The sequence below is a fragment of the Colwellia sp. 12G3 genome, from assembly GCF_002836775.1.
Lineage (GTDB): Bacteria > Pseudomonadota > Gammaproteobacteria > Enterobacterales > Alteromonadaceae > Colwellia.
On sequence record NZ_PJAQ01000009.1, the window covers coordinates 115344 to 173014 of the forward strand.

General features: G+C 37.8%; 44 protein-coding genes (1 of these 44 only partly in view). 26 read left to right on the forward strand and 18 right to left on the reverse strand.

All coding sequences use genetic code 11. From position 1 onward, the window contains the following. The first annotated feature begins 222 nt into the window (after nt 1-222). Nucleotides 223-2043 (forward strand): acyl-CoA dehydrogenase C-terminal domain-containing protein, encoded by a 1821-nt coding sequence (locus tag CXF71_RS03820; protein WP_101231656.1) that lies wholly within the window; start codon nt 223-225, stop codon nt 2041-2043. Between the two features lie 99 nt (nt 2044-2142). Here the strand turns inward: CXF71_RS03820 and CXF71_RS03825 are convergent, their stop codons facing one another. After that, on the reverse strand, nt 2143-2835 hold the full coding sequence (locus tag CXF71_RS03825) for a TetR/AcrR family transcriptional regulator (RefSeq protein ID WP_101231657.1): 693 nt from the start codon (nt 2833-2835) through the stop codon (nt 2143-2145). A 140-nt stretch (nt 2836-2975) separates the two neighbouring features. Further along, nucleotides 2976-5405 carry an acyl-CoA dehydrogenase FadE gene (fadE, locus tag CXF71_RS03830; protein WP_101231658.1) on the reverse strand — a complete coding sequence of 810 codons (2430 nt, stop codon included), beginning with the start codon at nt 5403-5405 and terminating at the stop codon, nt 2976-2978. Nucleotides 5406-5565: 160 nt separating this feature from the next. On the opposite strand from fadE, the gene CXF71_RS03835 reads away from it, so the two are divergent. After that, nucleotides 5566-6354, forward strand: coding sequence for a class II glutamine amidotransferase (locus tag CXF71_RS03835; protein WP_101231659.1), 789 nt, complete (start codon nt 5566-5568; stop codon nt 6352-6354). A gap of 39 nt (nt 6355-6393) precedes the next feature. On the opposite strand, the gene rlmF is transcribed toward CXF71_RS03835, so the two are convergent. From rlmF to CXF71_RS03850, 3 genes are all read right to left on the reverse strand, one after another. Next, nucleotides 6394-7299 (reverse strand): 23S rRNA (adenine(1618)-N(6))-methyltransferase RlmF, encoded by a 906-nt coding sequence (rlmF, locus tag CXF71_RS03840; protein WP_101231660.1) that lies wholly within the window; start codon nt 7297-7299, stop codon nt 6394-6396. A 44-nt stretch (nt 7300-7343) separates the two neighbouring features. After that, nucleotides 7344-7826, reverse strand: coding sequence for a DUF2947 domain-containing protein (locus tag CXF71_RS03845; protein ID WP_101231661.1), 483 nt, complete (start codon nt 7824-7826; stop codon nt 7344-7346). Between the two features lie 138 nt (nt 7827-7964). After that, a complete protein-coding gene (locus tag CXF71_RS03850) occupies nt 7965-8321 on the reverse strand; it encodes a hypothetical protein (RefSeq protein WP_101231662.1) in 357 nt (118 codons plus the stop codon). 453 nt (nt 8322-8774) lie between these two features. Between CXF71_RS03850 and CXF71_RS03855 the strand changes: the two genes are divergently transcribed. Further along, nucleotides 8775-9848, forward strand: coding sequence for a tetratricopeptide repeat protein (locus tag CXF71_RS03855; RefSeq protein ID WP_101231663.1), 1074 nt, complete (start codon nt 8775-8777; stop codon nt 9846-9848). A 323-nt stretch (nt 9849-10171) separates the two neighbouring features. Here the strand turns inward: CXF71_RS03855 and dinG are convergent, their stop codons facing one another. Next, nucleotides 10172-12307 carry an ATP-dependent DNA helicase DinG gene (dinG, locus tag CXF71_RS03860; RefSeq protein ID WP_101231664.1) on the reverse strand — a complete coding sequence of 712 codons (2136 nt, stop codon included), beginning with the start codon at nt 12305-12307 and terminating at the stop codon, nt 10172-10174. A 63-nt stretch (nt 12308-12370) separates the two neighbouring features. On the opposite strand from dinG, the gene CXF71_RS03865 reads away from it, so the two are divergent. Both CXF71_RS03865 and CXF71_RS03870 read left to right on the forward strand, forming a co-directional pair. After that, the gene (locus CXF71_RS03865) at nt 12371-14956 is read left to right on the forward strand and encodes a DNA polymerase II (protein ID WP_232771370.1); all 2586 of its coding nucleotides are present in this window, start codon (nt 12371-12373) and stop codon (nt 14954-14956) included. A 181-nt stretch (nt 14957-15137) separates the two neighbouring features. Further along, nucleotides 15138-16319 carry a cystathionine beta-lyase gene (locus CXF71_RS03870; protein ID WP_101231665.1) on the forward strand — a complete coding sequence of 394 codons (1182 nt, stop codon included), beginning with the start codon at nt 15138-15140 and terminating at the stop codon, nt 16317-16319. Nucleotides 16320-16543: 224 nt separating this feature from the next. On the opposite strand, the gene CXF71_RS03875 is transcribed toward CXF71_RS03870, so the two are convergent. Then, nucleotides 16544-17608 carry a succinylglutamate desuccinylase/aspartoacylase domain-containing protein gene (locus CXF71_RS03875; protein WP_101231666.1) on the reverse strand — a complete coding sequence of 355 codons (1065 nt, stop codon included), beginning with the start codon at nt 17606-17608 and terminating at the stop codon, nt 16544-16546. A gap of 179 nt (nt 17609-17787) precedes the next feature. Between CXF71_RS03875 and CXF71_RS03880 the strand changes: the two genes are divergently transcribed. The 7 genes from CXF71_RS03880 (at nt 17788) to CXF71_RS03915 (ending at nt 27840) form a co-directional block, all read left to right on the forward strand. Continuing rightward, on the forward strand, nt 17788-18138 hold the full coding sequence (locus tag CXF71_RS03880) for an HIT domain-containing protein (protein ID WP_101231667.1): 351 nt from the start codon (nt 17788-17790) through the stop codon (nt 18136-18138). A 114-nt stretch (nt 18139-18252) separates the two neighbouring features. Continuing rightward, nucleotides 18253-19329 carry a sensor histidine kinase gene (locus CXF71_RS03885; RefSeq protein ID WP_101231668.1) on the forward strand — a complete coding sequence of 359 codons (1077 nt, stop codon included), beginning with the start codon at nt 18253-18255 and terminating at the stop codon, nt 19327-19329. 76 nt (nt 19330-19405) lie between these two features. Then, a complete protein-coding gene (locus tag CXF71_RS03890; RefSeq protein ID WP_101231669.1) occupies nt 19406-20248 on the forward strand; it encodes a LytR/AlgR family response regulator transcription factor in 843 nt (280 codons plus the stop codon). Between the two features lie 297 nt (nt 20249-20545). Continuing rightward, on the forward strand, nt 20546-23740 hold the full coding sequence (gene ydiJ, locus CXF71_RS03895) for a D-2-hydroxyglutarate dehydrogenase YdiJ (protein ID WP_101231670.1): 3195 nt from the start codon (nt 20546-20548) through the stop codon (nt 23738-23740). A 372-nt stretch (nt 23741-24112) separates the two neighbouring features. Next, nucleotides 24113-25108, forward strand: a complete 996-nt coding sequence (gene pheS / locus CXF71_RS03905; RefSeq protein ID WP_101231672.1) for a phenylalanine--tRNA ligase subunit alpha — start codon at nt 24113-24115, stop codon at nt 25106-25108. Nucleotides 25109-25119: 11 nt separating this feature from the next. Continuing rightward, complete coding sequence (gene pheT, locus CXF71_RS03910; protein WP_101231673.1) at nt 25120-27543, forward strand: phenylalanine--tRNA ligase subunit beta; 2424 nt, start codon at nt 25120-25122, stop codon at nt 27541-27543. 3 nt (nt 27544-27546) lie between these two features. Further along, nucleotides 27547-27840 (forward strand): integration host factor subunit alpha, encoded by a 294-nt coding sequence (locus CXF71_RS03915; protein ID WP_011043782.1) that lies wholly within the window; start codon nt 27547-27549, stop codon nt 27838-27840. Nucleotides 27841-28045: 205 nt separating this feature from the next. Here the strand turns inward: CXF71_RS03915 and CXF71_RS03920 are convergent, their stop codons facing one another. The 10 genes from CXF71_RS03920 to CXF71_RS03965 form a co-directional block, all read right to left on the reverse strand. Further along, nucleotides 28046-29398 carry a BatD family protein gene (locus CXF71_RS03920; protein ID WP_101231674.1) on the reverse strand — a complete coding sequence of 451 codons (1353 nt, stop codon included), beginning with the start codon at nt 29396-29398 and terminating at the stop codon, nt 28046-28048. Beyond that, entirely contained in the window at nt 29391-30179 is a 789-nt protein-coding gene (locus tag CXF71_RS03925) for a hypothetical protein (protein WP_101231675.1), read from the reverse strand. The genes CXF71_RS03920 and CXF71_RS03925 overlap by 8 nt, the downstream gene beginning before the upstream one ends. Next, nucleotides 30173-31156, reverse strand: a complete 984-nt coding sequence (locus CXF71_RS03930) for a VWA domain-containing protein (protein ID WP_101231676.1) — start codon at nt 31154-31156, stop codon at nt 30173-30175. The genes CXF71_RS03925 and CXF71_RS03930 overlap by 7 nt, the downstream gene beginning before the upstream one ends. Then, nucleotides 31149-32201, reverse strand: coding sequence for a VWA domain-containing protein (locus tag CXF71_RS03935; RefSeq protein ID WP_101231677.1), 1053 nt, complete (start codon nt 32199-32201; stop codon nt 31149-31151). The genes CXF71_RS03930 and CXF71_RS03935 overlap by 8 nt, the downstream gene beginning before the upstream one ends. Further along, nucleotides 32198-32815 (reverse strand): DUF4381 domain-containing protein, encoded by a 618-nt coding sequence (locus tag CXF71_RS03940; RefSeq protein ID WP_101231678.1) that lies wholly within the window; start codon nt 32813-32815, stop codon nt 32198-32200. Before CXF71_RS03940 ends, CXF71_RS03935 begins: the two co-directional genes overlap by 4 nt. Next, nucleotides 32812-33873, reverse strand: a complete 1062-nt coding sequence (locus tag CXF71_RS03945; RefSeq protein ID WP_198559823.1) for a DUF58 domain-containing protein — start codon at nt 33871-33873, stop codon at nt 32812-32814. The genes CXF71_RS03940 and CXF71_RS03945 overlap by 4 nt, the downstream gene beginning before the upstream one ends. Before the next feature lie 9 nt (nt 33874-33882). After that, nucleotides 33883-34905, reverse strand: a complete 1023-nt coding sequence (locus CXF71_RS03950; RefSeq protein ID WP_232771371.1) for an AAA family ATPase — start codon at nt 34903-34905, stop codon at nt 33883-33885. 72 nt (nt 34906-34977) lie between these two features. Continuing rightward, entirely contained in the window at nt 34978-37245 is a 2268-nt protein-coding gene (locus tag CXF71_RS03955; protein WP_232771372.1) for a HEAT repeat domain-containing protein, read from the reverse strand. A 154-nt stretch (nt 37246-37399) separates the two neighbouring features. Beyond that, entirely contained in the window at nt 37400-38938 is a 1539-nt protein-coding gene (locus tag CXF71_RS03960; RefSeq protein ID WP_101231680.1) for an arylsulfatase, read from the reverse strand. A gap of 315 nt (nt 38939-39253) precedes the next feature. Continuing rightward, nucleotides 39254-40822, reverse strand: coding sequence for an arylsulfatase (locus CXF71_RS03965; protein ID WP_198559824.1), 1569 nt, complete (start codon nt 40820-40822; stop codon nt 39254-39256). Between the two features lie 245 nt (nt 40823-41067). Between CXF71_RS03965 and CXF71_RS03970 the strand changes: the two genes are divergently transcribed. From CXF71_RS03970 to CXF71_RS03995, 6 genes are all read left to right on the forward strand, one after another. After that, entirely contained in the window at nt 41068-42777 is a 1710-nt protein-coding gene (locus tag CXF71_RS03970) for an alkaline phosphatase family protein (protein ID WP_101231681.1), read from the forward strand. Between the two features lie 234 nt (nt 42778-43011). Further along, nucleotides 43012-44856, forward strand: a complete 1845-nt coding sequence (locus CXF71_RS03975) for an ABCB family ABC transporter ATP-binding protein/permease (protein ID WP_101231682.1) — start codon at nt 43012-43014, stop codon at nt 44854-44856. A gap of 47 nt (nt 44857-44903) precedes the next feature. Beyond that, nucleotides 44904-45491, forward strand: coding sequence for a DUF1415 domain-containing protein (locus CXF71_RS03980; RefSeq protein ID WP_101231683.1), 588 nt, complete (start codon nt 44904-44906; stop codon nt 45489-45491). 372 nt (nt 45492-45863) lie between these two features. Next, nucleotides 45864-46598 (forward strand): LysE family translocator, encoded by a 735-nt coding sequence (locus CXF71_RS03985; protein ID WP_101231684.1) that lies wholly within the window; start codon nt 45864-45866, stop codon nt 46596-46598. A 138-nt stretch (nt 46599-46736) separates the two neighbouring features. Next, the gene (locus CXF71_RS03990) at nt 46737-47582 is read left to right on the forward strand and encodes a hypothetical protein (protein ID WP_232771373.1); all 846 of its coding nucleotides are present in this window, start codon (nt 46737-46739) and stop codon (nt 47580-47582) included. A gap of 24 nt (nt 47583-47606) precedes the next feature. Beyond that, nucleotides 47607-48485, forward strand: coding sequence for a glucosaminidase domain-containing protein (locus CXF71_RS03995; RefSeq protein WP_101231685.1), 879 nt, complete (start codon nt 47607-47609; stop codon nt 48483-48485). A 128-nt stretch (nt 48486-48613) separates the two neighbouring features. On the opposite strand, the gene ttcA is transcribed toward CXF71_RS03995, so the two are convergent. Then, a complete protein-coding gene (gene ttcA, locus CXF71_RS04000) occupies nt 48614-49558 on the reverse strand; it encodes a tRNA 2-thiocytidine(32) synthetase TtcA (protein WP_198559825.1) in 945 nt (314 codons plus the stop codon). A 426-nt stretch (nt 49559-49984) separates the two neighbouring features. Between ttcA and CXF71_RS04005 the strand changes: the two genes are divergently transcribed. The 8 genes from CXF71_RS04005 to CXF71_RS04040 form a co-directional block, all read left to right on the forward strand. Further along, a complete protein-coding gene (locus CXF71_RS04005) occupies nt 49985-50359 on the forward strand; it encodes an RNA-binding S4 domain-containing protein (protein ID WP_101231686.1) in 375 nt (124 codons plus the stop codon). A gap of 225 nt (nt 50360-50584) precedes the next feature. Further along, on the forward strand, nt 50585-50839 hold the full coding sequence (locus CXF71_RS04010) for a hypothetical protein (protein WP_101231687.1): 255 nt from the start codon (nt 50585-50587) through the stop codon (nt 50837-50839). An 826-nt stretch (nt 50840-51665) separates the two neighbouring features. Continuing rightward, the gene (locus CXF71_RS04015) at nt 51666-52127 is read left to right on the forward strand and encodes a hypothetical protein (protein ID WP_101231688.1); all 462 of its coding nucleotides are present in this window, start codon (nt 51666-51668) and stop codon (nt 52125-52127) included. A 469-nt stretch (nt 52128-52596) separates the two neighbouring features. Beyond that, complete coding sequence (locus CXF71_RS04020) at nt 52597-52986, forward strand: BlaI/MecI/CopY family transcriptional regulator (RefSeq protein ID WP_101231689.1); 390 nt, start codon at nt 52597-52599, stop codon at nt 52984-52986. Next, on the forward strand, nt 52983-53951 hold the full coding sequence (locus CXF71_RS04025) for a M56 family metallopeptidase (RefSeq protein WP_101231690.1): 969 nt from the start codon (nt 52983-52985) through the stop codon (nt 53949-53951). Before CXF71_RS04020 ends, CXF71_RS04025 begins: the two co-directional genes overlap by 4 nt. Nucleotides 53952-53986: 35 nt before the next feature. Next, on the forward strand, nt 53987-55402 hold the full coding sequence (locus tag CXF71_RS04030; RefSeq protein WP_232771374.1) for a TolC family protein: 1416 nt from the start codon (nt 53987-53989) through the stop codon (nt 55400-55402). Nucleotides 55403-55404: 2 nt separating this feature from the next. After that, nucleotides 55405-56640 carry an efflux RND transporter periplasmic adaptor subunit gene (locus CXF71_RS04035; protein WP_101231691.1) on the forward strand — a complete coding sequence of 412 codons (1236 nt, stop codon included), beginning with the start codon at nt 55405-55407 and terminating at the stop codon, nt 56638-56640. A gap of 72 nt (nt 56641-56712) precedes the next feature. Beyond that, nucleotides 56713-57671, forward strand: partial view of an efflux RND transporter permease subunit gene (locus tag CXF71_RS04040; RefSeq protein WP_101231692.1) — the beginning only. The gene runs 2185 nt beyond the window's last position; the window shows 959 of its 3144 coding nt (coding positions 1-959); the start codon lies at nt 56713-56715; the stop codon falls past the right edge of the window.

Here is a 57671-nt window from a genome sequence, read left to right on the forward strand (position 1 = left end):
ATCCAATATAAAATGATTTTCATCTTGCTTTAGTCTACTAACATCTAGGCTCTGCAGCCCATTTTCATTGAGTTTATTGTCAGATGTTCTATGAGTAAATGAGGACTGTATTTTAAAAAATTTAATAAAAAAGCAAAAAACAACTTGAATTAGTGGTACGACCAGTGCTTTAATCTAGTTATATAATTATAAATAGAACACTAAAGTTGTTGGAGAAGCGTAATGCTAAGTTATAAAGCACCCATAGCAGATATTAAATTTTTGATTGAAGATGTATTCAATTATTATGATCATTATAAAAAACATGAAGAGTTTGAAGAAGCTAGCCCTGATTTAGTTGATGCTATTCTTCAAGAATGTGCAAAATTTTGTGAAAATGAATTACTACCTTTATACCAAAGCGGTGATAAAGAGGGTTGTACATTTGATAATGGCAAAGTTATTACCCCTAAGGGCTTTAAAGAAGCTTATCAACAATATATTGATGGCGGATGGTCTGCATTATCGCACCCCTTAGAACATGGTGGACAAGGTTTACCACCTTCTTTAGGTTTGGTGCAATCAGAGATGACAGGTACCGCCAACTGGTCTTGGGCAATGTATCCAGGGCTTAGTCACGGTGCAATGAATACTATCAATGCACATGGTAATGATAAGCAAAAAGAGTTGTATCTAACACGCTTAATTCAAGGTACTTGGACAGGTACTATGTGCTTAACGGAACCACAATGTGGCACCGATTTAGGGCAAGTTACTACAAAAGCAGAGCCAAATGGCGATGGCACTTACAATATAACCGGCACTAAAATATTTATATCTGCGGGTGAGCATGATTTAACCGATAATATTATCCATATCGTATTAGCAAGACTACCCGATGCGCCAAAAGGTACTCGTGGTATTTCATTATTTATCGTACCAAAAGTAAAATCAGATCAAGAAGGTACATTAGGTGATACAAACCGTGTTACCTGTGGTTCAATCGAAGATAAAATGGGTATCAAAGCCTCAGCGACAGCAGTACTTAATTTTGATAATGCTGTAGGTGAGCTTATAGGTCCGGAAAATAAAGGTTTAGAATGTATGTTCACCTTTATGAATACCGCACGAATAGGCACCGCGTTACAAGGCGTTTGTTCAGCAGAGCTAGCTTTCCAAAACTCATTGATTTATGCGAAAGAACGTTTATCTATGCGTGCTTTAACGGGTAAAAAGTTTCCTGAAAAAGTTGCAGACCCAATTATTGTTCATCCTGATGTACGTAAAATGCTGATGACGCAGAAGGCGATTTCAGAAGGCGGTAGGGCGATGATTTATTACACCGCTAAAATCGTTGATGATATTTCTATGGCAAAATCAGAAGAAGAGCGTAAAGCAGCAGATGATCGCTTAGGTTTTATCACGCCTATACTAAAAGCTTTTTTAACAGAGCTTGGCTCTGAAAGTGCAAATCATGGTTTACAAATATTTGGTGGGCATGGTTATATTAAAGAGTGGGGCATGGAGCAAATAGTGCGTGATGCACGAATTTCTACACTTTATGAAGGAACGACTGGAATACAAGCACTAGACTTATTAGGAAGAAAGATATTAATGACGCGTGGTAAGTCATTAAATGATTTCTCTAAAGAAGTGCTTAGTTTTTGTAAGAATAAAAGCTTAATTTCGAGTAATCCGCATAAACGTCAAATGAACCGTTTTATTTGGCCACTCAGTAAATCTATTGCTAATTGGCAGCAGTATTCAGTACGTCTAGGACTTAAAGCGAAGTCGAATAGAGACGTTGTTGGTTCAGCTTCAGTTGATTTCCTAATGTACTCAGGATATGTCGTCATGGCTTATTTTTGGGCGCAAATGGCACAATCTGCGTATGAAAAATTAGCGGGTGATGTTGAGAATCGTGATTTTTATCGTGCTAAAATTAAAACTGCTGAGTTTTATTTTGAACGTATGTTACCTAGAACGAAATCGTTAGCAAAAACTATGATGGCTGATCCAAAAAGTTTAATGCAACTAGACCAAGAGCTAATGTCTTTTCTGTAAGCAAATAGAAAACCTTTAATACAAAAATGCACGGTCTTGACCGTGCATTTTTATTTTAATAAGTCGGTGTAAAGCAATCCATATCAGAGGTTGTTTACACTATTTTAGTGACATGATCCAAGCAATAATTCTTCGCGTTGTGTGTGTAATTAACGCATTATCTATACTTACCTGTTTTGCCAGTTGACTATATTGAAGCTGAGAGAAAACGGTATACATTATCTTAGCATCAAGCTCAGGGTTAATTTTGTTAAAGAAGCTACATAGCTTTTCGTAAGGTACAAGTTGCGCTAATTCATGTTCTTGTACAAGTAAACGCAACTCTGGCGTTACTTGAATCTCCGTCAGCATCAATTGCTCAACAGCAAGTGATATAGCATGATGCTTAATGTTATCAACTAAATATTCAGAGGTCATATTACTCAGTTGCTGACACAAAGCTTCCTTCACGGTTGTTTTTCTTAACTCCTTCTTTTCTATCTTCGAAGTAGCGATAAAAGTTGCTGCTAAGATAGTATCTGCACGAGATAAAATTTGTTCGGAATTTAACCTAAAAGCTTGATGGATAAGCTCTTGAATATCTTTAAAATAATAAGTCGTTAATGACAGCTGAATTTGTGCATGGCTAGCAATGGCTCGGTGGGTAGTACCTTTTACACCATTGAGTGCTAAAACTTCAATAGCAGCAATGAGTATTTTCTCACGGGTTTTTTCCCCTTTAGAACGACGCTTGACCGGCATATTTGTATGCTGTTTAGTCATTTTTGTAGTTATGATATCTTTAACGGGCATCTTCAGCTCTATTAATATTTTAGCATTACATTTACTTTATTTTAACATTATTTTGGGTTGTTGATAGTATTAAAAAACATTTTATATACTCTTATTACAAAGGAAGATAAATTGTAATAAGAGCTTTATGTTTTATGTCACTATAGAGCAGGTATTGATGCGGTTAATTCATCACTTTTAAAGTCATCTACGGCAATAACCCATTGCCGTCCAAGTTCAGCATTTGTTAATAATTCAGCTTCCTCGTTTGAAATGATATTATTGGTAAGGCCGAGCTCTGCTACCTTATTAAGCTGATAAAATGGTAATTTTTTATTTAACGCATGGCAGACTTTTTCATAAATTGGTTCGCAATTAATTATGTCCTCAAGCACTTGTTCTAATCTGCCAAAAATATTGCAACCATCTCGAGTTAAATATTGACCTTGACCTAAGCGAGTCCTTGAAGAACCAGGTGTTTGCAGTAATTCTGATACTTTATGTGCTATTTCATCACTTGGCTTATTTAACCAAGTACCTAAAGGAAAAATGATAGCGCGTAAACATTTCGCAATAATTTTATTTGGAAAGTTGCTAATCAATTCATCAATGGCGTGTTGCATCTCGTATAGACAGTCTTCAACAGCATACTGAACGAATGGAAAATCTGCTGTTTTTCTCCCTTCATCGTTATAGCGTTTTAATGTGGCGCTAGCTAAATACAAGTTACTTAAAATATCACCAAGTCGAGCTGAGATACGTTCTTTTCTTTTTAAATCAGCGCCCAATGACAACATCGCAATATCTGAAAGCATGGCCAAGTTGGCACTAAAGCGAGTAAGTAATTGATAATAGCGGCGAGTCTCATCATTATATGGACTACCCAAGAAGCGTGAGCCAGTTAAAGAACACCATAAACTACGACCTATATTACTGATGCTAAAACCGATATGACCAAATAGAGCATGATCAAAATCATTAAGGGCTTGTTCATTATCACTGTTATTGGCTGCTTCGAGTTCTGCTAGTACGTATGGATGACAACGAATGGCCCCTTGACCATAAATAATCATACTACGGGTAAGAATATTGGCACCTTCAACGGTCACTGCAATAGGCGCACCTTGATACCCCCTTGCTAAATAATTGTTTGGTCCCATGCAAATACCTTTACCACCATGAATGTCCATCGCATCTATCATGGATGAACGCATTTTCTCTGTCAGGTGATATTTAGCGATAGCTGAAATAACGGACGGTTTTTCACCTAAATCAATGGCACCTGTTGACATAGTTGTGACCGCATCCATTAAATAAGCATTAGCGCCTATACGGGCCAGAGGTTCTTCAATACCCTCCATTTTACCAATGGGCATTTTAAATTGACGTCTTATACGGCTATAAGCACCTGTCGCTAAGGCTACCGTTTTTACTCCTCCAGCACTGTTTGACGGCAATGTTATTGCTCGACCAACGGAAAGGCACTCAACTAACATACGCCAACCTTGGCCAGCCATATCCGCGCCGCCAATAATAAAATCTAGTGGTACAAAAACCTCACTACCTTGGGTTGGACCATTTTGAAAAGGCACGTTGAGGGGGAAGTGTCTTCGACCAATAGTAATGCCAGGTAAATTTGTTGGAATAAGCGCACAAGTTATCCCTAAATCTTGTTGTTCTGAAATAATTTTATCGGGATCTTGCAATTTAAAGGCTAATCCTAAAACCGTAGCGATAGGCGCTAGGGTGATGTAACGTTTATCCCATGTCAGCTTCATCCCTAAAACATCTTTACCATCAAACTGTCCATGACAAATAATCCCGAAATCAGGAATAGAACCGGCATCAGAGCCCGCTTCAGGGCTGGTAAGGGCAAAGCAAGGGATCTCTTCACCAGAAGCTAAGCGCGGTAAGTAATAGTCTTGCTGAGCTTTAGTGCCATATTCCTGCAGTAATTCTCCGGGACCTAAAGAATTGGGAACACCTACTGTACTAGCCAGGACTGAGCTAACTCCCGTGAGCTTTTGTAATATACGAGATTGTGCATAAGCAGAGAATTCTAAACCTCCATATTGCTTTTTAATGATTAAGGCAAAAAATTTGTTTTCTTTTAAGAACTGCCATATTTCTGGAGGAAGATCGGCAATTTCATGGGTAATATGCCAGTCATTAACCATGGCACAAATCTGCTCAACAGGGCCATCTATGAATGCGTGCTCTTGTGTACTCAACCGAGGTCGAGGGTAGTTGTGAAGTTTTTTCCAATCAGGATTACCGCGAAATAAATCAGCATCGAACCATGTAGTACCAGCATCTATAGCTTCTTGCTCTGTCGAAGACATTTGCGGCATTATCTTTTTAAAAATCGCCAATAAAGGCATACTAATGAATTGTTGGCGGATGTTATCAATATTTAGCGGCAGCGCTATGACAGCAAAAAGCAACCAAGAAACAATGCCAATTATATTGAATAAAGAACCGAGTGCCATTAGCGCGGCAAAACTTAAGCTATAACTTGATAACGATGCTCTTGTATAGCTCATAAACCAAGTTAACGATATTGCGGCAAATAACCAAATAATAATATCCACAGGATTCCCTTGTCGTGTTTGTGTGAAGCGTAATGAGTGAAAAAGTATTTGAATTTAAAATAATTTTTAGTCAATGGTATACTCTATTTATAGAATAAATTGTAGATTTAGCCAAGCACATTTTACTTTAAAGTGTTTGGTTGTTTAAAGAGGTTAAAAAATGTGTGAATTGTTAGCGATGAGTGCCAATGTACCAACGGATATCTGCTTTAGTTTTAGTGGTTTAATGCAACGAGGAGGTAATACTGGACCGCATAGTGACGGGTGGGGCGTGACTTTTTATGAGGGGAAAGGATGTCGTAGTTTTAAAGATCCTATGCCAAGTGCTCATTCACCTATTGCTGAGCTTGTTACAAAGTACCCAATGAAAAGTGAAGCTGTCGTCTGTCATATTCGTCAAGCTAATTCGGGTGAGGTTTGTCTTGAAAATACTCATCCATTTGTTAGACAAATGTGGGGAAGGAACTGGACCTATGCCCATAATGGTCAATTAAAAGATTTTTATAGTGAACTACCTATTGAATTTCATTTACCCATTGGAACTACTGATAGTGAACATGCTTTTTGCTGGATACTCGATCAATTACATCTTGAGTTTGGTGCCAAGCAAGTTGAGGCCAAGTTGTTATTTGGCTTTATAGCTTCACTCGCGGTAAAACTTGATAACTTAGGTGTTGCTAATATTATTATTACTGATGGCGAGTACTTGTTCGCATACTGCTCTAATAACTTGCATTGGCTTACCCGCAGAGCTCCTTTTGGACAAGCAAGTCTAATTGATGCTGAAATGGCAGTGGATTTTCAAAAAGAAACCACTAGTAATGATGTTGTTACCGTTATTGCGACAAAACCGCTGACGGATAATGAGACCTGGCATAAAATGACAGCAGGCCAATGGCAGTTGTTTTGCTTAGGAGAGCTCGTTGCTGGTGATCGGGTTCAAGCATAAAGAATAATACTTAATTGCTAAAAACTATTAAGTATTAATTTAATTAACATCATAGAAGCTCCAAGCGATAAAGCGGCTAATTTTCTGTCCTTGAGCCATGTTAATTACTTTAACTTGCTTTGCTTGGGAGTTCTTTAAGTTGAGCTTAAGCTTGGACAAATGATCTTTTTTTGATACTAAACAGGTAAACCAAAGTACTTGCTTTTGATAAGCCTTGCTTTCTTTAATCATTTTCCCAATAAAAGCTAGTTCACCACCTTGGCACCAAAGTTCTGCTTTTTGCCCACCAAAATTGAGTGTTTTATCCTGAATTTTAGCAGGAGGTTTAGCTTTATTTAAATTTCTTATTTTTCGTGTAGTGCCTTGAGTTGCTTCAGCCAATGAACTATGAAATGGAGGGTTACATAGTGTTAGATGATAGAATTCATCTTTGGCTATTACACCGTTAAATATATGATTACTATCCGGCTGTAGACGACATTTTATATGTTTATCTAACAACTTATCAGCTGATATGATCTGCTTGGCAACTTTTATTGAAACAGGGTCAATGTCCGAGGCGACAAAATGCCAATCATATGCTCTTTGTCCTAAAATAGGGTAAATACAACTGGCCCCTGTACCTATATCTAATACGTTAACCGGAGTTTTATTCGGTATTAATACGTTGGGTGTTGCTGCTAATAAATCATGGAGATGGTGGATATAGTCCACTCTTCCTGGAATAGCAGGGCATAGATAGCCATCAGGTATGTTCCAAAAATCAATGTTATATTCACTTTTTAATAAAGACAAATTAAGCGCTTTAACTGCCAAGGGATTAGCAAAATCTATAGTGTCTTGACTATTGAATTTATTTTTTATAATAAAACGTGATAATTCTGGGTGCGCTTTAACTAAAGCTGTAAAATTATATCCCTGTTTGTGGCGATTATTATTATGCAAAGTAGGCCCGTTGTAATAAAAATATGATGTAAATAGAAGCTTGTTTAATTACTACTTGGCTTTTGGCCAAGTTTAAAATAGCCATTACTAGTAAATTGCACTGCTTGTTGGCGTTTCTTACCTAATAATATGGGGCCGTCATCCATAAACAAAAAATTTTTCCAGCATCGTTGGAATGTTGCCCAATTTGTTTCTATTACATTATCTCGTGAACTGCAGTAATAAACGACGGTATTCTGGTCCCAGTCTAAATGGCTGGTAATTAATTCAGGTAGCGCTTGTTCGTTGCTGTCCCAAAGACCTTCCCATTTTCCTTGCTCTAACCAGTTGCTTTTATCTGAAGGCCAATCACCTTTTTTGAAAAAGTCAGGATGATCTACTTGACGAGATATAAAAGTGTCCCAGACTATATTCGCTCGTTCAACATTCATGGGTTTTATTTTGGCTAAATCATTATCTGCAATAGGTAAACTTTTATGCTTAAAAATCCAAGCATTCTTTAAACTCTCTAACGGTAAGTAATTCATTCATATTGCTCAAAGGGGAAAACAGCGCAATTATACCCAGCAATAGCCAAATAAAAAAGCGCTACATAACATAACGAATAGTTAGGTGTAGTTAAAAGGTTGAAAAGTGAGTTGATAACTCAGCTGCTTTCTTATTTATTATGATTGCTCAGTGAGACTGTTAACGTTTTTATTAGCGATCCTATAAGCATCAAATGCCGCAATTATCCAAATAAATAACAGTAAATAACCAATCATAGCCAAGTTAGGGTTTTCTAATGCACCCTGTTCAATGAGTGCTCGGCGTATTGCTGAAACCTCAATAGGGATTTCACCTCTGATAATGCTATCAATCACTTGTTGAGTTTTATTATGAATTTCTTTAACTAAACCAAGCAGTGGGTAGGTAAAACTAGCAATAAAAGCAAGTGCGACAAAATATTTTTTTAAAACTAAATGGCCAACGCCAGGGAATACTAGCAATGATAATAAGGTAACTTTGGTTGTTTGTTTCATGGTTATATCGCAGATAAGACTATCGAAGTAAGATCATCTTATCCTGATAAGTTAACTTAGCCTAATAGATATAAACGTCACCCCTTTAATATGCTTTTTTCCCCTGCTTTAGCTTTGCTAGTAAAGACGGCAGTGTGAATTAATTTAAAAGAATTTTTTTGTTTTAATTTCCATTGACGGACAATAATCAAACGATTGTTTTAATTGTAGTATGATGTATACTCTGTTTATTAAGAGTATTTCGCCTTAGAACTCTAAATTAATTTAATAAACTCAAGCTATTGGAATAATTATTGAAGTCATGAGTATTTGCATTCTAACTAAGATAATAAATGTGCTCTGATTCAATAATACTAATGTTAAATCGAAGTAACATTAAATTAACGCTTGTGTAATTTATGTTCAAATGGTATTTTCTAAGAAAATAAGAATAAAAATAATAGAGGAGCGGTTATGCCACAAGCAGCAATTCGCGAGTATGATGAGGAAGATGAGCATTTGCCTACAGCAGAAGTTGATCAAGAAGCACTATCACAAACGCAATCTGAAGAAGCAGTAGCATGTGTCGATGCTCCAACCGCTGAAAACGAACAAAACGAACCTTACTACCATTACACCGTAGATACTAAGGATCCTGATCCTTGGTTGGTTTTGCATAGAACCAAGATAATTGTTTTAGTTCTTTTAGTTGTTGCTGGTGTGGCAGGCAGTGTTTTTTATAAAGATCTTAAATTAAGTGAACAAACCAATGCAATAATCGCTGAACCACAATTGAATGATTTCTATTATGTTGATTTCCGCGTAATTAAAGATAATCTTCGTCCCGCTGAAAAGTTTCGTATGGCGAAAGTTCAAGATATTACTGGTGATGTAGTTACGATTAACTTTAGTAGTTATTTTTATCTGCAAGAGCATGAATTAAATGAAGCCATTCGTTATGCACAGCTAAGATTTGAAAAGTTTTTCCAAGAGAAACGTCACAATTATACCGTTTCTGAATTACAACAAATGGTTGAGTCAGGTGCTATCGTATTAGCTCGTCGACCTGAAGGTAATATGCTTGACGGTAATGTAGTTGTTCCTGACTCTCATTTTGAATCTAGTTCTATATTTATCCCAGGTAAAAAAGAGAATTTTGCTGGTTTAGAATATTTAAAGTTTGCTAAAGATGCTGATAAAGCAGGGATGGCGTTAGAGAAATTTGAAGAGTCGGCTGATTTAGGTTTTGCACTAGGCCAAGTAAACTTAGCTCAAATGTATCTAAACGGAACTGCAGTTGACAAAGATTTACACGAATCACTTGTATGGCTTAAAAAAGCATCTTTACAAGCGTTTGAACCAGCAATATTAAAATACGGAATTGTTTGTAAACAAGTTGAAAGCTGTACTGTTGAAGACTTTTATCAAGAACTGGTTAAAACAGGGGTAAATATTGAATTTACCAAACAAGCTGATGTGATGGCGACAACAAAAGCTTTTGCTAAAGCATTAGCTGATGCAGCAGAATCTAAAAAGAAAAAATACTAAAGTAGTGCAAACTATGATTAAAGGCTTAAAATTTATTTTAAGCCTTTTTTATATCCGAAGAATAAAGACTAACCTCAACTATGGTCAATGAAATCGGTATATAAGATATCAATTACCATTTAAATAACATCAGAGGAGACAGTGAGTCATCTAGTTTTGTTGCTTAAGTAGTAAATAGGGAAAACCTTCCTTTTATCGTTATATAAATTTGAATGATCCATAGCTTTGAAGTATACATATTGGTTAGTCGGGTGGTATGACCGAGAATCTTTAAGTGCTGCAGTAGAATATGTTATTGATTACTAAGTAAGAATAAAGCTCTGCTACTTTTCGAATACTCGACTAAAAGGTGGAAGTGAGTCGAGTAATTGCTTGCCATAACGTTTAGTCACTACACGTTTATCTAACAAAGTAATAACCCCTTCATCCTTTTCATTGCGTAATAATCTACCGCAGGCTTGTACCAATTTTTTTGACGTGTCTGGTACAGAAAGGGTCATGAACGGATTGCCACCTTTTGCCGTGACATATTCTGCTTGTGCTTGCTCAACAGGAGAGGTAGGTACAGAAAATGGCAATTTGGTTATGATTAAGTTATTGAGGTAGTCTCCAGGTAAATCTAGTCCCTCGGAGAAGCTTTGTGTACCAAAAATTATACTTATTTTATTATCATCACAACGTTTTTTATGTTGCTCTATTATTTTTTGACGTGACAACTCGCCTTGAACCATTATTTCAATGTCGCTGTTATCTCTTAATGCCTCGGCAACCTTATTCATTTGCCAATAGGAAGAGAATAATACCAAGCTGGCACTGCCTTGTTCAAGATAACGCGGTAATTTCGTAATTATTTCATCAGTAAATTCTTGTGCACTGGCTTCATTGTCCATATTGGCGATGACTAATTGTGCATTGTTTTGATAATCAAAAGGAGAATCAACTTGCTGATATTGACTACCATCATTATTTTTTAAACCTACTTGAAAACGAAAGTGATCAAAAGAATTTAACGCACGTAAAGTCGCTGAGCACAATACCGCTGCTTCGCATTGACTCCAAAGCATATTTTCCAAGGTAAAACCTACTTCAATAGGAGACGCGCTTAATAAGTAATCGAGACGTTTACTGGTGATCCTCTCTAACCAGCGAGCCATTGGTGCACCTTTATCACTATCTGTTTTAGCATACATAAACCAAAGAGCTTGTAAGTTCTCCAAGCGTTGGATCATAAAACCAGCTTCAGCTAGTAATGGCTCGGCTAAATACATCTGCGTATCGCCATCTTTTACCGCTTCAATCAATCCACTATAGAGCTTATTTAAATTAGCTAACGATTTTTTACTGAGACTTTGTATATCCTCAGCCCAGTTTTTTAATGTTTGCGGAATGATGCCATTTTCAAATCGATACACTTGAGAATCATTCTGAGATTTTTTAGTAAAATTTGACCCTTGAGATGATTCTTCTTCTAGAAAATACACATTGGCATTAGCTTCAACAAAATTAAGGACCTTTTGCATTTCCAATAATAAATCTTGGCAATCATCCCCTAACTTTAATGCAGGAGAAATGGCATTGCGAGATTTGATCAATTTAGCCATTTTATCGCCAGTATCTCTGAGCTTAGTTAACCATTCAATTGAACCTTTTAAGGTAATACTTGCACTGGAAAAGTCACGAGTCACTTTGGGTAGATGGTGCGCCTCGTCAATAATGTAAATGGTATCTTCAGGTGAAGAGAGTATTCTGCCGCCGCCGAGCTCCAAGTCAGCCAATAACAAGCTGTGGTTAATAACTAAAACATGGGCTTGATCCATCGTTTCACGTGCTTTGTGAAATGGGCAATGGGTGTGTTCAGATAAGTTTTTTAAGCAACTGTGTTTATCACTTTGTACTTGTTGCCAAATATGATGAGGTAAATTCGTTGCCCACGAGTCTATATCGCCTAACCAACTACCATCGAGTAAGGCTTTGTGCATGGAATTTAGTGTACGAATATCTTTAGCATCAGGTTTTTCAGCAAAAGTGAAACCTACTTGTGTTGGTTCACTGCCTGAGCCTGTTGTTACCGCTTGCGTTAACTTTTGACGACATACGTAGCGCTGCCTACCCTTGACTAAAGTGAAGTCAAAATTTAATCCTGCGTATTTTTTTAGAAAGGGTAAGTCTTTGTCAACTAACTGTTCTTGCAACGCAACAGTGGCGGTCGAAATACACACTTTTTTATCACGCGAAAGGGCTAGGGGGATAGCACCTAAACAGTAGGCCAGTGATTTACCGGTACCAGTGCCTGCTTCAATAGTAATTATTTTTCTATCTTTGTCGTATTCACCCGCTAAGGTCTTTGCTATTTCGGCAATCAGTAGGGTTTGTTGTTTACGAGGATTAAAATGCGTTAAATTCTCGCCGATGGCTTTATATGCTTGGCGAATAGCTTGCTTTAACTTATCAGATAACATTATTACTAGTTTCCAAAAAACATGAGAACGGTTACACTGCTGTATATATTAACAGGTTTAGACGTGTTACACGAAAAATTTAATGATAAAATGACAAATTTTATGACAACGGAAATTAATCGTGGTTTTTTACTGACACGACAAGTGCAAGATACGGCTAGGGGCCTAGAAATCACCCTATGGCTCAAAAATAATTCAGGTCCGCTGAAGCTTCAAATAAATAATGAATTAGCTGTTTTCTTTATTGAACATCATCATTTAGCAACAGCGCAACGTATACTAATTGACCAGCGAATTTCTCTAGAAAAATCCCAACAGTTACCACTAAAGACCTTTACTCAGCTAAAAGTAGCTGCACTGTACTTTTCCTCGATGCGCAGCTTTTACCGTGCGAGGGATGCCTTGAAATCACAACAAATAAAATGTTATGAAGATGATATTCGTGCTGATGATAGATTTCTGATGGAGCGCCATATTACCGCTGATATTGCTTATGTTGGCCAGTCTATAGACCGCTTTATAGGTAATCAGATAAATAGCGCTAAAAGTCATCTACTAGGTGATATTAGCGATAATCAAATAGCTGAACCCGATAAAACTTCTCAGAGCTATCAATTAGTAACGCAAGCCCAGTGCAAAAGGTCAGAAAAGCAAAATGAGATTAGCTTAACAATGCTATCCATTGATATAGAGTGCTCAATGGAAGGCGAGCTATACTCCATCGGTTTATATGCGTTTAATCGTAACTCTTTAGGTATTAAAGAAGAGTTTAAACGGGTACTAATGATTGGTGAGCCGGAATTAAATTGTGCAGCTTATATTCAGTGGCAAGTTGATGAAAGGCATTTACTGGTGCAGTTCATTGATGAAGTCAATTTATTTGATGCCGATATTTTTATAGGCTGGAATGTCATTAATTTTGATTTTACGTTACTACAAAAACGCTGTGATTTATATGGTATTAAGTTTGCCATCGGTCGTGACGGCAGTAAGCCTTATTGGCGTACTAATGCAAATAATAGTGACCAACATTTTATTGAAATAGCTGGGCGTGTAGTCCTTGATGGCATCGACTTGCTAAAAACAGCGACGTATAACTTTACTAGTTTTTCACTCGATAATGTCGCACATAGTTTACTTGGGCTGGGTAAAAAAGTCGTTGATGTCGACAATAGAGTACAAGAGATCACCGATAACTTTAACCATAATAAACCCGCATTAGCGGCGTATAATCTTGAAGATTGCCGATTAGTTTGGTTAATATTTGAAAAAACACAGTTACTCGCTTTTGCACAATTAAGATCACAACTGACCGGGCTTGCCATAGATAGAGTAGGAGGTTCAGTTGCCGCATTTACCAATCTTTACTTACCAAAATTGCACCGCAGTGGTTATATAGCGCCAAATATGGGCGATGGTGTCTCGGGTTTGATCTCCCCTGGTGGCTATGTCATGGATTCTATTCCCGGTCTATATGACAATGTACTGGTGTTAGATTTTAAGTCTTTGTATCCCAGTATCATTCGTACTTTCAAAATTGATCCCATGGGTTTAATTGAAGGCTTACAAGAGATGAATGCTCAGAAATCAACTAACGAAAAAGTATCGCAACGTAAAGAAGATAATCGAGCTCTTGTTATTAGTGGCTTTGATGGCGCCTATTTTTCAAGAAAAGCACACTTTTTACCTGATATTATTGAATCACTTTGGTTTGAACGTGATAAAGCCAAACAGCAAAAAAATGCCGCATTGTCACAAGCCATAAAAATTATAATGAATAGTTTTTATGGGGTCTTGGGCTCAACAGGTTGTCGTTTTTTTGATCCGAGATTATCGGGCTCTATTACTAAACGAAGTCATGAGATTTTAAAGAAAACCAGTATGTGGATTGAAAACCTAGGGCATCAAGTTATCTACGGTGATACCGACTCCATCTTTGTTTCCATTGGTGCAGACAAATCAAAGCAGCAAGCAAATGATTTAGGTATTGAATTACAAAATTTCATTAATGAAAAATGGCAACTTACCTTAAAGCAAGACTTTAAAATTAGCTGCCAATTAGAAATTGAATATGAAACGCATTTTACTAAGTTTTTAATGCCAAGAATACGTGGCCTTAATCATACTAAAGATCAAAAGGTTATCGGTACCAAAAAGCGCTACGCAGGCTTATCTAACGGAGAGATTATCTTTAAGGGCTTGGAAACTGTTCGAAGTGATTGGACCGCGTTAAGTAAAGACTTTCAACAAGAGTTATATCGATTAGTTTTTAATGATGAACCTATTGAAGCGTACATTAAAAAGGTAGTGAATGAACTCAAACAAGGACACCATGACGAAAAATTAGTTTATCAGAAAAAAATAAGACGTAAGCTAAGTGATTACGTTAATACACCGCCTCATATTAAAGCGGCATTGATTGCTAATACAAAGCTCGAGGCTCAAGGTAAAAAGCAAAAATATCAACATAGAAGTACTATTCGATATGTCATTACTTTGGATGGTGTACAGCCGTTAGAGTTTAGGACAAGTAAACTCGATTACGACTTTTATGTAGAGAAACAACTTAAACCAATAGCGGATGATATTCTACCTTTCATTGGGAAAGACTTTGAGTCCATTACAGGCGATCAAATGGGACTTTTTTAACCATCGCTTCAGCGTGACTGTCGATATATCTATTCGGTATATGTATTTTCATTTTATTGTTAACTAATTCTAGCCAGTTAAGTCTATACAGGTTATAAATACGGTATAAAAGTTTTAGATGGCTAGATAGCTGAAATTAAATCTCATGCCCTAGAACTCAATCCCTTTAATGGAGGTCAATATGAAACAAGATACTAAGATAGTAAATGCTGGACGTAGTGCTAAATGGACTAATGGAGTGGTTAATCCTCCTGTTACTCGTGCATCTACCGTCGTTTTTAATACCGTTGCAGAAATGAATAATGCGGTTGCCAATAGACATAATCAAACGATGGTTTATGGGCGACGTGGTACCAATACGTCGTTTGCTTTTAGTGATGCCATGACTGAGTTAGAAGGTGGCGCAGGTTGTGCTTTATATCCATCAGGTACCGCAGCGATCACCAATGCTATTTTAGCCTTTGTTAAGCAGGGCGACCACATATTAATGGTGGATAGTGCCTATGAACCTACCCGTGATTACTGCGATAAAATATTAACTAAAATGGGCGTCAGTACTACCTATTATGACCCTATGCTTGGTGCTGATATTGAAGCATTGATTCAAGATAATACCAGTCTGATTTTTTTAGAATCACCGGGCTCTATTACTATGGAAGTGCAAGACGTTCCCGCTATTAGTGCTGTTGCACATAAACATGATTGTATTGTCATGCTTGATAATACTTGGGGGGCAGGCATTAACTTTAAGCCATTTGATTATGGCGTTGATGTGAGCGTACAAGCGGCAACAAAATATATCGTCGGTCATTCAGATGTTATGTTAGGTACGGCAACCGCGATAGAAAAATACTGGCCACAGCTTCGTGATTACAGTTATTTGATGGGGCAATGTACTTCCCCAGATGATTTATATCTTGCTTTACGCGGTATTCGTACACTTGGCGTTAGGTTAAAACAGCATCAGCAAAGTGCACTAAAGGTTGCTAACTGGTTACAGACACGACCTGAAGTCGCTAAAATTTTACATCCAGCTTTTGATTCTTGTCCGGGACATGAATTTTTCAAACGAGATTTTGAAGGATCTAACGGTTTATTCTCTTTTGTTCTTAATTGCGGCAATAAAGTGGCATTAACTGCGTTTTTAGATGGTCTGCATCATTTTAAAATGGGCTATTCTTGGGGAGGTTTTGAAAGCTTGATATTAGGTATCACTAATGTAAATGCTATTCGTAGTGCGACAACTTTCGACTGTGAATATCCGTTAATTCGTCTTCATATCGGCTTAGAAGATGTTGACGATTTGCTTGAAGATTTATCGAAAGGTTTTGACCGTTTTAATGAAGTACTTTCCAATTCATAAATGGCATAAACCTATTGGCGTACTTTTAAACTAACGAAGCGTGATACTGTCAGGCTTCGTTAGTGATTGCATTTACCTAGTCGAATAACACTTACTTTCTTCCAATACCAATACCAATACCAATACCAATACCAAAAGTCAGCTATTGCTCAATCGAGTGCCTTGCCTCTAAGCCTTTTAATTCTCGCTGAGTGGGAAAAAACTTAATCAACTTGGTATTACTATTAAATATCGGTTGAAGCCAGTTTTACCACATAAAATAAACAGTCATTTATAGCAGTACTCTTATTGGTTGTCGCTTTAAATAGACGTAGATTATGTCGGCAAACTAATTGATTATCTCTAGCGTAAAAGTATTCATTAAGTACGTCTTTACCACTCTTATCTATAAGTTGTAAGTTATCAAGGCCATTACCATCAATCCAACCTAGCATTTCATCTTGATGGGCACTACCAAAGTTAAAGCACTCAATATTTTCTTTAAGGGTGACGCCACTATAACCCTCATCATGTTGAGCGTAAGATAATTTGGTTTGTGCTTTTAATTGCAAGCGTAGTGGACGATAAATGACTTCTACTGGCTTTTCTTGTTGTATGTAACCAATACTTTCGCACTTAGCAACTTGTGAAATACCTGAAAAAGCGATTTCATGGGCTTGCTCATCTTGGCAGCCACCGCATTCAATGGTAATGAATGGACAATTGAAACTTTGCTCCATAATCGAACCCATATTTAAATCAGATAGTATGAGGGTTTGACAAAATAATGAGGCAAGCGATAGCACTTCTGTAGTTACCACCGAACTAATTGAAAACGTGGGACCTGGACTTGAAGAATTGTGAAGGTCGATCACCATTTCAGGGTTAACTTCCCTGATAGCTTGTTCAATCAATGATGCTCGTTGACAATAACCTCTTTGCCCATCACGACATACAAAAGAGCAATCTTTACCAAAACAACGGTTAATGTCCATGCCACCATTAACAAAACGCTGGCTAAATAATGGTTTAGCGGTCGCGGCTTCTACCGAACAGATAATAAAACGTAGATTTGTGCACGGTTTATCTTGCGCTAAAATCTCAGTTAAGTAGCGATGCATGGCGATTAAACCTGAAGGCTCATTACCATGAAGCAGTGTCGTAAACACCCGACATTTATCCGGATCAGTCCCTGATATATCAATAACGGTTGGTCCTGTCATCGATAAAAGAAATTGTTCGTAATCCGCATGCAAATCTTGCCATGTAGGATCTTTTAAATAGTTGATTTCACTAAAATCTATATCCATAGTGCTGCCTAAGTCGTGTTTGTTTTTTGTATAAATTCCTTATTAGGACTAAGGATGTCACACTTGTAGCTACTAGGAGGTTGATTAAGGTCAATAAAATGTAGTAAAGGCGTGATTTATATTTATATGGCGGTAAACTACTAATACATTTGCACTCACCTCTAATAAGAGACTCTACTATGAATGAAGAAACAATTTTTTCTAAAATTATTCGTCAAGAAATTCCAACGCCTTTGCTATATCAAGATGAATTAGTTACTGCTTTTCGAGATATTTCTCCCCGTGTCGATACTCATATACTCATTGTTCCCAATAAGCACATTGCCACTATTAATGATGTGACCAGTGACGATGAACTCACCTTAGGACGTATGATTACGGTAGCTAAAAAATTGGCCAAGGAAGAGGGGATTGATGAGAATGGCTACCGATTAATTATCAATTGTAATAGTGATGGTGGGCAAGAGGTTTACCATATTCATATGCACTTATTAGGTGGTCAACCATTAGGTGCTATGTTATCGCTGTAGAAAAAGGATAGCTTGAGAAACAAAGTCAGTATGCGATAAGTCGCTAGATTAGTACGGTCAAAGACAATGAAATCATTTAATTATTAGCGCATACTTCTTTACAGCATCCATTAAATGGTTATTTTTGTGAATTGGAAAGAATTACTAGAAAATAGAAATCGTTTATTTTGGCTAGCCCATACCGCGGGCTGGTTTGGCTTTGCTTTTGTGCATTATCTTGGCTCATTGCAGCATGATTTACGTGATATCTTTGTGATAATTATTTTTCTTAATGCTTATGCAGGCTGGTTGTTTACTGTCCCGCTGCGTTATATTTATCGTAAAGCGTGGAACTTTCCCCCGATTAAGATTGCCTTAGTTGTCATTTTTTCATCATATTTTACTGGTGTACTGTGGCAAATTGTAAAAAATATAAACTACTGGGAAATATACAAACATGGGTATGAACCAGAGTTTTGGTATATGTATACCCAAAATACTTTAGGATCCTTTTACATTATTTTAAGTTGGAGCGGTCTATATTTCGGTAGTAAATACTATCAAATGTTACAGGTAGCAAAACAAAATGTTTTAAAAGCTAACGCGGTTGCTCATCAAGCACAGCTAAAAATGTTGCGCTATCAACTCAATCCTCATTTTTTGTTTAATACGCTCAATGCTATTTCAACGCTTATTTTGGTAGAAGAAAATAAAACGGCAAACTCAATGGTCACTAAGCTCAGTGAATTTTTACGTTATTCACTGGATAAAGACCCCATGAAAAAAGTCACTTTGGAATCTGAGATACAAGCGTTGCAGTTGTATCTAGCTATCGAACAAGTTCGTTTTGAAGATAGGTTACATCTTAATTTTCAAATAAATGATAATTGCCAACAAGCGCTAGTTCCCAGCATGATTTTACAGCCATTAGCTGAAAATGCGATAAAACATGCTATTGCCGTACAAGAGCAGGGCGGTAGTATTACTATTTCCATTAATCGCTTTGCCGATGATTTATTGATAGAAGTGGCAGATAATGGGCCTGGCGCAGATATTATTAATGGAAATTTGCACCGTGAAAGTGGTGTCGGTTTAGTAAATACACGTGAACGTTTACAAGCTTTGTATAATGAAAAATTCTCGTTAGTTGTTTCCCATAATCAACCTTCTGGTGTTAAAGTAAATATTCGTATGCCATTTCAGTTAAATTAATAGATAACAAACATTATTTAGCTTTATAGGAATACACCGCAAAAGTTTGTGTGAAACCATTACTTAGGAATTTTTTATGTCCCTATCAACCATTATCGTTGATGATGAACCGTTGGCTCGTAAGGGCTTAGCAATACGTTTACAGGCACATGATGATATTAACGTTATTGAGCAGTGCTGTAACGGCAGAGAAGCATTAGAGGCGATACGAGCTTATCAAGTGGACCTTATGTTTCTTGATATTCAAATGCCAGGACTTAACGGCTTTCAAGTATTAGAAAGTATTATCGAACAAGGCTTAGCTATGCCAGTCGTGGTATTCGTTACCGCATTTGACCAATACGCTTTAAAAGCTTTTGAAGTACACGCGTTAGATTATTTATTAAAACCAGCGGATGAAGAACGATTATCGCAAACAATTGAAAAGATACAACACTACTTTAAAAGCAGTGCTGATAGCGCTCATAAATCGAAGCTCGTTCGTTTAGTGAGTGATGTTACGGGTAATGACTATCATAAAATTTTGTCGGAATTGGACAATGATCAAGAATTAACGCTATCTAGCTATTCTGATGTATTGGCAATAAAGGATGCGGGGGAAGTTAATCGTGTACCGGTAAAAGATATTCTTTGGATTGATGCTGCGGGTGATTATATGTGTGTTCACACCTTGTCTGATAAACCAAATAGCACCAATGAAAATACTTATATCTTAAGAAAAACGATGAAAGAGCTTGAGGTTTGTTTAGACCCTAAACAGTTTATTCGCAATCATAGATCAACCATAGTAAATAAACACGTAATTGATAAATTCTGTAGCCAAGTAAACGGTGAGTACTTTTTAGTATTGAAAAATGGTAAAGAGTTAAAAGTGAGTCGCAGTTACAAAGATAAAGTAAAACAGGCCGTTAATAACTAATTGCTTTTTAAGCGTTTATTAAGTGTAGTTACAACCAGTAAACAGACATTCTAAAAAAGCGCCTTTCTCTATTGACTAGAGAAATCGCTTTTTTTATGTTATTCATTCGCTGATTATATTTTAACTTATTCATTTTTAGTGTTAATTATTCAGTAATGACTGCCATTGCATAAGGTATACAAAACTATTCATTTATTTGCCAAAATATTGAATATATGGCCATTGTTTGCGTAAAAATCCAATTCTTCCATGATATACTCAAAACACTATTCTGTTTTATAAAAAAGTTAAGTCGTTATGCTTCCCCATATTAGCCATAAAAATCATCTTCCGCCTTTATACACCGATTTTATTAGTTCATTAAAAGACAAAAACTTTACTGGTGATATTAATGCCAGTTACAGCGCGAGACTTGTCGTCGCAACCGACAACAGCATTTATCAGCAGTTGCCGCAATTAGTTATTCACCCGCGTACTAAAGCCGATATAGCATTACTGGCAAAAACAGCGAGTAACGAGCAATATCAGAGTATAAAGTTTAGCGCGCGTGGCGGTGGTACAGGTACTAACGGTCAAAGTTTAACCCCCGGTGTTGTCGTTGATTTATCTAAATACATGAATAAAGTGTTAGAGATCAATGTTGATGAAAAGTGGGTACGTGTCGAAGCTGGTGTGGTTAAAGACCAGTTGAATGATTACTTACGCCCCCATGGTTTTTTCTTCGCTCCTGATTTATCTACCTCAAACCGAGCTACTGTTGGCGGTATGATCAATACTGATGCGTCTGGACAAGGCTCATTAGTGTATGGCAAAACATCTAACCATGTATTAGCCCTTGAATCAGTATTGGCAAATGGTGAGGTTTTTAAGACTGAACCTATGAATTTAGCACAAGCACAAAACTTAGCTGAATTAGCAAGTAGTCATGGTCACACGTATGCACAAATTATGACGCAGGTACTTAGCTCATGCATTGAAAATCGTGAGTTGGTGTTAAAGACCTTCCCGCGATTAAATCGTTTTTTAACAGGTTACGATTTAGAGAATGTATTAAAAGCAAATGATGAAGGTGAAATCATCGGCGTTGATTTATCACGTTTGATCACTGGATCTGAAGGCTCATTAGCATTCGTCTGCGAAGCAAAGTTAAATATTAATCCTATTCGTGTGGCGAAAACACTCATTAATATCAAATACGATAGTTTTGATTCTGCACTTCGTCATTCTCCAGCATTGGTTGAAGCTAAAGCAACATCGGTAGAAACGATTGATTCACGGGTACTAAACCTCGCTAAGCAAGACATTGTTTGGCATAGCGTCAGTGAGTTAATTACTGACGTACCTGGTAAAGTTATGGATGGTATTAACGTTGTTGAATATAACGGCGATAGCATCGCCGGTTTAGCTGATCAGGTTGCCGTGCTTACCTCAGGCCTTGATGATTTGATTAGTCAAAATGGCACAGATAGCTCTTTATCAAATAGGGGCGTTATTGGTTACCAAGTGACGTCTGATCTTGCTAGCATTAACAAAATTTATGCGATGCGTAAAAAAGCGGTTGGTTTGTTAGGTAAAGCAGAGGGCAGTCAAAAACCGTTAGCCTTCGCCGAAGATACTGCTGTACCGCCCGAAAATCTTGCCGATTTCATTGGTGAATTTCGCGCGTTGCTTGATGGTTATCAATTAAATTATGGCATGTTTGGTCATGTCGATGCTGGCGTGTTACATGTGCGTCCTGCCCTTGATATGTGCGATCCGGAGCAAGAAAAATTATTACGCACTATCTCCGATGAAGTCGTTAAGTTAACCGCCAAATATGGTGGTCTTATGTGGGGCGAACATGGTCGAGGTTATCGGTCTGAATACGGCCCAGCATTTTTTGGTGAGCAATTATTTAATGAGCTGAGAAAAATAAAAGCGGTCTTTGATCCCCATAATAAAATGAATCCAGGAAAAATTTGTACGCCACTTGATTCTAACGAGCAATTAGTTAGCGTAGATGATACCAAACGTGGTTTCTTTGATAGACAAATCCCAGTGACAGTTAAAGAGTCGTTTACCGCCGCATTAGATTGTAACGGTAATGGTTTATGTTTTAATTATGATGCTGACAGCCCAATGTGTCCATCGAGCAAAATTACCCGAGACCGACGTCATTCGCCTAAAGGTCGTGCTGGTTTAATGCGTGAATGGCTGCGCTTATTAGAAAAACAAGGTGTTGATATTCTAAAACTAGAAGACAACATCAATACCTCAAAAAGTATTTGGTCAGTAAAAGAGATACTAACGAATGCTGTCGATAAATTACGACTTAATTTTATTAGTAAACCACAACAAGATGAACAGGGTAATGGCGATTTCTCCCATGAAGTGATGGAAGCCATGCAGGGCTGTTTAGCGTGTAAAGCCTGTGCCAGTCAGTGTCCAATTAAAGTTGATGTGCCTGATTTTAGATCGCGCTTTATCAATATATATTACTCCCGTTATGCGAGACCATTAAAAGATCATCTTGTTGCTAACGTTGAAATATTAGCGCCACTGATGGCAAAAGCCCCTAAAATAGTTAATGCGGTACTCAATACTAAGCTATATGACAAGCTCTCAGCCAAAACGATTGGCTATGTTAATACACCTTTGCTTTCTGTACCGACCTTGAAAAAGCAAGTGAAAAAAGCCGGATTTTCAGGCTTTGATTTAAGTAAATTACAGGGGTTAACCACAGAGCAGCGCAAAGGTTATGTACTGATAGTACAAGACCCGTTCACCTCGTTTTATGATGCCAATACAGTACAAAGTATGATGGACTTGATCAAAAAACTAGGGTTAGAGCCTATTTTATTACCCTTTAAGCCCAATGGCAAAGCGCAACATGTTAAAGGTTTTTTAGCGCGTTTTGCTAAAACCGCAAAATCAAGTAGTGATTTCTTAAACCAACTTGCAGCGCTTGATATCCCTATGTTGGGGATGGATGCGTCAATGGTATTGTGTTATCGCGATGAATACGCGAAAACCTTAAAAGAAAAACGTGGTGACTTTACCGTATTACTTGCTCACGAATGGTTGTTGACCTTTATCAAAAAAGATACTGTTTTTAAAGCTGGATTGTGCTCAACAGACGCCTCATCAGAGCAATCAAAAGTGCTTTCTACAGGCATTTCTAAAGGTAAAGCCTTCAAGCTTTTCTCACATTGCACTGAGAAAACAGCACTAGTGAACAGTGAGAACGAATGGCAAACAATCTTTGAACACTTTGGTTTAGCATTAGAAAAAGTCAGTGTCGGTTGTTGTGGCATGGCAGGCACTTACGGCCATGAAAAAGCTAACCTAGACAACTCCAAAGGTTTATTTGAATTAAGCTGGCAGCCTAAGGTAGAAGCGTTAGACAGTGAACAAATTTTAGCCACTGGTTTTTCTTGTCGTTCGCAGGTTAAACGTTTCAGTGACTTAAAAGCTAGACATCCTGTTGCAGCTATACTTGCGGCTATGCAATAAAATACTTTTATGTCATTCATTGTGCACTTTTTTCGTCTTTTTTTTAGTCACGAAATCTATCGGACCTTTATTGCTATCAATGGCGATAAAGGTCATGACTTCGGGGTACTTTGCTGCGGGATAGATTATCTTTCTAACCAGCCACTGCCACATGTATCTGATTGGTAACAGCGCTATAGAGCAGAAATATACCATATATCGCATTATTTCATTAAAAGCCGCTATTACTCCTACCTAAAGCTAAGTTTTCGTGTAAAATCAACCGCATTTTTATTATTTACATTAGTCTATTGGTAAATGGCTTACCCAACTGGCCTTTTTTCATAAGAAAGCTAATTAAAGTCGTTTATTTACCCCGTTTTAGAGGAAATCATGAACTTAGACACCACCACTATAGATAGCATTGTAGCGCAGGCTGAAGTTGCCATTGCACAAGCATCAGACCCAACGGCACTTGATCAAGTGCGAGTTAACTTTTTAGGGAAAAAAGGTTTATTCACCGAACAAATGAAAGGTTTAGGTAAATTACCGAAAGAAGAAAAACCTAAAATGGGACAAGTAATTAATATTGCTAAGCAAGCAGTACAAAAATTACTTAACGAACGTGGTGAATTATTACGTGCTCAAGAGATTAAAGAAAAGCTAGCGGCAGAGTCTATTGATGTCACCCTTGCGGGTCGTGGCACTCAAATCGGTGGTTTACACCCGGTAACACGCACTATTGCACGCATTGAAAGTTTCTTTGGTGATTTAGGTTTTGAAGTTAAAGACGGTCCTGAAGTTGAAGATGATTATCACAACTTTGATGCCTTGAATATTCCTGAGCACCATCCAGCACGTCAAGATCATGATACTTTCTATTTTAATCCAAAATTAGTTTTACGTACGCAAACATCTGGCGTTCAAATTCGTACTATGGAAGTTGAAAAACCGCCTTTACGTATAATCTCTCCAGGTAAAGTATACCGTAACGATTACGATCAAACCCATACGCCAATGTTTCATCAAGTTGAAGGCTTGATGGTAGATAAAGACGTTAGCTTTACTCACCTTAAAGGCATTTTGCATGACTTCTTGCATCATTTCTTTGAAGAGGAAGTAGAAATCCGTTTCCGTCCTTCTTATTTCCCCTTCACTGAACCATCTGCTGAAGTAGATATTATGGGTAAAAATGGTAAGTGGTTAGAAGTATTAGGTTGTGGCATGGTGCACCCAAATGTTTTACGTAGTGTTGGTATAGATCCAGAAGTTTACACAGGTTTTGCTTTTGGCATGGGCGTTGAGCGCTTAACTATGCTGCGTTATGGCGTAAATGATTTACGTGCATTCTTTGAAAATGATCTTCGCTTCTTAAAACAGTTCAAGTAGGAAAACTCATAATGAAATTTAGTGAATCTTGGTTACGTGAGTGGGTTAATCCTACACTTTCTTCTGATGAATTAGCGCATCAAATAACAATGGCTGGCCTAGAGGTTGATGGAGTTGAACCGGTAGCTGGCGAGTTTAGCGGTGTTGTTATTGGTGAAGTGGTTGAATGTGGCCCTCACCCTGATGCTGATAAATTACAAGTAACAAAAATTAGTTTAGGCGATTACAGTTCAGCTACCGTTGAAAAAGGCGAATTAGTTACTATCGTTTGTGGTGCAAAAAACTGCCGTTTAGGTTTAAAAGTAGCGGTTGCAACCGTGGGCGCGGTTCTACCGGGCGATTTTAAAATTAAAAAAGCAAAATTACGTGGTGTACCTTCTTTTGGTATGTTGTGTAGTGAATCTGAAATTGGTTTAGCCGATGACTCAGATGGCATTATGGAATTAGCCAATGATGCCCCATTAGGGCAATGTGTCCGTGAATATTTAGATTTAAACGACGTGACTATTGATGTTGATTTAACGGCTAACCGTGGTGATTGTTTAGGTCTTAAAGGTTTAGCACGCGAAGTCGGTGTGTTGAACTCATTAGAAGTTACTGAACCAACCATTACTGCTGTAGTGCCAACGATTGATGATGCGCTTGCTATCAATATTGACGCGGTTGAGGCATGTCCTCGTTATTTAGGTCGTGTTATTAAGGGTATTAACCCTAATGCAACGACACCACTTTGGATGGTAGAAAAGCTTCGTCGTTGTGGCACTCGTTCAATAGACCCTGTTGTTGATGTAACAAACTACATTTTGCTTGAATTGGGTCATCCAATGCATGCTTTCGATTTAGCAAAGTTAGACGGTAGCATTAACGTACGTTTCGCTAACAAAGACGAAAAGTTAACATTATTAGATGAAAACGAAGTTACGTTAAAAGAAGGCACTTTAGTTATTGCTGATGAGTCAAAAGCATTAGCAATGGCCGGAATTTTTGGTGGTCTTGAGTCAGGTGTTACCAATAGCACCACAGATATCTTTTTAGAAAGTGCATTTTTTGCGCCGTTAGCGATTTTAGGTAAAGCACGTCAATACGGCTTGCATACCGACTCTTCACATCGTTATGAACGTGGTATAGACCCAACGTTACAGCATGATGCAATAGAACGAGCGACTGAACTGTTACTTACAATTGTTGGTGGTCAAGCAGGACCTGTTGTTGAAGCTAAATCTGATGCTAACATTCCGCAAACAAAAGACGTGAGCTTACGTCGTAAAATGTTAGATAGTCGTATTGGTCATCATATTGAAGATGCACAAGTAAGCGAAATACTTACTCGCCTTGGTTTTACTGTGAGTACAACAGGTGATGGCGAAGATAAAGTATGGCAAGTAGTGGTAGCCGCTTACCGTTTTGATATTAAAATCGAAGTCGATTTAATTGAAGAAGTGGCGCGTATTTATGGCTATAACAACATTCCAAATATTTCGCCAAAAGCAACGTTGAAAATGTGTGAGAAAAAAGAAGCTAAACTTTCTTTATCAAACCTAAAACAAGTTTTAGTGAATCGTGATTATCAAGAAGCGATCACTTATAGTTTTGTTGATCCCAAAGTTCAAGCCTTATTACACCCAGGTCAAGAGGTGATGACGTTACCACACCCAATTTCTTCTGAAATGTCGGTAATGCGCTTAAGTTTATGGACAGGCTTGTTACAGTCTATGGTTTATAATCAAAACCGTCAGCAAGGCCGAGTACGTTTATTTGAAACCGGTTTACGTTTTGTTCCTGATGAGAATAGTGAAAACGGTGTTCGTCAACAAAATATGATAGCGGGTGTTATTAGTGGTCAGCGGGTTGATGAACATTGGAGCATGGAAAAAGCGGCAACCGACTTTTATGACATTAAAGGTGATGTTGAAGCGTTATTAGCATTGACTTGTGATGCTAATGGTTATGAGTTTTCAAAAGCTGAGATTGATGCGTTACATCCAGGTCAAACGGCTAAAATCACTAAAAATGGTGTTTTTGTCGGTTGTGTTGGAACCTTACACCCTGAATTAGAAAGAAAATTAGGCTTAAATGGACGAACATTAATTTTCGAGCTGTTATTGTCTGAAGTATTGATACAGAAAATCCCTGAAGCCACCGATATATCTCGCTTTCCTGCCAACCGTCGTGACTTAGCTATAGTAGTTAAAGAGGACATTGATGCAAAAAAAGTGTTACAACTTATTGAAAAGGTTGGCGGAAATTATTTAATTGATCTAAACTTATTCGATGTATACCAAGGTCAAGGGATTGAAGACGGTTATAAGAGTCTTGCTGTCGCCTTAGTATTACAAGATACAAAGAAAACTCTTGAAGAAAAAGACATTACTGATGTCATCGATAGAGTTGTTGAAACGTTACAAACAGAGTTAAATGCATCACTGAGGGACTAAGCAATGGCGCTTACCAAAGCAGAAGTAGCAGAACATTTATTTGAAAAAGTTGGGCTGAGCAAGCGCGACGCAAAGGATATGGTTGAAATCTTTTTTGAAGAGATTCGCGAGACCCTAGAGAGCGGCGATCAAGTCAAGCTTTCAGGTTTTGGTAACTTCGACCTGCGTCTAAAAAGCGAACGTCCTGGCCGCAACCCTAAAACAGGTGAAGATATTCCAATTTCTGCCCGTAAGGTTGTTACCTTTAGACCTGGCCAGAAACTGAAAAGCCGTGTTGAAGATGGAAATAGCGACTAATTATAGCGAATGTTAAATTCTCTATAAATAACTGAGCAAGTTTATTGTTCAGTTATCGTTCTTTATTCGGTACGTAATTCAGAACCTGTTGAACCAACAATAATAAAACCCGCATTAGTGAAAGCTAATGCGGGTTTTTGTTTGTTAAAAAGCAGTGAATAATGAACAATATTTATTTATTTATTTATTTATTAATTATTTGCCGTCATTCACTATTAAGCTTAATACGCTCGTTAGGGATGAAATTATCACTTTTGACTGTGCCCTTAGTGCTAACATCTATTTTCTTGATTAATGACTTAGCTTCGTTAATAGAAAGACTTACCGTGCCATTTTCTACATTGTTCTCGTTGAAAGCTAATTTATTTAACTTATCGAAAAGCGGACAGTTTTTTTGGTGTGTCTGCTTATTTGAAAATAATGCATATTGATACAAGTATTGTGTCGCAGCGAGGTAATTATGGTTAGTAATACAGGTTAAAAAATGGCTACGTAGTAATCTTTGTTCGCGCTTAGTGAGTTTATTAAATAAAGCAGATAAATAATGACGTTTTATAAATCCTACATAGGTAAGTGCTAGTAACAATATAACGATAACAAAGGCTATTATTGTTTCAACAGTGAAGTTAAGCCCTTTTAAGCGATTAGCAGGGTTAACTTGGCTTAATCCTTCACCACTAACACGCCATGAAGATGCTGGGATGAGCAAACGTTCAAGTGTGCTTGACTGGCTATTCCACCAGTAAATAACTTGTTCAGCAATTACATAATGTCCTGGCTCTTCAAAAATATAAGTATAAGACTCAACGCGTGTACCTAATAACGAACCTCGGTTCGATTTATCAAAAACTTGTGCTGTTTTGTGATAAATACTTACCCCATCTACCTCTGTTTTACCCTGGGTAGCTTCATTATTAACGACTAAGTTTATTGGCTTTATCATCATTGCCGGTATATCACTGGCGGTTATTGTTATCGTTTGCGTGATAGCGTCACCAACAGCATAGTCTTTTTCCTCATCGAACAGCCCATCAATACTAAGGGTTACCTGAGGGGATACGATGAAATCTTTAATTCCTGCGAGTGCTTGAGGTAATTCGACAGTAAAGCTACTTGCTTGCGTACTGAACTCGCCGCTAACGATGCCATCGCTTTCTGTATTAACAGATACTTTGACTGTGATTGGCGGAACTTGATAATCGCCTGATTTGGTAGGATACAAGGTGATTTCATGAGTTTGTATCGCCCACGTTTGACCCTTGATACGTTTGCTGCCATTTATGGTGATGGTATTGTTAGCCTGCATGACGACATTTGTCAGCGTGAAATGCTCAACTTGGCTACCTGTGGCAAACCATCTATCTGTTGATATCTCAATAGCGAGTACAAGTGCTTGTCCAACAATATGTTGTGGCTTTTGGTTGACCTTTAAGCTAATCGCTAACTTACCTTGAGTTACTAAATCGTCTATGTTTTTTGCTGCAATCGCGGTGGGTATTGCCGTTAGTTGACAAATAAGCAGCAAGAAAGTGAGTAGGGCAATAAATTTGTTATTCATTATCAGCTCCTTTGTTATCTATGACGATGTCATTCTTATCGCTATTTATTTTTTGATTATCTTTGTTAGTCTTAATCATTTGCTGCATATAAAATTTTTGCGATAAGAAATTAGCAGGATTCTTTTGTACTTGCCTTAACCACATCTCATTTAAATCGGGATCGAGCAGTAGTTGTTCAGCACTAAGCTGTTCTATTTCTTGCTCTATCGGCACTTCTTCGCGTTCTGCACCATCGCCTGTTTGTGGTTCATCCCCAAGCTCTTTTATCGATTCCCCATCCTCAGCTTTTTGACTGGCCGATAAACGGTTCACTTCATCAATAATTGCCTGAACAATTTTAATATTTGTTTGAGCGGCAAGGTTTTGTGGGGCAATAGTTAATATTTGTTGATATAAGTTACGGGCATTGATGTATTCACGACCATGAGCAAAAGCATTAGCCTTGGCTATTTGACTATCAATATCGTTAAATTGACCATAAAGAGTGACTGCATTTTTATACTTTTCTGCGCCATAACTGCTATAACCTTGCCATTGAGTACTCTTAAAGGTATTGCTTGCCTCTTGATAATGTCCCAAATTAAACAGTACTTGCCCTTGTTGATCACGGGTAAGCCACAAATCTGCGAACTGCTGTGGTTTAATATAGGCAAAGAGACAACTGGCTATGATGAAGGTACAAATTAACCACTTTTTTTTAAGGTAGCGCTTATTTAGGTATTGGTGTTGTTTGCTTGTGGTAGAAAAATTGAACCAATGAGTTGAACTTGATTTTACCATTGCAGCGTCCACCCTTTTCTAAACCAGAGCAAAAAAATACCCGCAACGACAAACAGCAGAGGGTAACCAGCGTCATGCCATGGCGTACTATTATCATCAAGGATAACAAGATTGTGCTTAATGTAGTGATTAACGCGTTCAACATCACTATTGTCATTGCTCATCAAAATCAAGCGACCATGACTCTCATTACTTAATGATTTAAGCTGCTCAAGTTGTAATGGAATGATATCAGTGGTTAATGGTTCAGACTCTTCTTCTAATGACTTACCAATGCCCCAGATAAGAAGTTGCGCTGATTGTTTGCCAAAATAATCTTTAAAAGCACTTATTGTATTACTGGTTGCGCCATCACCGACTAATAGCACAGTGCCCGGTACAGTCGTTGTAGCCAGAAAATTATCAACTAAAGGTAGGATGGTTTCAGGTAACTTACCTGAAACAGGCATGATTTTTTCATTCAATGCATCGAGAAAGTGTCGAATCATCTCTCTGTCATTAGTAATCGGCATGACCACATGAGCACTACCAGCAAAAGCGACGAGCGCTGTTTTACTATCACCTCTGAGTGCAAGTAATTCGATGATTTTTTGTTTTGCGCGCAGTAATCGTGAAGGCTGGACGTCACCTTGCTCCATGGTTTGTGACACATCAAGTGCAATGATAAGTGCTGCATTATTCTCACTAAAAGGTGAGGCTTGCTGCTGCCAAGTAGGTCCCATGAGTACAATACAAAGTGGGATAGACAATATTATTGACATCTTTTTTGGGGACAACCAGTTGTTATTATTACCGCTCACCGTGAGGTGTGATAATACTTGTGCAGACATTAACGACCGCCATTGCGCTAAACTATCATCGCGCAATGAAAATGAGCGAATGATGTAAACAATAATGATGAATGCCAGCAACCAATAAGGGCGTAGAAAATGAAAGTGTTGCATGCTACTAAAAAATAGCGAGATATCATCACTCATGAAGTACCTCCTTGGTAACTGAACTACTTAAATTACGCTGCTTGGCTAATTGTAGACGGATGCGAATATTGACAATAAATAGAGCCAGCAGATAAATACTGACAAATAACACGATAGGGTAGTGATGAATGCTGACTCTTGGTCTAAAAGATAAAGAGTCAAACTGTTGTGGTTCAAGTTGATCAATCTCGGCATAAACAGCTAACAATTCATCGCTGTTAAGCGCTTGAAAACTCTTACCTTGCGTTACTTTGGCCATATTAGCTAATACCTCAATATCTACTTTCTCTTCGCCAACGGCCGTTGGATCGCCAATCGCTATGGTATATATCTTAATATCATGAGCAGCGGCAACTTTAGCTGCTTCGACTGGCGGAACTTTTGAAGCGGTATCATTGCCATCGGTTAAGACAATTAAAACGCGGTTTTGAGTATCAGATTGCTCAAAAACACTGATGGCTAAACCAATAGCATCACCAAAAGCGGTACTTTGACCTGCCATACCAATATCACTTTCGTTTAGTAAGGCTTGCCAGGTGGCTATATCATCAGTAAAAGGTGCTTGTAAATAAGGCGCATCACCAAAAAGTATTAATCCTAACCTGTCATGCTCGCGGTTTTTAACAAACGTATTGAGTACATGTTTAACAGCGACCAAGCGATTAACCCGCTCAGGTTTTGCTGTGGGAATGTTTGTCGCATTAGGTAGGGTAAAATCTTCAACTGACATAGAGCCTGATAAATCGACGGCTATCATTAAATCCCGTGCAGATTTTTCTTGGTTAATAGGCGCACCAATCATTTCAGGTTTAGCGATAGCTGTGACGATACAAAGCCAGGAAAAAGCTACTATGAGCCGTTGAATATTATTGCGATTGAGTAACACGGCGCCACTTTGTGGCTTTTCACCCGTTACGTCAACAAGGCGAGCAAAGTAGGGCACCTTGATTGATGATTTACGTTCTTTATATGCAGGAGCAAAGAGCGTTACAAAAACGGGCGCGACTAATAAGACAAATGCCCAAGGGTAAACAAATTCAATCATGTTTGTTCCCCTAAATCATGTTGTAAGCTTTCGTCATTGAGCTGGTGATATTGGATCCATAAAGAAATTTGTTGGTAAAGCTGTTTTACCGCGCCATTGAATTTACTATCGTTAAGATCAAGTTGAGGGATATAAGCAAGTTGCGCAAGTAAATTCGAACATGAAAAAGGTGAATAACTCAAAGAATTTTGAATCTGGCTAAATTGACTTTTTCCACAATTATTATCTAACCAAGTAACCCAAGTTTTCCCCGTTAATCCGGTGATATATTGGCGGCGTTTATTTACAGCCGTATAGCCTTTCGCGTTGCTGCCATTGTGGCAACAAACTTCATTAGCAATTAACGCTGTTTTACGTAATAAAGCGGGTAATTGTCTTATATCGTCTTCATTGCTTAACGAGCATTGCGAAAGCCAGGCGAGCGCTTCACGGCGATAGGCATTCGCTTGGTAAGTTTTGTATGATTGATAAGCTTTCTTGATAATGAGCATTGTCAGCAAAATAAAAAGTAATTGCCAGCCAATGGTTTGCGGCCAAAAGCTGATCGTCTCGGGCGCTTTTGTTTCGACAATCGCTTCAAGTAAATAATTACCCCAAGGTTTTTCAAAACTCATATTTTAGCTCCACCTTTACCACCAGCTTTACTTAATACTCTGTACCCAAGCGCTTTACGCAATTGTTGTTCAACAGGGGCAATAGTATCTATTTCAATTAATGGAATGCGATATTTCTTAGCGGCTTTTACATAACTGTCTAACTGTCGAGCGATTTCAGCTTGATAATTTTTTTGCACTTGTTTCTTTTCAGAAGAAAACTGAATTTGTTGTACGCCATCACTGACAATCATTTGTGACATTTTTGGTAAGGTCTGTTCTAAGGGATCAAAAATATGACAAGCAATAACTTCATTATGTTGTCTTAATTGCTTAATAAAATCGGTGCTTTTTTCGTTAAAACCGTGTCCATCGCCAATTAAAATAATTAAGCCATTATGACTTGATACTTTATTTAAGGTCGCCAACATTTTGTTATAGGACTCGCTATCATCAGTTTGTTGATGGGTATTATTTTTAATCGATGTGTCGATGGATAACTCGTGGTTTTTCTTCAACACTTCAGACAGAAGATTAACAACATGTTGTTTGCCGCGTTTGGCGGGAATTACTTTAGTTTGTTGGTCATTGTAAATAACGGCGCCAATACGGTCGCCACTATCACTTATTTGCCAAGCTATTAAGGCGGAAAGCTCCGCGGCAATCACTGATTTCATTTTATTTGAGCTACCAAAGAACATCGTCATACGTTGATCTATGGCTAGAAATACATTGCGCTCACGTTCTTCAGTGAACACTTTAATATGGGGCTTGCCCGTTCTTTGTGTAACTTTCCAATCCATTGAGCGAATATCATCGCCCGGTCGATAATGGCGTAGCTCTTCAAAATTTAATCCGCGGCCTCGAAGTTTAGAAACATTTTTACCACTTAAAGCGCTATTTGCCGGCTGATTGGGTGTAAAGGAGAAACCTTTAGCCAAATATTTTAGTCGTCGTAATTCATTTAAGTCAGCGTAAATTGTTGACGTGTCTTTAGATAAGTCTTTAGATAAGTCTTTAGAGAAGTCTTTAGACAAACCGCTAGTGTTATCTTTATTAGCAGGAGTGCTGGCGCTCATTTGAACCCCTTAGGCAACAGCCACCTGTTTAAGTATTTCATCTATCACCGCATCCGCAGTAATACCATCAGCTAAGGCGTCATAACTGAGCACTAAACGATGACGAAGTACCGCATGGGCAACAGAGCGAACATCATCAGGGTCAACAAAGTCTTTGCCGTTTAACCATGCTTGCGCTCGGGCACATTTGTCAATAGCGATACTAGCTCTTGGACTTGAGCCAACCGTTAACCACTGCTGTAAAGGAGAGTCAGGATAGCGTTCGGGCTTTCTTGTTGCCATAACAATGGCAACAATGTAATCAATGATAGCTTGGCTACAATGAATAGTATGAATTTCATCTCGTGCGGTAAAAATGTGTTCAGGACTGATATTTTCAACCGATTGAAGGCTTTTTTCTTCGCTACGTACTAATTTAATTATGGCAGCTTCAGCGGCATCATCAGGATAATCAAGATTAATTTTCATGATGAATCGATCCATTTGCGCTTCAGGTAACGGGTAAGTCCCTTCTTGCTCAATGGGGTTCTGAGTCGCTAACACCATAAATAATTCAGGTAATTTGTAGGTTTTACCGGCAACGGTGATTTGTCTTTCTTCCATCGCCTCTAAAAGTGCAGCTTGTACTTTGGCGGGTGATCTATTGATTTCATCAGCAAGTAATAGGTTGTTAAAAATAGGGCCTTGCTGGAAAGTCAGTACAGGTTTGCCATTAACTTCTTGATAAACCTCAGTACCCGTAACATCAGAGGGTAATAAATCCGGGGTGAATTGCACCCGGCCTAGATCAACAGCAAGGGAGCGCGCTAAGGTTTTAATTGAGCGTGTTTTTGCTGTGCCGGGCAAACCTTCTAATAGAATATTACCATTGGTTAATAAGGCAATAAGTAGTGAGTCAACAACATGAGACTGACCAATAACCGATTGCTCAATTTGTGCTTTTAATAACTGTAACTGCGCGAGTGAATTAGACTTGTTAGCCGTGTGGTTATTCACTTGGTCACTTGTTTGCTCATTAGTTTGGTCACTCATAAAACAATCCTTTTTATTTGTACTTTATTTGTGCGTTAATTGGCTTTTACTAATCGTTAGCTAACGGCTACGTTACTGATTTAGCTGTTGCCTAAGCGCTTCAATGACATTATTCGGCACTAACGGAGCAAGTTGCGTTAAGCATTGTTTTGCTAATCCACTTTTGTGGCGTACTTGCATGTCACATAACGCATATAAATGCTGTGGATTATTGCTCAGCTGAAATGCTTGATACAAGGCTTTATAAGCCGCACTAGGTTTTTCTTGCTCTAAACTTAAACCATACACATAAAAATAATGACTGTTTTGTGGGGCAAGTTGTGTCGCAATGGCTAATGCTTGTGCTGCTTTAATTTTATCTTTAATCCTAATATAGGCGAGTCCTAAATTATAAGGAAGACTTGCATCATCAGGATTCGCTTTTGTGCCTTGCTGTAAAACTTGAATACTTTTTTGGTTGTTCCCTTGTTGATAATACACTTGGCTTAAATTGAGGTAAGTTTGCGCGAACTGTTTTTCTATTGTTATGCCTTGTTTGAAGGCATTTATGGCTTGGTCATAGTGACCTTGATAGGCAGCAATAATTCCTCTATTAGAGTGGGAAAAACTGCGGTCATTATTAAAGCGTTGGCTTGCTATGTATTCATCAAGGGCCGGTGTTAATTGTGCTTGTTGTGGTGCTGATAAATTTTGCCACAAGCTGGTTAATGCAAAAGCAGCACTGCTTCTGACACTTAACACTTTATCGTTTAATAAAGGTGAAAGGATGCGCCATTTTTCAGCGCTGGCCATACTTTGTGCACCCTCAATGGCGCCTAAGCGTATATTCTCATCTGGATTTTTAACCGCACGAGCAATGGCTATAATAGTATTGGTGTTGGATACACTCGCCATTTTTGTTAATGCCGAAGCCCGGATAATACCAGCGTAACTGATGGTTTGAGATAGTCGAGATAGCTCAGAAGCCACACCTTGCAGTTGCTGCTCATTCAAGGCTAAGTTCATAGCAGAGAAAACAGCGACAAAGTCCTTTTCTGTTGCAACTGTTGAATTAGGGTACCAAGCATTAACTTTACTGGAACTCCATTGACTATCTTTATCTTCATGACAACTTAAACAGGTATCAGGTGTGCCTAATTGTTTTGCTAAGTTAGGTGTCGGAATATGGAAACCATGATCACGCCGGGCGTCAATTTCCATATAAGTGGTTTCTGGCATATGACAATTAACACATTGTGCGCCAGTAGAGTTTTCTCGGTGTTTATGATGCTCTGTAGAGGCGTAGTTATCAGACTGATGACACTGTAAACAGAGTGTTTCTATCGGTAGTTTCAGTTCAGCAGTGTGCGGGTTATGACAATCACTACAAACAACACCATTTTTGTACATTTTAGATTGCAGAAACGAGCCATAAACAAAGTTTTCGTTATAAACTTGTCCATCGGGGTGATAATTAGTGCTGGAAATTAAATCAAGTAGGTATCGCTCTCCAAAAGCATTGCCATCTACATGATTCTTATTACTAATTTGAGTGCGTCTACTATGACATTGAGCACATACTAATACTTGTTGGCTATGATCAATAGCTTGTGGCGTTAAGGTTTTATTATTGTCGCTTGCTTGCCATGTTTGAACCGATTTTGACAAATCTCTGCTAAACCCTTTGTCATACAATGCAATGGCATCACCTGTTGTGCCAACCACTTGTTTAGATTGTGCTTTTGCGGGTTGGTTAGCCCAACTTAAATGCTCACTAGCAGCACCATGACAACTTTCACAAGCAACATTAATCTCGCTAAAAGTTGTGTTGTAGGTATTCGTTTTAACGTCAAAGTTCTTATCCACATTGGTTGAATGACAATCTGCACACATGTAATTCCAGTTTTGACCCGTATTAGTCCAAAAGAATTCTTGATGCTTTTTAGTCATATCAGGGTAGAGATTAAACCAGCGTTGTCCGCCTTGTTCTTTTGCACGTGAATCCCAAGCAAAGGGGATAAGTTGCACCCGACCATCTTCAAATTCAACCATGTATTGTTGCAGTGGTTTATAACCAAAAGTATATTTAATTTGATAGTCGTGAAACTGTCCATCCTCACCTTGGATATTGACCCAAAATTGTTGCCCTTTTTTAAAAAAGGAACTTTTATTAACGATACTTTTAACTCCGGCAACTAAGGTGGCGTTATTAAAATCACCTAAGACACTTTTGCTATCAGCATGTTTCATTGACAACTCATGGTGGGAGCCCTGCCAATCTTGATAAGCTTTTTCATGACAGCCAATACAGGCTTTAGAACCAACAAACTCTATAGCTTCACTGCCATAAGAGAGTACCAATAAACTGAAAGTAAGAAGTAGAGTTTTAATATTATTTACCTAAATTAAATTGCTTTTTAATAAACGAAGTTAACTACTTGAGATAATACCAATAAAAAAAGCCCGAAACAAAATTGTTCGGGCTATTAAGTTCATTAACTTGTAAATCGTTCAGTTATTTACCTTCAGATTTTTTTAAGAAAGTATCATATACCGCTTCAACTGACCAAGATCCAGTAGGTTGGCTAGGTGGATATTCTTTAAAAGTAGCTAAAAACTTAGCTGTTTCGGATAAACCTAAATAGATATATGGTGCTTTATCAATCATCCAATCGTAATAAGAGTTAGAATTTTCTTCCGCTTTACTCCATGGGTCACGACGTAAGTTAAGGATTTTAGGCATTCTTAACATAGTGAAAGGTTCAGTCCACAGTGCCATGGTTTTACCACGGTTTTCAGCATAGACCATTTTCCAATCACCAACACGAATGGCAACAGGGAAACCTTCATCATTTAAATAATGATAAATATTGCGTGGGCTTTTTTCTGTTTTACCGGTTAAATGAGGTAACATGTTATAACCATCAAGATGGATTTTTGATTGCTTATTACCGAAACGACGTTCGCCTTTTAGCATATCTTGTTTTAGTTTGGTATCACCTGCAACCGCAGCTAAAGTTGGCATCCAATCTAAATGCGCCATCATCTCATTTGAAACTTCACCAGCTTTGATTTTACCAGGCCAGCGCACCATCATAGGAACACGGTAAGCACCTTCTTTTTCACTGTTCTTCTCGCCATTAAACGGAGTAACACCCGCATCAGGCCAAGTATTGTAATGTACGCCGTTATCGGTCGAGTACATAACGATGGTATTGTCAGTAATTTTCAATTTATCCAGTTGGTCTAACATTTTACCAACATGGTTATCATGAGCTACCATAACATCGTTATAGAACCCTTGACCGGAAAGACCAACATGTTTCGGGTTAATGTGAGTTCTAAAGTGCATACCTGCGGTATTTACCCAAACAAAGAAGGGTTTTTTAGCCTTTACTGCTTTATCAACAAACTTCATTGCTGCGGCGACAAACTCGTCATCAGCCGTTTCCATGCGTTTTTTGGTTAAAGGGCCAGTATCTTCAATTTTACCATCGGCATAAGAATGAATCACACCACGTGGTCCGAATTGTTTCTTAAACGCCGGATCTTTAGGATAATCTGGATCTTCTGGTTCTTCCTCTGCATTTAAATGATAAAGGTTACCAAAAAATTCATCAAAACCATGATTAGTCGGTAAATGTTCATCTTTATCGCCTAAGTGGTTTTTACCAAACTGACCTGTGGTGTAACCTTTAGTTTTTAGCATTTCAGCTATGGTGATATCTCTTTCTTGAATACCTTCTTTAGCGCCAGGTAAGCCAACTTTTGTCATACCGGTACGTAAACCGGATTGTCCAGTGATAAATGTTGAACGACCCGCTGTACAACTTTGATCAGCATAATAATCGGTAAACATCATGCCTTCTTTCGCTATACGGTCGATGTTAGGTGTTTTAAAACCCATTATACCGTGGCTATAGGCACTGATATTTGTACGTCCTATATCATCGCCCCAGAAAAATAAAATATTGGGTTTTTCGGCTGCTGTTGCCGACGCTGTAGCGATTAAGCTAGCACCCATCATCAACATTTTTAATTTATTTGTAATCATTTAGGTTATCCTTTTATCACTAAAGAAACATTTAATTTTTATCTGCAAAAATGCAACACCCCATCAATATTCTTAATTGATGGTGTGTTGCACTTTAAATATGGAGTTATTTCATCGTAAATGCAATAACTTAACTGTAACTTATAGGTATAAGTTAGTTAGTAAGTTAGTTAGTTAGTTAGTTAGTTAGTTAGTTAATTGTGCTTATGATGTATTGCAGTTTTATTAAAATTACAAATCAATTTATCGCTATAAAAAAGCCCAACAATTGTTGGGCTTTTAACATTTATAAATAAAATCTTAATTGAATAATAATTATCGGTTAGGACTTAGCTGTTGTAGTTGCTTTAATGCTTTTTGGGTTCTAATACTTTTATAACCAATATCGCTCGCACTTAAACTACTACCTGCTTGGAAAGGATAGCCGTCAATGGTCGACATAAATGCTGATACTTGTTGTTGCGCAGGCACAAATAACCACATATTGTCAGCATACCAACGAAGATACATACCTGATTCAGTTGATGCAGTTTCAAATGGATCAGCATGCAAGTTAGTGATTACAGGCCAAGCGGGTGTTTTACGATAAGCCGTATTAATGCCACCTTCTTCAACAGCAAAAGCAATTTTCCACTCATTCCAACGTACTGCATTTAAGTCTCCTGCTGCGTTGAAATATAATTTACTAATACGTGGCGATTTTTTCTCTTTGCCTTCAAAGAAAGGCTTGAAGTTGTGACCATCGGCATGAATTCTAAATTTCTTACCGTTAGCTTTATGACCTTTTTTAAGCTTCTCAACGATATTCGGTTCGCCAGCAGCAGCTAAAATCGTTGGCATCCAATCTTCATGAGACATCATGTTATTGAATTTAGAACCCGCTTTAATGGTGCCAGGCCAACGTACTAATTGTGGTACACGCATACCACCTTCACTTGTTGTACCTTTTTCGCCTGCAAAAGGTGACGTACCGCCATCAGGCCATGAGAATTTCTCTGCGCCGTTATCAGTAGAGTAAATAACAATGGTATTGTCGGCTATTTTTAAGTCGTCTAATTTATCAAGTAAGATACCGACATGATCATCATGTTCAAGCATACCATCGGCGGTTAAACCAACGCCTGATTTACCACGATATTTTTCTTGTAAACGCGTCCAAACATGCATACGTGTTGAACTATGCCAGATAAAGAAAGGTTTTTTTGCTTTGTGAGCTTTATCAATAAACTTAAGGGTACCGGCTATAAATTCTTCATCGGCTGTTTCCATACGTTTACGTGTCATCGGGCCGGTATTTTCTATTTTACCATCGGCAAAAGAATGAATCACACCACGAGGACCGTATTTTTTATGAAATTCTTTATCTTTAGGGTAGTAATAGGTTTCAGGCTCTTCTTCAGCATTTAAGTGATAAAGGTTACCAAAAAATTCATCAAAACCATGGTTGGTCGGTAAATGCTCGTCTTGGTCACCTAAGTGGTTTTTACCAAATTGCGCGGTCATGTAACCTTTTTCTTTTAACAAATCAGCAATGGTAGGTGTCCAATCGGGTATACCATGTGTGGAACCAGGCATACCTATTGTTAACAACCCTGTTCGAAAGGGTTCTTGTCCTAAAATGAATGAAGCACGGCCAGCAGTACAACTTTGTTGTGCATAATGATGGGTGAATAAAGCACCCTCATCAGCAATACGGTCAATATTAGGTGTTTGATAACCCATCATTCCCTGGTTATAAGCACTAATATTATAATAACCAATATCATCGCCCCAAATGGCGAGTACGTTGGGTTTGGCTTTGTTGGTTGTTGCTGCTGCGCTAGTGGCGACGGCGAGTAAACCAACGCCTAACGCCAATTTTTTCATTACATTATTTATTTGCATGTTTTTTCCTTCAACGGACAGATTAATGAAACTAGATATGAATCACGAGAGTAAATATGGGACTCAATAAACTTAGTTGAATGTGATGTTAATTACTAGTAAAAACTGATGTTTTAGCGTAGTTTTAATTTATTGATAAGTAGTAGTAACGTGCTGTTGGTAATCACTATTAAAGTAAAGTACCTCTGGACAGTAAGTGCTAATAATAAAGATTTATTTAATTTTTTATATAAGGAAAAATTAAGATGTACATGCAAAAGAAAGGAACATTATTGCAATTAAGTGTTGTGATAGTAGGTTTGCTATCACTCTTACCCCTTCAAGCCGCCTCGGTAAAGCCTAAGTTAGTGCTGCAAATAACCGTAGACCAACTTCGCGGTGATATGCCGACCGCTTATTTAACTAAAATGGGTAAGGGCGGTTTCAGATACCTTTTAAATGAGGGCGTGGTTTATAAAGATGCTCATCATAATCATGCTAATACTGAAACCATTGTTGGCCATGCTACTTTAGCGACGGGAGCACTACCGGCTGTTCATGGCATGATAGGCAATGTTTGGTATGACGATAAGTTAGAGCGTCTTGTTTATAATGTTGAAGATAGTAGATACCCGTTATTATCAGCTAATGGCGATGTAAACCAAAAAACAGAACTTGATCCCACGCAACGCACCGCTAAATCTTCTGGCCGCTCACCAAGTAATATTCAAGTCTCGACTTTTAGCGATGAATTAATGATTGCTTCAAATGGCAAAGCGAAAGTCTTTGGCGTGTCGGTAAAAGACCGAGGTGCTATTTCCATGGCAGGACATATGGGGAAGGCTTTCTGGTTCTCTAAAAAAGCAGGAGAATTTGTTACCAGTAGTTATTACTATGATAAATACCCTGAGTGGGTTGCAAGTTGGAATGAGACAAAACCTACTAAAAAGTATCATCAAAAATCATGGCAATTAAGCCAAGCACAAAAAGGTTATGTGTTTGCCAAACAAGATGACCAAGAATGGGAAACCAAATTACCTGGTTTTGGACGAACGTTCCCCCATCAATATGGCGATATGAGTAATGCTTATTTCAATACTTTTTTAACGCTAAGTCCGGCGGGTGATGAGTTAACGTTAGATTTTGCTAAAGCCGTGGTAAATAATGAACAACTTGGACAAGATGATATTACCGATTATTTATCAGTAAGCTTTTCGTCTACGGACTATGTAGGCCATATTTTTGGACCATCAAGTTTAGAAGCTGAAGATAATATGCTGAGGTTAGATAGTACGTTAGCAAACTTATTTAAATTCATTGATAAAAAAGTAGGTTTAGATAATACCCTTATCGTACTTTCTGCCGATCATGGCGCTGCGGAAGTGCCAGCATACTTGTCATCGCTGGGTATGAAAACCAAAGCAGTTGCTCCTAAAGAGTGGGATAAAGCACCGAGTATGGAAGCACTTAAGAAACAGTTTGGTTTTGATACGGCGTTAATTAAAAGCTACTTTCATCCTTACATTTACCTTGATAGAGCGTTAATTGCTCAACGTAAGCTGTCGTTAAAGCAAGTACAAAAAGCCGTTGCAGTTGAAGTGTCAAAATTTGATGGTGTAGCACTTGCAGTAACAAGTAGCGATATTGAAGACGGTAATACCCCACAAGATTATTTACATACCTTAGTGGTTAATAATCACAGTAAAAATCGCTCGGGTGATGTGTATGTTGTACTTGAAGCACATCGCTTTGTTGCTGACATGGAAGGGTTAACTGTCGCGGCTACTCATGGCTCTCCTTGGGGATATGATACTTTTGTACCACTCATTTTCGCCGGATTTAAGATTGATGACGAAATTATTTACGACAGAGTAAGTACCACAGATATAGCGGTAACATTATCGGCGGTACTTGGTATTAAAGCACCATCAGGCGCGCAAGGGAAAATACTTAAAAAGGTACTTGATACTGATTGATTTGGTATACCCGAAATAACGATAGCTAAAAATTATAAACACAATCTAGCAACAGTAATAACTAGGTCGTTATTACTGTTTTTTCATTTGGTCCTATAAAAATGTAATTGATTTTGTCTTTGAGCCACATTAAATTTATGTAAAATCATTAGCATACTTAAACTATTTTTCTTAATGATTAGGCGAAATTAACTTTCTAATTTATTATAAAATCTTTGTCGTTAAAGAAATGCCATGCGCCCCTCGAGTTATCCAGACCAAGAAGTCAGTTCCATAAACTGGCAAGCATTCAAACTTATTCTCCCTTACTTATTCGAGTATAAAAAACGCATAGCATTTGCTATGTTTTGTTTAATATTAACTAAAATCGCCAGTGTTTATTTACCTTTTATCCTCAAAGATATTGTTGATACCTTAGATGCTAACAGCTCAAATGATCAATCAGCACTGATGATTGTGCCATTAGGTTTAGTGGCTGCTTATGGTTTAGTGCGGTTGTCGATAGTTGTTTTTGCAGAGATTAGAGATACGCTCTTTGGCCGCGTAACTGAGCGGGCTATAAGGCGTATTGGCTTAAAGGTTTTTCGTCACTTACATTCCCTTGATTTAGATTTTCACCTGAATAGACAAACAGGTGGTTTGTCTCGTGATATTGACCGGGGTACGTCAGGCATTAATTTTTTAATGCGTTTTATGGTTTTTAATATCGTACCTACCTTGCTTGAAATAGTGATGGTGGTGACTATTTTATTTGTTAAATACGGCATATGGTTCGCGCTAATAACGTTGTCCTCAATTATTACCTATATTGCTTATTCTATTTTTGCTACTGAGTTGCGTACACGTTATGTGCGTGCAGCCAACATAGCAGACTCTTCAAGTAATACCCGTGCCATTGATAGTTTACTTAATTACGAAACGGTTAAATACTTCACCAATGAAGAATTTGAAGCACAAGCTTATGACCAGCAACTGTTAACGTGGGAACAAGCTAAAATTAAAAACCGCTTATCGTTATTCGCGCTTAATGGTGGCCAAGCACTTATTATAGCGATAGCGATGACCGCAATGTTGGCATTAGCGGCGAATGAAGTCGCAGCGGGCGCTATGACTCTTGGTGACTTTGTACTGATAAACGCTTTTATGATGCAGTTATTTATGCCGCTTAATTTTCTAGGTTTTGTTTATCGAGAGATAAAGGGATCGTTGGCAAATATAGAAAACTTGTTTGGTTTATTAGCTAAAAAACCTAAGGTACAAGATGTTGCTGACGCAGTAGCGTTAAACTTGACGTCGCAGGACGATAGAGCGACTTCTCAGGATACTTCTCATTTGACTTCTCATATGAGAGAGCAGGCTAACATTGTTTTTGATAATATTACCTTTGCCTACAATGTAAAACGCCCGATTATTAAAGGCATTTCATTTAACGTTAATGCCGGTGAAAAAGTTGCCGTGGTTGGACAAAGTGGCTCAGGTAAATCAACCTTAGTTAAATTACTGTTTCGTTTTTATGATGTTGACTCAGGCACGATTAAAATTAATCAGCAAGATATTAGCCAAATAAGCCAAAAATCACTACGTACCCATATTGGTATTGTACCGCAAGATACCGTGCTGTTTAACGACACCTTATTTAATAATGTGCAATACGGCTGTCCAACAGCCAGTAAAGAAGAAGTGTTAAAAGCCATTGACCTTGCGCATCTATCTGAATTTATCATCAGTTTACCCGATGGTTTAGAAACGGTGGTTGGTGAGCGAGGCTTGAAACTTTCGGGTGGTGAAAAACAACGTGTTGCTATTGCCAGAACAATTTTAAAAGACCCACAAATATTGGTGTTTGATGAGGCGACATCATCCTTAGATAGTCAATCAGAACAAGCTATCTTAACGGCAATAAATGAAGTCGCTAAAAGTAGAACTAGCTTAGTGATCGCCCATCGATTATCTACCATAATTGATAGTGATAATATCATTGTGATGAGCCATGGCGAGATAGTTGAGCAGGGTAATCATCAACAATTACTCGCACAGGAAGGGCAATACAGTAAAATGTGGCAATTGCAGCAATCCTGACATTATTAAAGCGAATAACAATAAACACAGTCCTAGAGTAAATAGTAATGAATAAAGACGACCAGCAAGCAGAAAACCTATCAGTATCAGCTGAAGTTGATGCGACAAAACAGTGGTTAGATGAAATAATTATTGGCTTGAATTTTTGCCCTTTCGCGAAAAAAGAGTTTGTTAATAACACTATTTGTTATTACCCGTCAGAAGTAGAACAAGTTAAACCTGCTTTACAAATTTTTGTAGAACAATGCCATTATTTACAAAAGCATGATGAGCTTGAAACGACCCTGATTATTTTTACTGAGGGCTTTAGACGTTTCGACCGCTATCTCGATTTAGTCGATTATGCGAACAACTTACTGATTGACTCTGGTTTTGAAGGTGTATTTCAACTAGCAACAATGCATCCTGAATATTGTTTTGCTGATGATGATTTTGATGAAGCCAGTAACTTCACCAATCGTTCACCTTATCCTATGCTTCATATTATCAGAGAGGCAAGTATGGCAAGAGTGTTAGCCGTATATAAAGATCCTGAAAAAATACCAGAACAAAATATTGCACTAGCCCAGAAGAAAGGTAGTCACTATTTTCAAACGGCGTTAACGCGAATTCACCAAGCCCACCCACAAAAGTAGCGGTAATAAGAGGTGAAAAAATTTTAGTAAAGATCATGCGATAACTATTCTTAAAGATAACCAATCAATACGCTAAATTACATTTTGTTAACGCCATTGATTGGTCGAAACCTATACACTATTTGTTCGTTATTTGATAGATATAGGTTGGCTTATGAAAACCAGTTATCACGGCAAAGAATACCGCTTTAATTGCTTTGAAGATCTTTGGGCGTTTTACCGCTGCATATTAGCGCAAAGTTCTACAGGGGAATGCAAAGTAATTAGTAGCTAATTGCTTACACAGTGAACGGAGCCTTTTTGGATCTAATATCGCTTTATTTCATTTCTAAGGTAAAATGACGCACTTTTCATAAATATCCTCGTTGTAATATGCCTGCTTTAGAACAATTTTTACTTATCGCTATGGTACATTTTTTTGCTGTAGCAAGCCCCGGCCCTGACTTTGCGCTTATCTTAAAACAAAGCATCCGATATAACAGACGCATTGCTATTTATACAAGTTTCGGTATTGCCGCAGGCATTATTGTCCATGTGACGTATTCCCTGGTTGGCATAGGCCTTTTAATTGCCAGCGATGAGCGGTTATTTACCGCATTAAAATACATTGCAGCCAGCTATTTTTGTTATATCGCATGGCATTGTCTTCGTGCTAAAAAGCCAGATAATGAGCTATTAACCGCCGAAAGTGATGATATTGATAATAAACCCCTCATATCGCCTGAAGTAACGAATGAAGTAACGAATGAAGTACCGAATGAAATAACGAATGGAGCAAGCAAAGATACCACGGCTAGCAATAACCCGTCGGCTAAAAAAGCTTTTCTTAATGGTTTTTTAATCAATGCGTTAAATGTCAAAGCGACGTTATTTTTCGTCAGTTTGTTTTCTGTCGTTATCGCTCCTGAAACATTGTTAAGTATTAAAATTGCTTATGGTGCTTATTTAGTTGCAGCAACAGGGGCATGGTTTTGTTTTCTATCTTACATACTCACGCAAGAAAAAGTCCGTTTTGTCTTGCAACGTAAAGGTTATATTCTCGATCGAGTTATGGGTTTGATTTTATTGTTATTAGCCATTCAACTCGTACTAAGCGATCTTAATTAAGGTTTATTTTGATTTTTATGCTCTTATTAGGAGGTAGTTTTCTTGCTAGAGTTGTCGTTAAATTGAGCGGTGAGCAATCTGCTAACATTTCCAGTATAATAGTCAGTAAATCTCGTATTAATGTATAAAGGGTTCGTTTTGTTGCCAGAAAAAAATATAATTGTATCCATTGGTGGTAGTGTTGAGCGTGCTGTAAAAGGCGAGTATTCAATTGATGTGAAAGCTGTTTTAAGTGAAGCGTGGCAGCAGACAGTAAAGTCCAGAATGTCGATTAATCTAGCACTATTTTTAGTTTTAATTTTTGGCATGATGGTGTCGTTTATTGCCAGTAGCTTTTTTGGTGGTATCGAACTTGTTATCAAAGACCCTGAGTTACTGCAGCTAATTAATGTCATTGTTACCATTGCCGTATGGCCATTTATTGCAGGTATTGAAATGATGGGCGTTTACCATGCAGTGAACAAGCCTACGCAAAGTAAAATGGTACTGTCGTTCTTACATCGAGGTAGTTGGGTTGCGCTTAGTGCTCTGTTAACGTCACTTCTTATTAGTATTGGTTTTCAATTGTTAATCGTACCCGGTGTTTTATTAGCGGTACTGTTGTCGCTAACAGTACCTTTAGTGGTAGAGAAAAAACTAACCCCGGTACAGGCTATTGTTCTGTCTGTTAAAGCATTACGCTTTAAAGTAGTGCCGCTTCTAAGTATTTACGTTGTATTATTTATGGCGTTAATTTTCCTTATACTCCCTATTGCCTTATTGATTGAATCGAGCTTAGCGCCTCTTGCTATCATGGTATTTCTATTTGGCTTCTCGTATTTAGCACCTTGGTATTACAATGTTAAAGGTGTGCTGTACCGAGAGATTTTTGGTGTGTATGTTGATGAAAATACTTCTGAGATAGATTTAGCCGATGCTGTTAATAAAAACTCCGCGAATAAAGACACTGAGCACAATGGCTCAGATGATACTTTTTCCGCTTAACATTTATCATAAATAAGGATCTTTATGAAAGGAATTTTTTTCATTCGTTTTATTTTAGTGGTAGCGCTAGTTGCAGCGGTTCTCGCACCATTTACTTTTTTGATACCACAACCCTTGGTCAATGTTACCAGTGGGGAGAATGTACCAACACCCGTTAAAGTAGTTGTACCCATTGTTGAAAAAGTGAAGGTAATTGAGAAACCGTTACATCAGGTAAATTTACCTGATTTTGCGGCTATTTATGATATACCCACCAAAAAACGCCAATTTTTTTCGTTTATCCGTCCAGCAATTGAAGATAAAAACAATGAGTTATCACAGGATAGGACACAACTTGAGTATTGGCAGGGCCAAATATCATTAGGTTTAGGGCTGACAGAAGAGGAGCAAGCTTCATTACAAACGCTTATCAAGGTTTATCGTATTAATAAGGAAGCTTCAACATTACAGCAAATTGATGATTTGTTGGTGCGTGTTGATATTATCCCTACCTCGTTAGTGTTGGTTCAGGCAGCTAATGAGTCTGCCTGGGGAACCTCACGTTTTGCTAGAATAGGTCTAAACTTCTTTGGTATTTGGTGTTACAAAACGGGTTGTGGCATGGTGCCAGGTGGTCGAAATACTGGCGCTAAACATGAGGTAGCGGCATTTCAAAGTGTTGATGCTGCTGTTTCGGGTTACTTTAATAATATAAATAAGCATAACGCTTATCATATGTTTAGAACCATTCGTGCCGAATTAAGAGCACAAGATCAACCGCTAGATGCTGAAATTTTAGCAACAGGGTTGTTACCTTATTCCGAGCGTGGTGCGCATTACGTGTTAGATATCACCGATATGTTACGCCATAATCAGCGATACTTTGTTAAGTCAAATAGCCAACAGAGTATTTTAGCTGATTAATGATTTAAGCTAGCAGTTAACTTATCGAGTAATTTTATCTAGCAGAGATATCAAATAAAAACGGCCAATGTCATAAACATTGGCCGTTTTTATTTAGTTCAGGTGAAACCTAATAGGTTTACCCTACATTATTTGACTTCAATAACATTGAGTTGTTGATCGCTATTAAGATAATCTTTAGCTGATAAATCCTCTGGTGTTTCAATAGCCACTTCATCAAAAGCAGTATCACCACCGTTAATAATACCCGAACTACTATTAATATTTTTAAAATCAAACAAGTTACTGTCACATAAATGTGAAGGCACAACGTTTTGCATTGCGGTAAACATAGACTCAATTCGTCCCGGAAACTGTTCATGCCAATCATTTAGCATGCGTTTTATGTTTTGTCTTTGCATATTCGGCTGAGAGCCACACAAGTTACAAGGGATTATCGGGAATTGCTTCAATTCACTGTATTGAATAAGCTCACTTTCTTTACAAAAAGCTAAAGGACGTATAACAACATGCTCGCCATTATCAGAGACAAGCTTGGCTGGCATCGCTTTCATTTTTCCGCCATAAAACATATTCAACATGAGGGTTTCAATCATGTCGTCACGATGATGCCCTAGTGCTATTTTTGTTGCCCCAATATTTTTAGCTGCTTTGTATAAAATAGCGCGACGTAAGCGAGAGCATAAGCTACAAGTCGTTTTACCCTCAGGTACTTTGTCTTTGACAATACCGTAAGTGTTTTCTTCAACGATATGATATTCCACACCAAGCTTATCGAGATACTCGGGTAAAATATGCTCAGGAAAGCCTGGTTGCTTTTGATCTAAATTAACGGCAACTATGTCGAAGTGAATAGGGGCTGATTCTTTTAAGAGCATTAAAATGCTTAGCATGGCATAGCTGTCTTTACCGCCAGATAAGCACACCATCACCTTATCGCCGTCTTCAATCATATTATATTGCGCAATTGCTTGACCAACATTTCGCCTAAGTTTCTTTTCTAATTTTATAAATTGCGTTTTTTGGATCGATGTTAGTTTGGTATTGGGTAAAGTTAGCTGTGCTGCAGTCATGTGGTTTACTTTATTGATTGAAATTAACGGCGGGAATTATAGCAGTTTGATAAAGAATACCAAGAGGATTAATTATTCATCTTAATGACAGAGGAAACTTGAGAGGGGATAGATGTTTTAGACACAAATAAATAGCTTAATAAAAGCGTATTTTTTGTTTTATTTGGTACTGTTTCTGGTGCCTATCTTTAGTTGGGTGATCATTCACCAAGTAACGCATGGTACTAATTCGTTATGAGGGGCGTTTTTTAAGATGTATAAATCTATGTTGAATTGAAGTGGCATAGTTTCAATTTTTACGTATTCTTACATCACGTATTTATCGTCTATGCTATCTCTACATTATTAAATTTCCTTAATATAATTTTAATTCAATATATGTTAGAATTTAACAATATTAATATTTAAAATTATTAGGCGTATTTCATGTCTGAACACCCAATTTTCGACATTTGTGTTGAACCGATAGAACTTTATAAATTACTCAAGATTTCCAATTTGGTTGGCGATGGCGAAGCTAAAACCCTGATCAGCGAAGGTAAAATTTTAGTAAATAAGAAAGTAGAAGTGCAAAAGCGTAAAAAAATTCGCCGTGGCGATGTTATCGATTTTGACGGTAAAACGATTGAAGTTGCTTATACTCCGGCTAAAAAAACAGCAGAGTTTATTAGTACCGTTGTTTCAGCGAATAATAAATCAAAAATTAAAAAAAGAGCTAAAAGTAAAGCGCGGGTTGCTTCATCAGAAACTGTTAGTAAACCATCGACCGAACGCTCGAAAAGAAAGTCTGAATCGGTTTAATTATTCTTGAGTTCAGAGTACTAAGTTTTTACCGTTATTCAAAATAAAGCGCGGATTTTTAATTGGGAAAAGTTCAACTCCCCAATTACATCAAAAAAAGCCTTTAAAAATTAGCATGAAATAGCTCAGTACATAATAAAACCCGTAAAGTTTGGTTTGTGAGGCTTTACGGGTTTTTATTAGTAATAAACACCAACAATCCCCGAAAGGCATTAAGTTTCCACTATGAGTTTATTAGCACTCGTGGAAGAAACAGTTAAAGTAATCAGGGAAGAAAAACGCGGTTATATTAATGAACAAGCCTTTCCATTATTACAGCACCTCGGCTTAAACAGTGAGGATTGCCTACAACTGGCACAACACTTCGGTAAACAATACCACCAAGTGGTTGGATCAATCAGTGAATTATCTGCGTTTGCTGCTTATACAGACAAACAATGGGTAAGTGGATATCGACAGCAAACTCCTATCTTCGAGTAAAACTAATAATCACCAAATTTTTAACGGTAAAGATATTTACCGTTGTTCTGGGTGCCTTAAATATTGATAATTAGATGGTTTTCATCAAATTCAGCAAAAAAATAAGGTAAGTCTGATATTTTAAGTTCATGGATGTACCTGACTTTCATTGTAAGCTAACATTTCTTTGAGAGAATTTTCTTAAGCATCAGTGACAGGCTATTATGTATTTAACTTTTTGATAACAGGAGCGGATTGACTAACACCTTGATTTTTTGACACAAAAAAGCCGCTGTTTTGTTTTATTTGGTGCCGCTACGGGACTCGTCCTTGCGTCTTACTCCCATTAACTCTAGTGCTTTGTTGCTTGTAATGGTTCCTGATGTTACATGTGGTGTTACATTGTGCGAAAGTCATTACAGGATTAACGGGGAATTTACTAAGCTTATTCATTAGAAAAAATCATGTGAAATTAATGATCACTTTGTGCGCTAAGCGGAAGTTACGAGTGACTAAATCAATACTTCAGCTCCTAGCCAATTGCGGTCATTATGCCTTCTTCAATATTTCGCTTATGTGGTAGTGAACTCCCCGCAGATTACTATTATCAAAGGGGCTATCTAGATTGGATTCAATACAGTACAGTGGTAACTTATAATGTATGCCATGTAAAACCATTTTTGTTCTAGCCTATTGCATAAATAAATATATAAGGCTGTAAAGATGGATTCTTCACTGTTTTCTATTCACTGTTTAGCAAACATGGCAAGTCGCTCAAAAAATATTAAACGACAGGAGAACTATCATCGACCATAACAGTATTCTTATTGGATTTTCTCAACTTGCTGTGGGGCTAGCTGGTTTTTCATCTGTATTGGTAGCATTGAGAGGTCCTACGAATCAATGGATAGCAATTGATTTGTTCAGAATAAAAGGCATGCTAGGGGCAAGTTTTGCAGTAACATTTATATCTCTTTTCCCAATATTGCTTGCTTTTTTTGCTATTGATGAGGAAACAAAATGGCAAATGTCATTAATTATGACAGCCATTGTATTACTTTCAGCTAGTTTATTTGTTTACTTTTCGTATAAAAAGTTACCGTTAATAGATAAAAATGTAGTGTCCCCAAAAGCGGTCTGGACCATCTTGCTAATTATGTTCACTTTTGCAGTTATTGCGTTGATTGCTGCCTTTAGCTATATAAATATAGCATCAGGCGTATTCTTTTTAGGCCTTCTATTAGTCCTGGGAATAGCTGTATTTTTAGTAGTACGTTTTATTTTTGTCCGGCCCAAGCCCAAAGACTGACAAGAAAAGATTTAATGCATCGCTGATTTGAGCATTATAGAGACAAAATATAATCCCAACGCTATTTTTATAATCACGCCTAATGTCGTTAAGGTGGCTTTGTTGACTATCAAGATGAAGGTAGCTCAACATCTAATGAACACTAAAAATAGCTCGAAATCCATTGATGTTAACTATATTCGTATCTTTGTTAACATTGAACTAGTGATTATTAGAGACTTCTTCAGCTAGCCAAAAGCGGACATTAAGCCTTTGCAAATGCAGGAGCATATTTAGGGTAATATTAGCCAATATTTTATGTTCACTTGTGGGGCTGGTTTAAGCTCTTTATAGTCTTTCAGTCCTGAATTAAGCCATACTTAAAACCTACCTAAAGTAAAAGATTTAGTGGAACAAACCTAAAAACCGATTGCCTCTCGGTTTTTAATGTGACAATATCACAACACTTAAATAGGGTAGTGAAAAGTCTATGCAACTCGGTGAACTAGAAAAACAAGTATTAGAATACCTTTGGAAGGCAAAGCCTGCTGATGCTAAGCAGGTACATAGCTATTTCGAAAAAAACCGAGGCGGCTCTCTTAATACAATTCAAAGCACGTTAGATCGCTTATTTAAAAAAGACCTGCTAAGTCGGGTAAAGAACGGCCACGCATATCAATATTTCCCTAAAGTTGCTCGCCAAGAATTGATAGGCCAACTCATTAAAAGTGTTACTCATGATTTTGTTGTTAAAGATGAAAATAGCGTTATCGCGGCTTTTTCTTCAATTTCATCTGATCTAGATGAGGATCAGTTGGATAAACTTGAAGCTATGATTGAGCAACAGCGCAAAAAATTAAAAACAAAGGCCGAAAAATGATTTATGGTCATTGGGCGTTAGCATTCAATTTACTCACGATTACCGTGTTAGCTTTTATCGTTGCCAATGGCTTTATTTCGCTAACTTTTTGGTCGATAAAAAATAAAATCCAAAGATACACTGTGTCTACCCGTAAATCATTACTCTGGTTATGTGTGCTTTCACCTTGGCTTATTGCTCTATCTGTAACGCTGTTATTTAGCCCTCTTTTTCAATCAGGGGCAATGTTTGTATGGCTAACTGAATTAGCTCACTGGCATCATCCTAATATTTATTATTTTTTAAGCTGGCATAGTATTAGTTTAATTATCTTCATCGGCTTCAGTCTCACTATTGCTGTTCGAAGTCTAGTTGTAGCTTACAAAAATCACTATCAGATAATTTTGTTGCGCACTTTAGCGACAAAGAAGAGTGAGAACGTCTTTATAATCAATTCATCGATCCCGACAGCATTCACAGGTGGATTAATTAAACCATCGTGCTTTATATCTACAGCCTTAATAGAGCAACTAGATTCAGATGACATTGAAATAATCATTCAACATGAACTTGCTCATTTACACTATGCTGACCCACTAAAAAAGTGGGTATTTTCATTATTGTCTTCTTATTTTTCACCTAATGTTAAGAAAGTATTGAAATCGATGATGGCAATTACCATGGAGCAAGCGGCTGATTCTTTCTTCGTAAAAACTCAACAACAGGCGCACAATGTTGCAAGTACGTTAGTGAGATTTACTAAGTTAGCGGCTAAATATTCCATACATGAACAGTTCAAAAGTGAATTACTTGTTCACTTTTGTCGTCAATCAATTGAACAAAGAGTATTGGAATTGCTCAATGATACTCAACTCAAACCTTTTCCAATGAAAGTGGTTTTACTCACAATAATACTATTAGCCGTCATATCAATGACATCAGTAGATAGCCTCCATCACGCTATTGAAACGCTATTCGATCATTAAAATAATAATTCAAGGCTTACTCCAAGGTAATAATAATGAAACTATTTACTCAATCATTCACAAATAAAAAACCGACCGCCAATCGGTTTTTATCAAGGCGTTATGTAAAATTTAGCGTTGCTGTGCTGATGATTACTTCAACACTCTCAGCTTATACATACTCAGGTTATGCATATTCAGAAGACAGCCCACTGAAATCGGTTGACTTATCTACGGCAATATCTCAAACAATGAATATGCACCCAGAACTAAAAGTATTTGCTAATCAAGCTGATATTTATAAGGGGTATGCACAACAAGCTGGTATTCAGGTTAGACCAGAAATTGGACTTACCATTGAGGATGCAATGGGTACGGGTGATCATAGTGGCTTTAAAAGTGCGCAATCCACACTATCGATCTCATGGGTTTTAGATAACTCTCTAGTAAAAAATAGAGTGGCAAATGCTAAGATTCAGGGATCAACCGTTGCATTCGCGCGAGAAATTAAAGCGCTAGATTTAGCCGCACAAACAGCAAAATATTTTATCCAAGTATTGGTCAATGAAGAGCGATTAAAACTGTCAAAAATGAGCTTGAAGCAAGCGGTTAAATCATTTGAAGCAGTAACTAAACGTGTAAATACAGGAAAGTCTTCTTTAGTTGATAAACTAAAATCACAAGCTGAAGTAGCTAAACGAGAATTAGTTGTTGAAGACTTAACTCATGAAGTAGATGCCAGCAAATATCAGTTATTGGCGCAGTGGCAAGGACAGGGGCAAAGCGAGCAACATAAAGAAACTAACATCATTGGGTCATTATTATCGTTACCCCACTTACCTTTAACCAATAGCACCGATGTTGATTCACTATTTACTCATCTAAAACAACTGCCTTCGGTCAGTCTTTTCGCTACAAAACAGCGAATTGTCCAGTCTGAGATTGAACTTGCTCGTATTGAAACTAAACCACTATGGAAATTTACAACGGGATTAAGACGTTACGAAACAACCGATGATTTTGGTTTAGTCGCTGGAATTTCAATTCCTTTTGGTGATAGCAATCAAAATAAAGGGAAAATAAATGCGTTACACGCGTCTAAAACTGAATTAGAAACAGCGTCACAAGCACTCGTTCATCAATTGAATACACAATTGTATGTGCTTATTGAACAAATGAAACACAGCCAACATGTCATTCATGCTATGACTAAAAACCTTATACCTGTGCTTGAACAAGCTTTTGTTGAAGCTGAAAAAGCTTACAAAATTGGCCGATATAGCTATACCGAGTGGACGAATACTCAAAAAGAATTATTAGATGCTCAGTCAGACTTGATTGCTGCTTATCAAAATGCACATTTAAACAATATTGAAATAGAGCGATTAACGGGTACGTCCCTATTTGCCATTAATAAAAACGCTAATACACCTTTTAACGCTCAATCTATTGAAAAAAATAACGAGAAATAATCATGAAATCAACATTTAAAATATTAACTCTAATAAGCACAATGTGCTTTGTTAGCTTAAGTACAAGTTTCTCTAGCCTTGCCTTTTCAGAGCAAAAGGTAGAAGAAACCGAGCCAGAGAAAGGGCCGAATCGTGGACTTATGTTGAAAAAAGATAATTTTGCCATTGAACTATCCATTTTTGAAACGGGAGTACCCCCTGAGTTTCGTGTGTGGGCAACTGAGAATGGAAAAGCTATTGACCCTGCGAAAGTAGAGCTAAATGTAAAATTGACCCGCTTAGGTGATGGTATAGATGACATAAACTTTTATCAGGAAGGTGAATATCTTCGTGGTGATATGGTTATCTACGAGCCTCACTCATTCATTGTCTCTCTAACGGCTAATTATCAGGGTAAATCCTATAACTGGCAGTATGACAACTTTGAAGGTCGCACAAAAATTTCTGAAGATATTGCAGAGGCAATGGAAATATCGACTGAAGTTGTAGGGCCATCAACATTTCATGAAACAGTTAAAGTGTATGGCAAGCTTGTTTTACCTAGTGACGCTACCAGTAATGTTTATGCTCGATTCGATGGGTTGGTTAAAAAAGTTCACGTCAAGCTAGGTGATGCAATTAAGAAAGGTCAATTGTTACTCACTCTGGAAAGTAATGAAAGTTTGCAATCTTATACGGTGACATCAACTCAAAAAGGCATTGTGAGTGCGGTTAACGTTACTTCTGGTGAGCAATCTAAAGGCCGAATATTACTTACGGTGACTAATGATGAAACCTTAGTTGCTGAGCTAGCTGTTTTTCCTTTGGATTTAGCCAAAATTAATATTGGCGCAAAAACAACGCTTAACATTAATGGTGTTGAAAAACAGTACACAAGTAAAATTGATAGCCGAGTATTAAAAGTTAGGAATGATCAGGCTAAGCTATTTCGTGTCTTAGTAAACAATAGTGATTCCTTATTATCTGAAGGCTCTTTTGTGAGTGCAAGAATTGAAATTGGCTCATTTGACGTAGCGATGGCAGTAAAGCGTAAGGCATTGCAGAGCTTTCGTGATTTTACCGTGGTTTATGCCAAGGTTGGTAATGAATATGAAGTAAGAATGCTTGAATTAGGCCGCATAGTGGGTGATGAAATTGAAGTGTTAGGCGGTATATCCGTAGGCACTGAATATGTCACTGAGAATAGTTATATCCTCAAAGCCGATGTTGAAAAATCTGGCGCATCACATGATCATTAAGGGTTTCCCTTTTAATTACAATGGTTAGTAAAAAAGTTTACTCCTAAAAGACTTACTTTTAAAGGAAAGATAATGCTCGAATATTTACTCAGATTTTCTATTCGTAGAAACTCAATTATTATGTTGGCGGTACTCGCCTTCGCAGGACTTGGTCTTTGGAATTTTACCAAGCTGCCGATCGATGCCGTCCCTGATATCACCAATATTCAGGTAATGATCAACACCGAAGCCCCAGGATATACACCGCTTGAAGTGGAACAACGGGTTACTTACCCATTAGAAACCGCATTGGCAGGCATACCAAATTTAGTGAGTACACGCTCTGTTTCACGTTATGGCTTATCGCAAGTAACCGCCATTTTTAGTGATGATACTGATATTTACTTTGCCAGACAATTAGTGAATGAACGCTTAGTCTCCGCAAAATCAGATTTACCTTTTGGATTAGAGCCTGAACTTGGACCTATAGCAACTGGGTTAGGTGAAATATTCATGTTTACCGTGGATGCTGAGCCTAATGCACGTAATGATGAAGGGAAGTTAATAACAGCTACAGATTTAAGAACGGTTCATGATTGGATTATTCGCCCTCAGTTAATGCAAGTGGATGGTGTGGTTGAAGTTAACCCTATTGGTGGTTTTAAACGTGAAATACTTGTTGCCTTTGAGCCTAAAAAGCTACTGGAATTTGGCCTTAATCAGCAAGATATTATTCAAGCGATCGAAAATAACAATGATAATAAGGGCGCTGGGTTTATAGAAAAAAATGGCGCTCAATGGTTATTACGTATCCCCGGACAAGTGGAAAGTTTAGAGGCTATCGCTAATATTCCTGTTAGGACAACTGAAGGCAGTGTAATTCGAATTTCTGATGTCGCTAAAGTACAAGAAGGAAAAGAATTAAGAACAGGTGCTGCAACCCAAAATGGTAGAGAAGTTGTGATGAGTACCGTTTTCATGCTCATTGGTGAGAACAGCCGAAATGTTGCTAAAGCGGTTGGTATAAAGTTAGACGAAGTTAAAGCGAGTTT

Bases quoted from the DNA above. Each gene is read 5' to 3' on its own strand.
- dinG (WP_101231664.1), bottom strand. From the start codon at position 12,307: ATGTTATCTGATAAGTTAAAGCAAGCTATTCGCCAAGCATATAAAGCC.
- CXF71_RS04025 (WP_101231690.1), top strand. From the start codon at position 52,983: ATGATTTATGGTCATTGGGCGTTAGCATTCAATTTACTCACGATTACC.
- CXF71_RS03930 (WP_101231676.1), bottom strand. From the start codon at position 31,156: ATGAGTGATGATATCTCGCTATTTTTTAGTAGCATGCAACACTTTCAT.
- pheT (WP_101231673.1), top strand. From the start codon at position 25,120: ATGAAATTTAGTGAATCTTGGTTACGTGAGTGGGTTAATCCTACACTT.
- CXF71_RS03835 (WP_101231659.1), top strand. From the start codon at position 5,566: ATGTGTGAATTGTTAGCGATGAGTGCCAATGTACCAACGGATATCTGC.
- CXF71_RS03945 (WP_198559823.1), bottom strand. From the start codon at position 33,873: ATGAGCGCCAGCACTCCTGCTAATAAAGATAACACTAGCGGTTTGTCT.
- CXF71_RS04005 (WP_101231686.1), top strand. From the start codon at position 49,985: ATGTCTGAACACCCAATTTTCGACATTTGTGTTGAACCGATAGAACTT.
- CXF71_RS03975 (WP_101231682.1), top strand. From the start codon at position 43,012: ATGCGCCCCTCGAGTTATCCAGACCAAGAAGTCAGTTCCATAAACTGG.
- CXF71_RS03970 (WP_101231681.1), top strand. From the start codon at position 41,068: ATGTACATGCAAAAGAAAGGAACATTATTGCAATTAAGTGTTGTGATA.
- CXF71_RS03940 (WP_101231678.1), bottom strand. From the start codon at position 32,815: ATGAGTTTTGAAAAACCTTGGGGTAATTATTTACTTGAAGCGATTGTC.
- CXF71_RS03845 (WP_101231661.1), bottom strand. From the start codon at position 7,826: ATGAATTACTTACCGTTAGAGAGTTTAAAGAATGCTTGGATTTTTAAG.
- CXF71_RS03995 (WP_101231685.1), top strand. From the start codon at position 47,607: ATGAAAGGAATTTTTTTCATTCGTTTTATTTTAGTGGTAGCGCTAGTT.
- CXF71_RS03890 (WP_101231669.1), top strand. From the start codon at position 19,406: ATGTCCCTATCAACCATTATCGTTGATGATGAACCGTTGGCTCGTAAG.
- CXF71_RS03885 (WP_101231668.1), top strand. From the start codon at position 18,253: ATGGTTATTTTTGTGAATTGGAAAGAATTACTAGAAAATAGAAATCGT.
- ttcA (WP_198559825.1), bottom strand. From the start codon at position 49,558: ATGACTGCAGCACAGCTAACTTTACCCAATACCAAACTAACATCGATC.
- CXF71_RS03880 (WP_101231667.1), top strand. From the start codon at position 17,788: ATGAATGAAGAAACAATTTTTTCTAAAATTATTCGTCAAGAAATTCCA.
- CXF71_RS03850 (WP_101231662.1), bottom strand. From the start codon at position 8,321: ATGAAACAAACAACCAAAGTTACCTTATTATCATTGCTAGTATTCCCT.
- CXF71_RS03825 (WP_101231657.1), bottom strand. From the start codon at position 2,835: ATGCCCGTTAAAGATATCATAACTACAAAAATGACTAAACAGCATACA.
- CXF71_RS03980 (WP_101231683.1), top strand. From the start codon at position 44,904: ATGAATAAAGACGACCAGCAAGCAGAAAACCTATCAGTATCAGCTGAA.
- CXF71_RS04035 (WP_101231691.1), top strand. From the start codon at position 55,405: ATGAAATCAACATTTAAAATATTAACTCTAATAAGCACAATGTGCTTT.
- CXF71_RS03935 (WP_101231677.1), bottom strand. From the start codon at position 32,201: ATGATTGAATTTGTTTACCCTTGGGCATTTGTCTTATTAGTCGCGCCC.
- CXF71_RS03925 (WP_101231675.1), bottom strand. From the start codon at position 30,179: ATGGTAAAATCAAGTTCAACTCATTGGTTCAATTTTTCTACCACAAGC.
- pheS (WP_101231672.1), top strand. From the start codon at position 24,113: ATGAACTTAGACACCACCACTATAGATAGCATTGTAGCGCAGGCTGAA.
- CXF71_RS04010 (WP_101231687.1), top strand. From the start codon at position 50,585: ATGAGTTTATTAGCACTCGTGGAAGAAACAGTTAAAGTAATCAGGGAA.
- CXF71_RS03965 (WP_198559824.1), bottom strand. From the start codon at position 40,822: ATGCAAATAAATAATGTAATGAAAAAATTGGCGTTAGGCGTTGGTTTA.
- CXF71_RS04030 (WP_232771374.1), top strand. From the start codon at position 53,987: ATGAAACTATTTACTCAATCATTCACAAATAAAAAACCGACCGCCAAT.
- CXF71_RS03985 (WP_101231684.1), top strand. From the start codon at position 45,864: ATGCCTGCTTTAGAACAATTTTTACTTATCGCTATGGTACATTTTTTT.
- ydiJ (WP_101231670.1), top strand. From the start codon at position 20,546: ATGCTTCCCCATATTAGCCATAAAAATCATCTTCCGCCTTTATACACC.
- CXF71_RS03960 (WP_101231680.1), bottom strand. From the start codon at position 38,938: ATGATTACAAATAAATTAAAAATGTTGATGATGGGTGCTAGCTTAATC.
- CXF71_RS03920 (WP_101231674.1), bottom strand. From the start codon at position 29,398: ATGAATAACAAATTTATTGCCCTACTCACTTTCTTGCTGCTTATTTGT.
- CXF71_RS03915 (WP_011043782.1), top strand. From the start codon at position 27,547: ATGGCGCTTACCAAAGCAGAAGTAGCAGAACATTTATTTGAAAAAGTT.
- CXF71_RS04020 (WP_101231689.1), top strand. From the start codon at position 52,597: ATGCAACTCGGTGAACTAGAAAAACAAGTATTAGAATACCTTTGGAAG.
- CXF71_RS03855 (WP_101231663.1), top strand. From the start codon at position 8,775: ATGCCACAAGCAGCAATTCGCGAGTATGATGAGGAAGATGAGCATTTG.
- CXF71_RS03950 (WP_232771371.1), bottom strand. From the start codon at position 34,905: ATGAGTGACCAAACTAATGAGCAAACAAGTGACCAAGTGAATAACCAC.
- CXF71_RS03870 (WP_101231665.1), top strand. From the start codon at position 15,138: ATGAAACAAGATACTAAGATAGTAAATGCTGGACGTAGTGCTAAATGG.
- CXF71_RS03875 (WP_101231666.1), bottom strand. From the start codon at position 17,608: ATGGATATAGATTTTAGTGAAATCAACTATTTAAAAGATCCTACATGG.
- CXF71_RS03820 (WP_101231656.1), top strand. From the start codon at position 223: ATGCTAAGTTATAAAGCACCCATAGCAGATATTAAATTTTTGATTGAA.